At 54.1% G+C, this 57,671-nt stretch carries 53 protein-coding genes and 4 tRNA genes (1 of these 57 running past the window's edge); 13 read left to right on the forward strand and 44 right to left on the reverse strand.

Translation table 11 applies throughout. From position 1 onward, the window contains the following. Positions 1–196: 196 nt before the first annotated feature. Genes hemG through pepQ form a run of 4 tightly spaced genes read right to left on the reverse strand, consistent with a single transcriptional unit; the run spans position 197 to position 4,189 of the window. Positions 197–742 (reverse strand): menaquinone-dependent protoporphyrinogen IX dehydrogenase, encoded by a 546-nt coding sequence (gene hemG, locus FDW88_RS17460; RefSeq protein WP_096758895.1) that lies wholly within the window; start codon positions 740–742, stop codon positions 197–199. Between the two features lie 11 nt (positions 743–753). Continuing rightward, a complete protein-coding gene (gene trkH / locus FDW88_RS17465) occupies positions 754–2,205 on the reverse strand; it encodes a Trk system potassium transporter TrkH (protein WP_115259827.1) in 1,452 nt (483 codons plus the stop codon). A 38-nt stretch (positions 2,206–2,243) separates the two neighbouring features. Then, the gene (locus FDW88_RS17470) at positions 2,244–2,858 is read right to left on the reverse strand and encodes an IMPACT family protein (RefSeq protein ID WP_096758897.1); all 615 of its coding nucleotides are present in this window, start codon (positions 2,856–2,858) and stop codon (positions 2,244–2,246) included. Next, the gene (gene pepQ / locus FDW88_RS17475; RefSeq protein ID WP_115259828.1) at positions 2,858–4,189 is read right to left on the reverse strand and encodes a Xaa-Pro dipeptidase; all 1,332 of its coding nucleotides are present in this window, start codon (positions 4,187–4,189) and stop codon (positions 2,858–2,860) included. The genes FDW88_RS17470 and pepQ overlap by 1 nt, the downstream gene beginning before the upstream one ends. A 189-nt stretch (positions 4,190–4,378) precedes the next feature. On the opposite strand from pepQ, the gene fadB reads away from it, so the two are divergent. Then, on the forward strand, positions 4,379–6,568 hold the full coding sequence (gene fadB / locus FDW88_RS17480; protein ID WP_117343801.1) for a fatty acid oxidation complex subunit alpha FadB: 2,190 nt from the start codon (positions 4,379–4,381) through the stop codon (positions 6,566–6,568). Between the two features lie 9 nt (positions 6,569–6,577). After that, positions 6,578–7,741: an acetyl-CoA C-acyltransferase FadA gene (fadA, locus tag FDW88_RS17485; RefSeq protein ID WP_137363058.1), complete on the forward strand. Its 1,164-nt coding sequence runs from the start codon at positions 6,578–6,580 to the stop codon at positions 7,739–7,741. Positions 7,742–7,924: 183 nt separating this feature from the next. Here fadA and fre read toward each other — a convergent pair whose 3' ends face one another. Then, a complete protein-coding gene (fre, locus tag FDW88_RS17490) occupies positions 7,925–8,626 on the reverse strand; it encodes an NAD(P)H-flavin reductase (protein WP_096758901.1) in 702 nt (233 codons plus the stop codon). A 40-nt stretch (positions 8,627–8,666) separates the two neighbouring features. Further along, the gene (ubiD, locus tag FDW88_RS17495) at positions 8,667–10,160 is read right to left on the reverse strand and encodes a 4-hydroxy-3-polyprenylbenzoate decarboxylase (RefSeq protein ID WP_137363059.1); all 1,494 of its coding nucleotides are present in this window, start codon (positions 10,158–10,160) and stop codon (positions 8,667–8,669) included. Between the two features lie 204 nt (positions 10,161–10,364). Here ubiD and rfaH point away from each other — a divergent pair, with 204 nt between their 5' ends. Continuing rightward, entirely contained in the window at positions 10,365–10,853 is a 489-nt protein-coding gene (gene rfaH / locus FDW88_RS17500; protein ID WP_115259830.1) for a transcription/translation regulatory transformer protein RfaH, read from the forward strand. Positions 10,854–10,860: 7 nt separating this feature from the next. On the opposite strand, the gene tatD is transcribed toward rfaH, so the two are convergent. The 9 genes from tatD to udp all read right to left on the reverse strand — a co-directional run bounded on the left by tatD (position 10,861) and on the right by udp (position 18,773). After that, complete coding sequence (gene tatD / locus FDW88_RS17505) at positions 10,861–11,643, reverse strand: 3'-5' ssDNA/RNA exonuclease TatD (protein WP_137363060.1); 783 nt, start codon at positions 11,641–11,643, stop codon at positions 10,861–10,863. Continuing rightward, the gene (gene tatC / locus FDW88_RS17510; protein ID WP_249354900.1) at positions 11,619–12,446 is read right to left on the reverse strand and encodes a Sec-independent protein translocase subunit TatC; all 828 of its coding nucleotides are present in this window, start codon (positions 12,444–12,446) and stop codon (positions 11,619–11,621) included. Before tatC ends, tatD begins: the two co-directional genes overlap by 25 nt. Positions 12,447–12,448: 2 nt before the next feature. Beyond that, entirely contained in the window at positions 12,449–12,997 is a 549-nt protein-coding gene (gene tatB, locus FDW88_RS17515; RefSeq protein ID WP_096758906.1) for a Sec-independent protein translocase protein TatB, read from the reverse strand. A 3-nt stretch (positions 12,998–13,000) separates the two neighbouring features. After that, entirely contained in the window at positions 13,001–13,255 is a 255-nt protein-coding gene (gene tatA / locus FDW88_RS17520; RefSeq protein ID WP_096758907.1) for a Sec-independent protein translocase subunit TatA, read from the reverse strand. Positions 13,256–13,333: 78 nt separating this feature from the next. Then, a complete protein-coding gene (gene ubiB / locus FDW88_RS17525) occupies positions 13,334–14,974 on the reverse strand; it encodes a ubiquinone biosynthesis regulatory protein kinase UbiB (RefSeq protein WP_115259832.1) in 1,641 nt (546 codons plus the stop codon). Then, positions 14,971–15,576, reverse strand: coding sequence for a ubiquinone biosynthesis protein UbiJ (gene ubiJ, locus FDW88_RS17530; protein WP_137363061.1), 606 nt, complete (start codon positions 15,574–15,576; stop codon positions 14,971–14,973). The genes ubiB and ubiJ overlap by 4 nt, the downstream gene beginning before the upstream one ends. A 13-nt stretch (positions 15,577–15,589) precedes the next feature. Further along, a complete protein-coding gene (gene ubiE, locus FDW88_RS17535) occupies positions 15,590–16,345 on the reverse strand; it encodes a bifunctional demethylmenaquinone methyltransferase/2-methoxy-6-polyprenyl-1,4-benzoquinol methylase UbiE (protein ID WP_096758910.1) in 756 nt (251 codons plus the stop codon). Between the two features lie 94 nt (positions 16,346–16,439). Beyond that, a complete protein-coding gene (gene rmuC, locus FDW88_RS17540) occupies positions 16,440–17,870 on the reverse strand; it encodes a DNA recombination protein RmuC (protein ID WP_115259834.1) in 1,431 nt (476 codons plus the stop codon). Between the two features lie 141 nt (positions 17,871–18,011). Continuing rightward, positions 18,012–18,773 carry a uridine phosphorylase gene (gene udp, locus FDW88_RS17545; RefSeq protein WP_003828923.1) on the reverse strand — a complete coding sequence of 254 codons (762 nt, stop codon included), beginning with the start codon at positions 18,771–18,773 and terminating at the stop codon, positions 18,012–18,014. 265 nt (positions 18,774–19,038) lie between these two features. Between udp and FDW88_RS17550 the strand changes: the two genes are divergently transcribed. After that, positions 19,039–19,848 carry a dienelactone hydrolase family protein gene (locus FDW88_RS17550; RefSeq protein WP_115259835.1) on the forward strand — a complete coding sequence of 270 codons (810 nt, stop codon included), beginning with the start codon at positions 19,039–19,041 and terminating at the stop codon, positions 19,846–19,848. A gap of 103 nt (positions 19,849–19,951) precedes the next feature. Here FDW88_RS17550 and metE read toward each other — a convergent pair whose 3' ends face one another. Further along, positions 19,952–22,213: a 5-methyltetrahydropteroyltriglutamate--homocysteine S-methyltransferase gene (metE, locus tag FDW88_RS17555; protein ID WP_135912794.1), complete on the reverse strand. Its 2,262-nt coding sequence runs from the start codon at positions 22,211–22,213 to the stop codon at positions 19,952–19,954. A 235-nt stretch (positions 22,214–22,448) separates the two neighbouring features. Between metE and metR the strand changes: the two genes are divergently transcribed. Next, positions 22,449–23,387: an HTH-type transcriptional regulator MetR gene (gene metR / locus FDW88_RS17560; RefSeq protein ID WP_115259837.1), complete on the forward strand. Its 939-nt coding sequence runs from the start codon at positions 22,449–22,451 to the stop codon at positions 23,385–23,387. Here the strand turns inward: metR and FDW88_RS17565 are convergent. From FDW88_RS17565 to pldB, 3 genes are all read right to left on the reverse strand, one after another. Next, on the reverse strand, positions 23,290–24,189 hold the full coding sequence (locus tag FDW88_RS17565) for a carboxylate/amino acid/amine transporter (protein WP_115259838.1): 900 nt from the start codon (positions 24,187–24,189) through the stop codon (positions 23,290–23,292). The genes metR and FDW88_RS17565 overlap by 98 nt on opposite strands. Positions 24,190–24,269: 80 nt before the next feature. Next, the gene (yigL, locus tag FDW88_RS17570; RefSeq protein ID WP_096758916.1) at positions 24,270–25,070 is read right to left on the reverse strand and encodes a sugar/pyridoxal phosphate phosphatase YigL; all 801 of its coding nucleotides are present in this window, start codon (positions 25,068–25,070) and stop codon (positions 24,270–24,272) included. A 14-nt stretch (positions 25,071–25,084) separates the two neighbouring features. Next, the gene (gene pldB, locus FDW88_RS17575; protein ID WP_096758917.1) at positions 25,085–26,101 is read right to left on the reverse strand and encodes a lysophospholipase L2; all 1,017 of its coding nucleotides are present in this window, start codon (positions 26,099–26,101) and stop codon (positions 25,085–25,087) included. A gap of 110 nt (positions 26,102–26,211) precedes the next feature. On the opposite strand from pldB, the gene rhtB reads away from it, so the two are divergent. Continuing rightward, positions 26,212–26,832, forward strand: a complete 621-nt coding sequence (gene rhtB, locus FDW88_RS17580; protein ID WP_096758918.1) for a homoserine/homoserine lactone efflux protein — start codon at positions 26,212–26,214, stop codon at positions 26,830–26,832. 45 nt (positions 26,833–26,877) lie between these two features. Here rhtB and rhtC read toward each other — a convergent pair whose 3' ends face one another. From rhtC to pldA, 3 genes are all read right to left on the reverse strand, one after another. Further along, a complete protein-coding gene (gene rhtC / locus FDW88_RS17585) occupies positions 26,878–27,498 on the reverse strand; it encodes a threonine export protein RhtC (protein WP_096758919.1) in 621 nt (206 codons plus the stop codon). Positions 27,499–27,561: 63 nt separating this feature from the next. Then, entirely contained in the window at positions 27,562–29,391 is a 1,830-nt protein-coding gene (recQ, locus tag FDW88_RS17590) for an ATP-dependent DNA helicase RecQ (RefSeq protein ID WP_115259840.1), read from the reverse strand. 88 nt (positions 29,392–29,479) lie between these two features. Beyond that, complete coding sequence (gene pldA / locus FDW88_RS17595) at positions 29,480–30,349, reverse strand: phospholipase A (protein ID WP_096758921.1); 870 nt, start codon at positions 30,347–30,349, stop codon at positions 29,480–29,482. Between the two features lie 165 nt (positions 30,350–30,514). On the opposite strand from pldA, the gene yigI reads away from it, so the two are divergent. Both yigI and rarD read left to right on the forward strand, forming a co-directional pair. Further along, entirely contained in the window at positions 30,515–30,982 is a 468-nt protein-coding gene (gene yigI / locus FDW88_RS17600) for an acyl-CoA thioesterase YigI (RefSeq protein WP_005133301.1), read from the forward strand. Positions 30,983–31,033: 51 nt separating this feature from the next. Then, complete coding sequence (rarD, locus tag FDW88_RS17605) at positions 31,034–31,930, forward strand: EamA family transporter RarD (RefSeq protein WP_096758922.1); 897 nt, start codon at positions 31,034–31,036, stop codon at positions 31,928–31,930. A 117-nt stretch (positions 31,931–32,047) separates the two neighbouring features. Here rarD and corA read toward each other — a convergent pair whose 3' ends face one another. From corA to FDW88_RS17640, 8 genes are all read right to left on the reverse strand, one after another. Continuing rightward, positions 32,048–32,998 carry a magnesium/cobalt transporter CorA gene (gene corA, locus FDW88_RS17610; protein ID WP_096758923.1) on the reverse strand — a complete coding sequence of 317 codons (951 nt, stop codon included), beginning with the start codon at positions 32,996–32,998 and terminating at the stop codon, positions 32,048–32,050. A gap of 154 nt (positions 32,999–33,152) precedes the next feature. Continuing rightward, positions 33,153–33,209 (reverse strand): YsgD/CorL family protein, encoded by a 57-nt coding sequence (ysgD, locus tag FDW88_RS22590; RefSeq protein WP_212723238.1) that lies wholly within the window; start codon positions 33,207–33,209, stop codon positions 33,153–33,155. A gap of 247 nt (positions 33,210–33,456) precedes the next feature. Continuing rightward, complete coding sequence (uvrD, locus tag FDW88_RS17615; protein ID WP_096758924.1) at positions 33,457–35,619, reverse strand: DNA helicase II; 2,163 nt, start codon at positions 35,617–35,619, stop codon at positions 33,457–33,459. Positions 35,620–35,683: 64 nt separating this feature from the next. Next, a complete protein-coding gene (gene yigB / locus FDW88_RS17620; RefSeq protein WP_137363062.1) occupies positions 35,684–36,400 on the reverse strand; it encodes a 5-amino-6-(5-phospho-D-ribitylamino)uracil phosphatase YigB in 717 nt (238 codons plus the stop codon). Further along, on the reverse strand, positions 36,400–37,302 hold the full coding sequence (xerC, locus tag FDW88_RS17625) for a tyrosine recombinase XerC (RefSeq protein WP_115259842.1): 903 nt from the start codon (positions 37,300–37,302) through the stop codon (positions 36,400–36,402). Before xerC ends, yigB begins: the two co-directional genes overlap by 1 nt. Further along, complete coding sequence (locus FDW88_RS17630) at positions 37,299–38,006, reverse strand: DUF484 domain-containing protein (protein ID WP_115259843.1); 708 nt, start codon at positions 38,004–38,006, stop codon at positions 37,299–37,301. Before FDW88_RS17630 ends, xerC begins: the two co-directional genes overlap by 4 nt. Continuing rightward, complete coding sequence (dapF, locus tag FDW88_RS17635) at positions 38,003–38,827, reverse strand: diaminopimelate epimerase (protein ID WP_003017933.1); 825 nt, start codon at positions 38,825–38,827, stop codon at positions 38,003–38,005. Before dapF ends, FDW88_RS17630 begins: the two co-directional genes overlap by 4 nt. Positions 38,828–38,863: 36 nt before the next feature. Beyond that, positions 38,864–39,067: a lipoprotein gene (locus FDW88_RS17640; RefSeq protein ID WP_115259844.1), complete on the reverse strand. Its 204-nt coding sequence runs from the start codon at positions 39,065–39,067 to the stop codon at positions 38,864–38,866. A 139-nt stretch (positions 39,068–39,206) separates the two neighbouring features. Between FDW88_RS17640 and cyaY the strand changes: the two genes are divergently transcribed. Next, on the forward strand, positions 39,207–39,527 hold the full coding sequence (cyaY, locus tag FDW88_RS17645) for an iron donor protein CyaY (protein ID WP_096758930.1): 321 nt from the start codon (positions 39,207–39,209) through the stop codon (positions 39,525–39,527). A gap of 95 nt (positions 39,528–39,622) precedes the next feature. Here cyaY and cyaA read toward each other — a convergent pair whose 3' ends face one another. Beyond that, entirely contained in the window at positions 39,623–42,169 is a 2,547-nt protein-coding gene (gene cyaA, locus FDW88_RS17650; protein ID WP_096758931.1) for a class I adenylate cyclase, read from the reverse strand. A gap of 394 nt (positions 42,170–42,563) precedes the next feature. On the opposite strand from cyaA, the gene hemC reads away from it, so the two are divergent. Genes hemC through hemY form a run of 4 tightly spaced genes read left to right on the forward strand, consistent with a single transcriptional unit; the run spans position 42,564 to position 46,689 of the window. Beyond that, complete coding sequence (hemC, locus tag FDW88_RS17655; RefSeq protein WP_135912796.1) at positions 42,564–43,505, forward strand: hydroxymethylbilane synthase; 942 nt, start codon at positions 42,564–42,566, stop codon at positions 43,503–43,505. Continuing rightward, a complete protein-coding gene (gene hemD / locus FDW88_RS17660; RefSeq protein WP_096758933.1) occupies positions 43,502–44,242 on the forward strand; it encodes a uroporphyrinogen-III synthase in 741 nt (246 codons plus the stop codon). Before hemC ends, hemD begins: the two co-directional genes overlap by 4 nt. Before the next feature lie 21 nt (positions 44,243–44,263). Beyond that, positions 44,264–45,487 carry a uroporphyrinogen-III C-methyltransferase gene (gene hemX / locus FDW88_RS17665; RefSeq protein ID WP_137363063.1) on the forward strand — a complete coding sequence of 408 codons (1,224 nt, stop codon included), beginning with the start codon at positions 44,264–44,266 and terminating at the stop codon, positions 45,485–45,487. A gap of 2 nt (positions 45,488–45,489) precedes the next feature. Beyond that, a complete protein-coding gene (gene hemY / locus FDW88_RS17670; protein WP_096759491.1) occupies positions 45,490–46,689 on the forward strand; it encodes a protoheme IX biogenesis protein HemY in 1,200 nt (399 codons plus the stop codon). A 634-nt stretch (positions 46,690–47,323) separates the two neighbouring features. Here hemY and FDW88_RS17680 read toward each other — a convergent pair. The 13 genes from FDW88_RS17680 to rffG form a co-directional block, all read right to left on the reverse strand. Further along, positions 47,324–47,400, reverse strand: a tRNA-Pro gene (locus FDW88_RS17680). A gap of 41 nt (positions 47,401–47,441) precedes the next feature. Then, positions 47,442–47,527, reverse strand: a tRNA-Leu gene (locus FDW88_RS17685). Between the two features lie 20 nt (positions 47,528–47,547). After that, positions 47,548–47,623: transfer RNA gene (locus tag FDW88_RS17690), tRNA-His, on the reverse strand. 56 nt (positions 47,624–47,679) lie between these two features. Beyond that, positions 47,680–47,756: transfer RNA gene (locus tag FDW88_RS17695), tRNA-Arg, on the reverse strand. Positions 47,757–47,858: 102 nt separating this feature from the next. Next, on the reverse strand, positions 47,859–49,244 hold the full coding sequence (locus tag FDW88_RS17700; protein WP_137363064.1) for an amino acid permease: 1,386 nt from the start codon (positions 49,242–49,244) through the stop codon (positions 47,859–47,861). Positions 49,245–49,523: 279 nt separating this feature from the next. Next, positions 49,524–50,264 (reverse strand): lipopolysaccharide N-acetylmannosaminouronosyltransferase, encoded by a 741-nt coding sequence (wecG, locus tag FDW88_RS17705; protein WP_137363065.1) that lies wholly within the window; start codon positions 50,262–50,264, stop codon positions 49,524–49,526. Between the two features lie 2 nt (positions 50,265–50,266). Beyond that, complete coding sequence (wzyE, locus tag FDW88_RS17710) at positions 50,267–51,619, reverse strand: ECA oligosaccharide polymerase (RefSeq protein ID WP_096758937.1); 1,353 nt, start codon at positions 51,617–51,619, stop codon at positions 50,267–50,269. After that, positions 51,616–52,695, reverse strand: a complete 1,080-nt coding sequence (locus FDW88_RS17715; protein ID WP_115259852.1) for a TDP-N-acetylfucosamine:lipid II N-acetylfucosaminyltransferase — start codon at positions 52,693–52,695, stop codon at positions 51,616–51,618. The genes wzyE and FDW88_RS17715 overlap by 4 nt, the downstream gene beginning before the upstream one ends. After that, positions 52,692–53,942: a lipid III flippase WzxE gene (gene wzxE, locus FDW88_RS17720; protein WP_137363066.1), complete on the reverse strand. Its 1,251-nt coding sequence runs from the start codon at positions 53,940–53,942 to the stop codon at positions 52,692–52,694. Before wzxE ends, FDW88_RS17715 begins: the two co-directional genes overlap by 4 nt. Before the next feature lies 1 nt (position 53,943). Next, entirely contained in the window at positions 53,944–55,074 is a 1,131-nt protein-coding gene (gene rffA, locus FDW88_RS17725) for a dTDP-4-amino-4,6-dideoxygalactose transaminase (protein ID WP_137363067.1), read from the reverse strand. A 4-nt stretch (positions 55,075–55,078) separates the two neighbouring features. Then, complete coding sequence (gene rffC, locus FDW88_RS17730; RefSeq protein WP_137363077.1) at positions 55,079–55,756, reverse strand: dTDP-4-amino-4,6-dideoxy-D-galactose acyltransferase; 678 nt, start codon at positions 55,754–55,756, stop codon at positions 55,079–55,081. Continuing rightward, complete coding sequence (gene rfbA / locus FDW88_RS17735) at positions 55,734–56,615, reverse strand: glucose-1-phosphate thymidylyltransferase RfbA (protein ID WP_137363068.1); 882 nt, start codon at positions 56,613–56,615, stop codon at positions 55,734–55,736. Before rfbA ends, rffC begins: the two co-directional genes overlap by 23 nt. 18 nt (positions 56,616–56,633) lie before the next feature. Beyond that, a protein-coding gene (gene rffG / locus FDW88_RS17740; protein ID WP_137363069.1) for a dTDP-glucose 4,6-dehydratase crosses the window boundary here: on the reverse strand, positions 56,634–57,671 show its 3' portion. The gene runs 30 nt beyond the window's last position; the window shows 1,038 of its 1,068 coding nt (coding positions 31–1,068); its start codon lies beyond the right edge, outside the window; it ends in the stop codon at positions 56,634–56,636.

Below are 57,671 nucleotides of genomic sequence, written 5' to 3' on the forward strand. Positions count from 1 at the left end.
TAATACGTTTTCCTCATTCAGAGTCAAGCTTTTAATTTCTGCTTTTCTCCGCAGGGTTCTCAGTGGAACCCCGCTGACCCGGCGGCTTGTAATCCGTTGTTCCGTGTCAGTGGAGGCGCATTATAGGGAGTTATTTCAGGCTGACAAGGGGAAATTTAAAATAATTTTCCGAGTGCGTATTTTTTATTCTTTACGTTTATTTTAACGACGCTTTGTTGGTTAATTGGGCTATTTCTCGTGCAAAACTCGCAACCTGTTCCCAATCGGTATAGACCACTTCTTTATTCGTATCCGTTTCGCCACCGGACATCTTCATAATCAGTTGGATCATGACGCGGTCATACCAACGATAGCGAGGATAAAGCAGTGCGCCAGCGATCACCGCGCTACGATCGGGTCGCCACGGCGAGCTCATCAGAAACTTGCGCGCATAGCTGTTGGTTTGCGGGGTACGTTTTTCCGGCTTACGGGCAACCAGATTAACGGAGTAGAACGCACTCGGCATCGCGTTCAGCCGCGTAGCGTGCTTCTTCACAAACGTCTGAAAAGCAGAATGGTAGTGACCGTAGCGAATCGAGGCACCGATCACCACGCTGTCATAGTGCTGCCAGTCAGGCTCTTCGGTGCGGTGCAGATTCATAACATCCGCCCAGATGCCCAACTCTTTGAGCTCAGAAGCCAGATACTCGGCGATTTCGCGCGTTTGTCCATCCCGGGAAGAAAAAAGAATCAGTGTTTTCACGTGTTACTCCATTATTCACGCCAGAAGGTAGGGGTAAAGAGTACCAGCAGAGTAAAGACCTCCAGACGACCAAACAGCATATTGGCAATCAGGATCCATTTCGCCACCGGGTTCATACTGGCAAAGTTGTCGGCAACCACACCCAGCCCTGGCCCCAGGTTATTCAGCGTCGCGACAACGGAAGCAAATGCAGAGAAGTCATCCACGCCGGTCGCGATAATCGCCAGCATACTGATAATAAAGACCAGCGCATAGGCCGAGAAGAATCCCCATACTGCTTCGAGGATACGTTCTGGCAGTGCACGGTTACCTAGCTTAATACTGTAAACCGCGTTCGGGTGGACCAGGCGCTTCAACTCACGGTTACCCTGCTTGAACAGCAGCAGAATACGAATCACCTTCAAGCCACCGCCCGTTGACCCGGCACAGCCACCAATAAAGGCAGAACACAGCAACAGCACGGGCAGGAACAACGGCCAGCGAGCAATACTGTCCGTAGTGAACCCCGCGGTGGTCGCCATCGACACCACCTGGAAAAAGGCCTGATTGATTGTCGTTAGCGCCGAACCGTAGGTATTGTGGATCCACAATACCAGCGTACAGATAGCCACCAGCGTCAGCTGTACCCCAATGAACATCCGAAATTCCGGATCGCGCCAATAGACCTTCAGACTACGCCCGCTTAATAAAGAGAAGTGCAGGCCATAGTTACACCCGGAGATCAGCAGGAAGATTGCAATAATTGTGTTGATAGTCGGACTATCGAAATAACCCACGCTGGCGTCATGCGTTGAAAAGCCGCCGATAGCAATGGTCGCAAAGCTGTGACCGATAGCGTCAAACGCAGGCATGCCGGCAAACCACAGCGCCAGCGCACAGGCCACTGTCAGCAATACATAGATAAGCCACAGGGTTTTCGCCGTTTCGGCAATACGCGGACGCATTTTATTGTCTTTCAGCGGCCCTGGCATTTCTGCCCGGTAAAGCTGCATACCGCCGACACCAAGAATAGGCAGAATAGCCACCGCCAGCACGATGATCCCCATCCCGCCAAACCATTGCAGCATTTGACGATAAAAGAGAATCGCATGTGGTAATGAATCCAGCCCCACCAGCGTGGTTGCGCCCGTCGTAGTTAAGCCGGAGAAGGATTCGAAAAACGCATCGGTGATCGTGAGGTTTGGACTTTCAGCAAAGATAAACGGTAGCGCACCCACGCTGCCCAGCACGGTCCAGAACAAGACCACGATAAGAAACCCTTCGCGGGATTTCAGCTCGCCCTTTTCTTTACGGTTCGGCCACCACAGCATGGAGCCAATCGCCAGCGCGACAAAGAAAGTTTGCGTAAATGCACGACCCGCCCCATCACGGTAGATGAGCGCTACCAGTCCGGGGATGATCATTGTCCCCGAGAATAAAATGACCAGTAGTCCAACGATTCGGGTAATGGCGCGAAAATGCATCTCTGCCGCTTCCTTAGTTCTTTAAAATGAGGTGGGGATTATTCTTTAATCGCTAACAATTGCAATGAACCTCGACTAAAATCCGCCAGCCTTGCTGAAAATTCATTCACTTTCGTGTAAGGAAGCGCTACCCGTAGCTGAACGAATGCCTGGTAATCACTGGCTATGATTTTACCGTCGAACTGCCCCAACAGTGCTTCAATACCTGCCAGTTGGCCGTACTCACACTGCAAAGTATATTCGGTAAGCGGCGTCTTGCGCTGCGTTGTTAATTGCCGCAATGCCTGGCTCACCCCACCACCGTAGGCTTTGACCAGTCCACCTGTACCGAGAAGAATACCGCCGTAGTAGCGCACCACCACCGCGGTAATCTCGCCGACGCCACTGCCCATTAGCTGCGCAAGCATCGGTTTACCTGCCGTCCCCGCCGGTTCGCCGTCGTCCGAAAAGCCCAGCTGTTGCGAGTCATCCGGTGCACCCGCTACCCACGCCACGCAATGGTGGCGGGCGTCCGGATGCTCTGCCCTGACTGACTCGACAAACGCTTTTGCCGCCTCTACGCCGTCCGTGTGGGCGAGCAACGTAATGAAGCGGCTTTTTTTGATCTCTTCAACGACGCTAACCGGCGCCGCAGGGATTAACCAACTGTCCATTACGCCAGTTTCAAATCCCGGGTCATGTTTTCGATATGATTCTCATGGACGACCACGTTGTCTTCAATACGAATACCACCGAACGGCTTCAGCGCATCAATCTTCTGCCAGTTGAAGTGTTTGCTGAATTGCCCTTCACGCCACGGCGCTAACAGGGATTCGATAAAGTAAATGCCCGGCTCAATGGTCAGGACCATGCCCGGTTGCAGCACGCGAGTGCAGCGCAGGTACGGATACTTCGACGGTGCGGCAAGATGCGTACCGCTATCATCCTGCATAAAACCAGCGACATCATGCACCTGTAATCCCAGCGGGTGACCAATACCGTGCGGCATAAACGGCCCGGTAAGATCGTTTTCCACCATCGCCTCTTCACTCATGTCGGTGATGATTTGATGTTTACGCAGCAGCTTCGCGATGCGCTGATGGAACTGAATGTGATAATCCACATAGTTGACACCCGCTTTCATGGTTGCAATTAGCGCCAGTTCTTCTTCATTAACGTCTTTCACCAACTGTGCATAGTCGTTGTCGCTTTTCGCCGACCAGGTCCGCGTCAGGTCTGCCGCATAGCCGTTATATTCCGCCCCGGCGTCCAGCAGGAAGCTGCGGATTTCTGACGGCGGTTGATGATCCAGCTTGGTGTAATGCAGTACAGAGGCATGTTCGTTAAGCGCAACGATGTTGCTGTAAGGCACGTCGGTATCGCGATGCCCCGTGGCTGTCAGGTACGCCAGGTTGATGTCGAACTCGCTCATCCCTGAACGGAACGCTTCTTCGGCTGCACGGTGTCCACTTACCGCCATTTTCTGCGCTTCGCGCATGCAGGCCAGCTCGTAATCGGTTTTATACGCACGGTAATAGTGAAGATAGTCGATCACCCCTTTCGGGTTGATGTTGCTGGCAGCAATGTCCAGCTGCAGCGCACGTTCCGGTACCGGGCCGATGTACCCGATATTGCCGCGGGCAGCAGGCAACTGGCTACCAATACCGTCGGCTTTTGGCAACGCAATGATTTCAACTTCTTCGGTCCAGAAAGAGGTCGGCAGCGGCTCAACGTTGTGCCAGTAATCCACCGGCAGGTAGAACCACAACTTAGGCTTATTAACACCATCCACCAGCAACCAGCAGTTGGGAACCTGCGTGACGGGTACCCAGGCTTTAAACTGCGGATTGACCTTGAACGGATACGGATGGTCGTCGAGAAAAACGTTAACCAGCTCACCGGAGTGAATAAGTAACGCATCCAGCTTAAAACGCGCCAGCGCATCGCGGGTCCGTTCCTGTAAGGTAACAATATGATTTTTATAGAGTGCGGCCAGTGATTCCATTATTTACCCTTCTGTTTTTTTGACCTCAAGTCTCCGCATCTTAGCACATCGTCCTGTGACTGCGTGATTTCTGCCGAGCGTGATCGGCCCGTCATTTCTTTAATCATTCATTTGCATTTTATTAACATAAAACACACACTTCGATTCATCTGGTATGACCAGATCACCTTGCGGATTCAGGAGACTGACATGCTTTACAAAGGCGACACCCTGTACCTCGACTGGCTGGAAGATGGCATCGCCGAACTGGTGTTCGATGCCCCTGGCTCAGTCAATAAACTCGACACGGCAACCGTAGCCAGCCTTGGCCATGCGCTGGATGTGCTGGAGAAACAACATGATTTAAAAGGGCTGCTGCTGCGTTCTAACAAAGCAGCCTTTATTGTCGGTGCCGATATCACCGAATTCCTTTCACTGTTCCTTGTTCCTGAAGAACAGCTAAGCCAGTGGCTGCACTTTGCCAACAGCGTCTTTAATCGCCTGGAAGATCTGCCTGTCCCAACCCTATCTGCGGTCAACGGCTATGCGCTGGGTGGCGGCTGCGAGTGCGTCCTGGCGACCGACTACCGTCTGGCAACCCCGGACCTGCGCATCGGTCTACCGGAAACCAAGCTGGGCATCATGCCGGGCTTTGGCGGTTCCGTGCGTATGCCACGCATGCTGGGTGCAGACAGCGCGCTGGAAATCATTGCCGCAGGTAAAGATGTCGGTGCCGAGCAGGCACTGAAAATCGGTCTGGTTGATGGCATTGTGAAGCAGGAAAAACTGCTCGAGGGCGCAATGGCGGTACTGCGTCAGGCAATCAACGGCGACCTCGACTGGCGGGCCAAACGCCAACCAAAACTGGAGCCGCTGAAACTCAGCAAAATTGAAGCGGCCATGAGCTTTACCATCGCCAAAGGCATGGTTGCGCAGACGGCAGGGAAACATTACCCAGCCCCGATCACCGCCGTGAAAACGATTGAAGCTGCCGCCCGCTTTGGTCGTGAAGAAGCGCTGAACCTGGAAAACCAAAGTTTTGTCCCGCTGGCGCACACCAACGAGGCGCGTGCGCTGGTCGGTATTTTCCTCAACGATCAGTACGTCAAAGCGAAAGCGAAAAAACTGACGAAGGATATTGAGACACCGAAGCAAGCCGCAGTTCTGGGCGCAGGCATTATGGGTGGCGGTATAGCCTACCAGTCTGCCTGGAAAGGCGTGCCGGTTATCATGAAAGATATCAACGATAAATCGCTGACGCTGGGCATGACCGAAGCCGCCAAGCTGCTGAATAAGCAACTTGAGCGCGGCAAGATCGACGGTCTGAAGATGGCGGGCGTGATTTCCACCATCCAACCAACCCTCGACTACACCGGCTTTGAGCGCGTGGACGTGGTGGTGGAAGCGGTTGTTGAAAATCCAAAAGTGAAAAAAGCGGTGCTTGCAGAGACCGAAGATAAAGTGCGCCCGGATACCGTGCTGGCGTCAAACACGTCTACCATTCCGATTAGCGAACTGGCCAGCGTTCTGAAGCGCCCGGAAAACTTCTGTGGCATGCACTTCTTTAACCCGGTGCACCGGATGCCGCTGGTTGAGATCATCCGCGGTGAGAAAAGCTCGGATGAAACCATCGCTAAAGTCGTCGCCTGGGCAAGCCTGATGGGCAAAACGCCGATTGTGGTCAACGACTGCCCTGGCTTCTTTGTAAACCGCGTGCTGTTCCCCTACTTCGCCGGTTTCAGCCAGTTACTGCGCGACGGCGCGGACTTCCGCAAAGTCGATAAGGTGATGGAGAAACAGTTCGGTTGGCCAATGGGTCCGGCGTATTTACTGGACGTAGTCGGTATTGATACTGCACATCACGCGCAGGCAGTGATGTCCGCAGGCTTCCCGCAGCGGATGCAGAAAGATTATCGCGACGCGATCGATGCACTGTTCGATGCCAGCCGCTTTGGACAGAAAAATGGTCTCGGGTTCTGGCGTTATAAAGAAGACAGCAAAGGCAAGCCGAAGAAAGAAGAGGATGCTGCGGTCGATGGCCTGCTGGCAGACGTCAGCCAGCCGAAGCGCGATTTCAGTGATGACGAGATTATCGCCCGCATGATGATCCCGATGGTCAACGAAGTGGTGCGCTGCCTGGAAGAAGGCATCATTGCCAGCCCGGCGGAAGCCGATATGGCACTGGTTTACGGTCTCGGCTTCCCTCCGTTCCACGGCGGTGCGTTCCGCTGGCTGGATACGCTCGGCAGCGCCAAATACCTCGATATGGCGCAGCAATACCAGCACCTCGGCCCACTGTATGAGGTGCCGGAAGGATTGCGTAATAAAGCGCGTCATAACGAACCGTACTATCCCTCGGTTGAGCCTGCCCGCCCGGTTGGCGACCTGAAAACGGCTTAAGGAGTCACAATGGAACAGGTTGTAATTGTTGATGCGATCCGTACCCCGATGGGCCGTTCGAAAGGGGGCGCGTTCCGTCACGTGCGGGCAGAAGATCTCTCCGCACATTTAATGCGTAGCCTGCTGGCGCGGAATCCAGCGCTTGAGCCCGCGGCTCTCGATGACATTTACTGGGGTTGCGTACAACAGACGCTGGAGCAAGGGTTCAATATCGCCCGTAACGCCGCACTGCTGGCGGAAGTCCCACACTCCGTCCCGGCTGTCACCGTCAACCGCTTGTGCGGTTCATCCATGCAGGCCCTGCACGATGCGGCGCGCATGATTATGACCGGCGATGCTCAGGCTTGCCTGATTGGCGGCGTGGAGCATATGGGTCACGTGCCAATGAGCCACGGCGTAGATTTTCATCCGGGAATGAGCCGCAACGTGGCAAAAGCCGCGGGGATGATGGGCCTGACGGCGGAAATGCTCTCTCGTATGCACGGTATCAGCCGTGAAATGCAGGATGCCTTCGCCGCACGTTCACACGCTCGCGCCTGGGCTGCCACCCAGTCTGGCGCATTTAAAAATGAAATCATCCCGACTGGCGGTCACGATGCCGACGGCGTGTTGAAACAGTTTAACTACGACGAAGTGATCCGTCCGGAAACCACCATCGAAGCGTTGTCTACCCTGCGTCCGGCGTTTGATCCGGTTAGCGGTACGGTCACTGCCGGTACCTCTTCCGCGCTTTCCGACGGTGCCGCTGCTATGTTGGTAATGAGCGAGGGCCGTGCCCGCGAACTGGGCCTGACGCCGCGCGCGCGCATTCGCTCAATGGCGGTGGTCGGTTGCGATCCGTCAATCATGGGTTACGGCCCGGTTCCAGCCTCAAAGTTGGCGCTGAAAAAAGCTGGGCTTTCCGTCAGTGACATCGGTTTGTTTGAAATGAACGAAGCCTTTGCTGCGCAGATCCTGCCATGCATTAAAGATCTGGGCTTGATGGAGCAGATTGACGAGAAGATCAACCTCAACGGCGGTGCGATCGCCCTGGGCCACCCGCTGGGATGTTCCGGTGCGCGTATCAGCACCACCCTGCTGAACCTGATGGAGCGTAAAGACGTGCAGTTTGGTCTGGCGACGATGTGTATTGGGTTGGGTCAGGGTATCGCTACGGTATTTGAGAGAGTGTAATCACAGAGTGCCGCATCATGTAGGCCGGGCAAGCGAAGCGCCCCCGGCAACGATGCCGGATGGCGACGTAAAAAACGTCTTATCCAGCCTACAAAATGTTATCTCAAAGCCATTGGTGCCAATGGCGAAGAGAGAAGGTTTAGTTGCCGTTCTTCCCGCCTGTCAGGGGCGGGTTTTTTATTTTTAAATAAAAGCGAACGCATCACCAAACAGGCGATCTTCACGTGCCTGACGCTCATTACAGAACAGATCGCGCGCGATTTTTGCCATCTCAAAACGCCCGGCAATGTAGATGTCATGCTCAGCCAGCGTGCCGTGATCCTGCAATACTGCCGTTAGTACGGTACCCGTACGACCACGCCAACCTTCTTCAGGCTGTTCGACCACGGGCTCAACGCGCAGGTTAGGGTGATTAACAGACAACGCTTCCAGTTCACCGAGATCGTAGAGATGCTTCTCTTCACGCCCGCCCCAGTAAATCGTCACGTCACGGTTTGGGTTGCGCGCCAGCGCGGTCAGTAAAATCGAGCGCGCATAAGAGAAGCCGGTGCCGCCAGCAATCAGGATCAGCGGTCGGTCTTCATCGTCACGCAGCCAGGCTTCGCCGTGCGGGATATCCACGTTGATTTCTCGATCCTGGAGAATGCGATCCATGACGGCCATCGCATACAGGTTAAGCTCAGAGGCACCCACGTGCAGCTCAATGAACCCGTGCTCATCCGGCGTTGAGGCCATGGAGAACGGACGCTTATCTCGTTCATCCATCACGACCATTAAATACTGACCAGCACGAAAGGAAAACGCCGCGTCTGGCACTAAACGGACGCGATATACGGTGTCAGTGATAGCTTCTACCGAGGTCACTTTACAGCTTAAGGTTGTCATGCGCTCTCTCTGTCGGATCAATAGGCAAAACGATCGCGCCTCAGGCGCTTTTGCCGTCATTAAAGATGGCCAGCTCATCCCAAATTGCGTCAATGCGCGCAGTCACTTCGGGATCTTTTTTAATCGGACGTCCCCATTCACGTTGGGTCTCACCCGGCCATTTATTGGTAGCATCCAGGCCCATTTTTGAACCAAGGCCGGAGACCGGCGAGGCAAAATCCAGGTAATCTATCGGTGTATTCTCTACCAACACCGTATCCCGGGCCGGGTCCATACGGGTGGTAATCGCCCAAATCACATCATTCCAGTCACGTGCGTTGACATCGTCATCGCAGACAATAACAAATTTGGTGTACATAAACTGTCGTAAAAACGACCAAACGCCCATCATGACGCGTTTGGCATGACCGGCGTACTGTTTTTTGATCGTGATAACCGCCAGTCGATACGAACAACCTTCCGGCGGCAGATAAAAATCGACGATTTCCGGGAACTGCTTTTGCAGAATCGGCACAAACACTTCGTTCAGCGCCACGCCCAGCACGGCAGGTTCATCGGGTGGACGCCCGGTGTAGGTGGAGTGATAAATAGCATCTTCACGCTGGGTAACGTGCGTGACGGTGAAGACCGGAAAGCTATCCACTTCATTGTAGTAACCCGTATGGTCGCCGTACGGACCTTCCGGCGCTAACTCCCCCGGCTCGATGTAGCCTTCCAGCACGATCTCTGCGCTGGCTGGGACTTCGAGATCGTTGGAAATACATTTGACCACTTCGGTCTTGGTACCGCGCAACAGTCCGGCAAACGCGTATTCCGATAACGTGTCAGGTACCGGCGTTACCGCGCCCAAAATCGTTGCCGGATCGGCCCCCAGCGCTACCGCAACTGGAAAACGCTCACCAGGATGGGCTGCACACCACTCCTGATAATCAAGCGCGCCACCACGATGGGAAAGCCAGCGCATAATAAGCTTGTTTTTGCCGATCAGCTGCTGACGGTAGATGCCCAGATTCTGCCGTTCTTTATGCGGGCCACGCGTCACGGTGAGCCCCCAGGTGATCAGCGGGGCGGCATCTTCCGGCCAGCAGGTCATGATGGGAATACGGTTGAGATCGACGTCATCGCCTGACGCGATTTTTTGCTGACAAGGTGCACCGCGCAGCCGTTTGGTCGGCATATTCAAAACCTGCTTGAACTGCGGCAGCTTATCAAACAGATCGCGGAACCCTTTTGGCGGCTCCGGCTCTTTCAAAAACGCCAACAGCTTACCCACTTCCCGCAGCGCAGAGACATCTTCTTGTCCCATCCCCATTGCAACACGCTTTGGCGTGCCAAACAGGTTGCACAGCACCGGCATCGAATAGCCTTTAGGGTTCTCAAACAACAACGCGGGCCCGCCCGCACGCAGCGTGCGATCGGCAATTTCAGTGATTTCCAGATGAGGATCCACTGGAAGCGTAATGCGTTTGAGCTCACCCTGCTGTTCAAGCAGCGTCAGGAAGTCGCGTAAATCGTTATATTTCATGGCGTCCATTGTGGCCTCTTCGTAAGCGCCTCATTATACGGCGTTCATCATTGCGATGCTGTATTTTTGTTAAATTAGCGTGAACTCTGGCGGTACATGCAAGCGCAGGGATTATATACCCAATGCGTTTCGGGTTGCGTTGAGGCGGGTATAATTAACTTAGTGCATGGCTTTTGTTATGCTTACGCTCAGAACAAGCGGATAAGAGTTATTATGCAAGCCTGGTATTTACTGTACTGCAAACGCGGGCAACTTCAGCGTGCCCAGGAACACCTGGAAAGACAGGCAGTGAGCTGCCTGACGCCCATGATCACCCTGGAAAAAATAGTGCGTGGAAAACGTACTACAGTCAGTGAGCCACTTTTCCCTAACTACATGTTTGTCGAATTCGACCCGGAAGTGATCCACACCACCACCATCAATGCCACGCGTGGCGTCAGCCATTTCGTCCGCTTTGGTGCAACACCCGCAACAGTTCCGTCTTCCGTTATTCACCAGCTTTCCATCTACAAACCAGAAGGGATTATTGACCCTGAAACCCCGTATCCAGGAGATAGCGTGATTATCACCGAAGGTGCATTTGAAGGGCTGAAGGCAATTTTCACCGAACCAGATGGCGAGGCACGCTCCATGCTGCTGCTCAACCTGCTGAATAAAGAGGTTAAGCAGAGCGTGAAAAACACCGGTTTTCGCAAAATCTAAATCAGCTTCAGAAGGTGACCTCGAAGAGTGTCCTGACATTGGCGTCGATAGCGGCTGCCAGGCGCTGAGGATCGTCTCCACGCCAGTGCGCAATACGCTCAAGAATGTGCGGCAGGTGCGCAGGTTCATTACGACGTGAAGCCGGTTTCGGAGTTAAATCGCGGGGGAGTAAATAAGGGGCATCGGTTTCGATCAGGAGCCTTTCCACCGGGATAAACGGCAGCAGTTCCCGAAGTTCCATGCCCCGACGCTCATCGCAGACCCATCCGGTGATGCCAATATACAGCCCCCTGTCTACGCAGTCCTGCATCTCCTGGCGTGAGCCGGTAAAGCAGTGCAATACAGCGCCTGGAAGGCTGTCCAGCCAGGGTTCGAGCAGCGTCAGGAAACGGTCATGTGCGTCGCGGCAATGCATGAAAACCGGCATCTGCAACTCAGCGGCGATACGCAGTTGTGCCTCAAACGCCCGCTCCTGCTCCTGCGGCGTGGAGAAATTGCGATTGAAATCCAGCCCACATTCACCAATGGCGACCACTTCAGACTGGTTTGCCAGCGCCACAATCGCCTCTTCCGTTGAGGGTTGCCATTGACTACTGTCATGCGGGTGAACACCCGCGGTGGACCAGCAATGTGGATAATTCTGTGCCAGTTTTAACGCCTGCTGGCTTTCGTGCAGGTTAGTTCCGGTCAAAAGCATGCCATTTACGCCGGCAGCAAAGGCACGCGCGACAACCTCATCCCTGTCTTTTGCAAATTGCGTACTGGTTAGATTAACGCCAATATCAAACATGCTTCCTCCCATATGACAACCGCCCTTACATCGGCAGCTTCAGCTTTTTCGTTCTCCGCCTCGTTATCTTCGTCTCGCGTACGTCGCTTACCGACATAGAAACGGGAGAAGAAAACGCCGACTTCAAACAGGCAGTACATCGGTATGGCCAACAGCGTTTGCGAGAAGACATCCGGCGGCGTCAGTAACATCCCCACGACAAAGGCGCCGACGACAACATAAGGACGTTTTTTACGTAATTCGTCAGGCGTCGTAATACCCATCCAGCACAGCAGCACAATGGCAACGGGAACCTCGAAAGAGACCCCAAAGGCCATGAAAAGTGCCATTACGAAGCTGAGGTAGCTGGCAATATCCGTCGACACCTGTACGCCCTGCGGAGCCGTATTGGCAAGGAAACCAAACGCCAGCGGGAAGACGACAAAGTAGGCGAATGCCATGCCGATATAGAACAGCAGCGAACTTGAAACCAGCAGCGGCACAACAAGACGGCGTTCATGCTTATATAACGCGGGAGCAATAAATGCCCATACCTGGTACAGGATCACTGGCGCTGACAGGATCAGCGACACCATAAAGGTGAGCTTGATCGGGGTAAAGAACGGCGAGGCCACATCTGTGGCGATCATCGTCGCACCCTGCGGCATTTGCTTGATCAGCGGTGCCGCAACCATATGGTAAATGTCGTTGGCAAAATAAACCAACGCCAGAAAGATCACCAGAACCGCAATAATGCAGTTCAGGAGTCGCTTACGCAGCTCAATCAAATGCGTGATGAGCGGTTGAGTATCTTCTACAGCCATGTTTACGGTTTATCACTCGACGAGGGGGAGGATTCGACAACAGGCGCGGCGGATTTCTTTTCTGCGTCCATCAACGTTACGGAAGCGGCTTCCGTCGGTTCCGGCGTACTAGCACCCGTGGATTGCGGTTTTTGCTCTGGCGAGCTGGCCTGCGCTTCAGCCGTAGCCGGGGTAACCCCCTCATGCTGCGCTTCGCTCCCTTTCACTACCGGATTATGGATAGTGTGGGCTTCATCGCTGGCTTTCTCAGGGTCGTTAGCGCTGTAAGAACGCTTCATCGACTCCGCAGCTTCACGCAATTCATCCATCGAAGCTTTCAGCTCCGGCGTCAGATTTGTCAGGCTCGCTTTCTCAACTTTCTTCAGGCTGTCCTGAAACTCCTGAAGCTTAAGCTCCTGGGTCAGTTCATTCTGAACCGTCGTTGCAAGAGAGCGCAATGCACGAACCCAACCCGCGACCGTTTTTACCGCCACCGGCAGTCGTTGTGGCCCCAGAACAATGAGGCCAATCACGAACACCAATAGCAGTTCGCTAAAACCGATATCAAACACGGATTATACCTGCTCTTTATCGTGGCTTTTGGCGTCTTCTTTTTTCACTTCACCCTGCTTATCGGTGATGGATTTAGCAGTAAAATCAGCGTCCTGGCTGGTTTTATCTTGCTTAGGTTCATCATCACCCATCGCCTTTTTGAAGCCTTTGATTGACGCGCCAAGATCGGAACCGATGGAGCCGAGTTTCTTGGTGCCGAATAGCAGTACAACGATGACGGCAATGATCAACAACTGCCAGATACTGATACCACCCATACATGTTCCTCTGTTATAGATGATGAATTAATAAGACCGTAGTATACGTTACACGACCTGCCTTGGGCGATGAAAAATTCAGCGCATTTTGCGCCAGCCTATCAGCCAGGCAATGACGCCACCCGCCATTAGCCAGCCAGGCATCAAACCCCACTCAGGACGGCTTACCAGCAAGAATGTCCCACTTAGCAGCAGCGTTGCGCCAATACCCAATAAATAACGGGATTGTCCCTGACGAACATGATTCGCCTGAAGCTCGCGCGCAATCTTATCAACACTGTGTTGTAAATATTTGCCCTGGCGCAAACTGTCATACACAAGTTCAGGTATTTCTGGCATTTTTTCGACCCAGAACGGTGCTTTTTCTTTAAAAGCCCTGACAAGCGCAGGAATACCGACCTGATCTTTAATCCACGACTCCAGAAATGGCTTGGCTGTTTTCCATAAATCTAACTGCGGATACAGCTGTCGACCAACGCCCTCAACATACAACAATGTCTTCTGTAACAGCACCAGTTGCGGCTGGACTTCCATATTAAACCGACGTGCGGTGTTAAACAGGTTCAACAGCACGTGACCAAATGAAATTTCCGACAGCGGTTTTTCAAATATCGGTTCACACACGGTACGAATAGCAAATTCAAATTCTTCGACGTTGGTGTCCGGCGGAACCCAGCCAGAATCTACGTGCAACTCGGCAACCTTGCGGTAGTCGCGGTTAAAGAACGCGATAAAGTTTTCCGCCAGGTAGCGCTTATCTTCTTTATTCAACGAACCGACAATCCCGCAGTCAATGCCAATATATTTCGGGTTCTCAGGGTGTTCATAGCTAACAAAAATATTCCCAGGGTGCATATCCGCATGGAAAAAGCTGTCGCGGAATACCTGAGTAAAGAAGACCTGAACGCCACGCTCAGCCAACAGTTGCATATTGGTGCCGTTCTTCTCAAGCGCGGCAACATCTGAAACAGGGATACCGTAAATACGCTCCATCACCATCATGTTCTGACTGCAATAGTCAGAATACACTTCCGGGATGTACAGCATCGGGCTGTCTTCAAAATTACGCCGCAGCTGAATCGCGTTCGCCGACTCGCGCAGCAGATTCAGCTCATCGATCAGCGTTTTTTCATATTCACGCACCACTTCCGTTGGCCGCAGGCGGCGACCATCCGGCAGCAAGCGAGGCACCCAGCGAGCAAGGCGATAGATCAGTTTTAAATCGGCTCTGATGACCGGCAGAATATCCGGGCGAATGACCTTGATCACGACCTCTTTGCCGTTCGATTTCAGTCGCGCAGTGTGTACCTGTGCAATAGACGCAGATGCCAGCGGGGTGATGTCAAAATCATCAAACCATTCTTCAACAGGGAGTCCGCCCATTGCTTCTTCGATTTGTTGTTTTGCGCGTTGCCCATCGAATGGGGCCACCCGGTCCTGCAGCAGTGCAAGCTGATCGGCGATTTGCGGAGGAAAAAGGTCGCGGCGGGTGGAAAGCATTTGACCAAACTTGATCCACACCGGTCCCAGCTCCTGCAAAGCCAGTCTCAGCCTTTCACCCAGCGGTTTATCTTTATGCCGGTTTGGCATCCAGAACAACGTGTAGCGCCACAACCTAAGCGGCAGCGTAATACGCATTTTGGGGATGAGTTCATCAAGACCGTAGCTTAAGAAAGTGCGAATGATGAAATAAAGGCGCCGTACTTCACCTGGCGTCATTTGGCCTCCAGTTTTTCCAGCCGTTTGGCCAGGGAGTCGACCGCACGCTCAACGGCAGCGGTTTCTTCGGCAAACCATGCAACTTCCAGCGGGCCCGGGGCCATGCGCCACTCTTCGGTGATCGCTTCGGCAACATAACGCTGCTGACGTTGAACGGTACGGCATAAAAACGTAGCCCCACCGCGCAGGGTCTTGCTGATCCCTTCTGCAACAATATCGCCAGTATAAGGGGCAAGCAGTTCTGCGGGATCGAACTCCGCCAGGTCTGCCAGCGCGACAACGTTCTGCACCACTTGAATATCGCCCTGCACTTCCAGCTCGCCGCTGCGGATAAGCGCCGTGAGCTGCTGGCGATCGCGCAATTTTGGTAACACGCTGGCATGCGTGATCACGGTGCAATCAGCTTCGCCTTCCCATGCCCCCAGTACATCAACCTGGCGTTCGCTAAACACCAGGACTAGCGGGGTCGAAAATCCTTTGAGATCTACACGCAGCACCTTGCCCTGCAAACGCGTTCTGGCTGATTTCAGTGCCGGTGAACGATACAGAAAGGTGTTGAACAGATTTTCAACGCCTGCGGTCACTAAGGGTTTAAAAGGCATCCCCGATCTCCTGTCAGAACTTGTAACCACGATGCAGCGCAACAACACCTGCCGTCAGGTTGTAGTAATCAACGCTTTCAAACCCGGCATCTTGCATCATTGCTTTTAACGTGTCCTGATCGGGATGCATACGGATGGACTCCGCCAGATAGCGGTAACTATCGGCATCGCTTGCCACCATTGAACCGATACGCGGCAGAATATGGAAAGAGTATGCGTCATACGCTTTGCTCAGCGGCTCGATAATCGGCTTGGAAAATTCCAACACCAGTAAACGTCCACCAGGCTTCAACACGCGATACATAGAACGCAGTGCTTTGTCTTTATCCGTGACGTTACGCAGGCCGAACGAAATGGTAATGCAGTCAAAGGTGTTGTCCGGGAACGGCAATGCTTCCGCGTTCGCCTGGACATACTCGACGTTGCCAATCACGCCAATGTTGCGCAGTTTTTCGCGACCCATTTTGAGCATTGAGTCATTGATATCCGCCAGAACCACTTTCCCGGTTTCACCGACCATGCGAGAAAATTTCGCCGTCAGATCGCCCGTACCACCGGCTAAATCCAGGACAGTCTGCCCACGGCGCACGCCACTGCAATCAATGGTGAAGCGCTTCCACAAACGATGAATGCCAAATGACATTAAGTCATTCATAACGTCATATTTAGACGCCACAGAATGAAAAACGTGGGCCACCATGTCAGCTTTCTGCTCTTTAGCGACGGTCTGAAAGCCAAAGTGCGTCGTTTCTTGTGAATTATCCACCATCTCAGTGCCTGCTCATCCAAAAAATGTTCGAGAAGTGTAACAGATTGGGCCAATTTGCCCTACCCTTCTACCGGGTTCAACTAACCCAAACGGGCTAGTTTGATTGCTGATTTACCGCCTCTCCATCGGGGTAAGTCTCGTCTTGTTGCGCCTCGGGGACCGAACGTAAACGAAACTCTTCATCCTGGCTCGTGGCTTGTTCAGCCAGTTCAGGATTAATCTCACGCTTAATTTCTACACCCAATCCACGAAACGCTTCTGCCTGAGCCAGAACGTTTCCACGCCCTGAAGACAATTTTTTCATCGCCTGCCGATAGTTATCTTGTGCCTTGTCCAGGCTCTGACCAATTGCCGACATATCATCGACAAACAGCCGCATTTTGTCATAAAGCTTGCTGGCCCGGTCCGCGATCTGCTGCGCATTACGACTTTGATGCTCATACCGCCACAGATTAGCAATGGTGCGCAATGCCACCAACAACGTGGTCGGGCTTACCAGCATAATATTATTTCTGAGTGCTTCTGTAATCAGTTCGGGCTGCCTGTCCAGCGCCAGCAGAAAAGCGGGCTCAACCGGGATAAACATCAGCACATAATCAAGCGTACGTAATCCCGGCAACTGCTGATAGTCTTTGCGGCCCAGCAGACGAATATGGTTACGCACGGAGGCGATATGTTCCTGTAACGCACTTTCGCGGGTGTAGTCATCCTCTGCATTAAAGTAGCGTTCATAGGCCACCAGCGTCATTTTCGCATCGATCACCACGTCTTTGCCCTGCGGCAATCGGACAATAACATCCGGCTGCATCCGCGATCGTGCGTCATTTTCTATGCTGACCTGAGTTTCATATTCATAACCTTCGCGCAGACCGGACGCCTCCAGTACCCGCGTGAGTACGACTTCTCCCCAGTTGCCCTGGGTTTTGTTATCGCCTTTCAGCGCCCGTGTCAGGTTAACCGCTTCTTGCGCCATCTGCGCGTTCAGTTGCTGGAGGTTACGAATTTCGTGCGCCAGGGTATGACGCTCTTGCGCCTCTTTGCCAAAGCTATCCTGCACCTGGCGGCGAAAACCGTCCAGCTGTTCACGTAATGGTGTAAGCAAGCTATTCAGGCTTTGGCGATTTTGCTCATCAACGCGACGATTGCTGTGTTCAAAAATACGGTTTGCCAGGTTTTCGAACTGTTCGCTCAGACGCTGTTCGCTGTTGATCATCTGGCGGATTTTATCTTCCGCATGCTGTTGCGTCGCGTCGAGTCGCGTGGTGACTTCCCGGAGATCGGCTTCCAGAGAGGTGTTAATACTCTGCAGGCTGCGAAGTTCGTTGTTGAGTAGCTCGCACTCGTCGCGCCAGTGGGCTTCCTGCGCCAGCTGTTGACGTGCGGCGCTTAGCGCAATATCCAGTTCACGCCGTTCTTCGATAAGATCCGCGCGGATTTGGTCGGCACGCGCTTTGGTCGCCAGCCAGCCCACAAGCAGCCCTGCAGCTAACGCCACGACGGCACTTATCATTATCGAAATATCCACTACGCCCCCCTTACAGCAACGACTTACCCGCACAAAATAGAATTGTGCTGTATAAACGTCCAGTTTAAAAGGAATTTCCTGCGAGGTACTGCGCAAAATAAAAAGGCCGAACATGTCGGCCTTTTCAGAAAGGAGAGAAAATTACAGCAGGCGACGTGCAGCCTCTACCACGATTTTCACCGCGTGGCTTTCCGTTTGCTTCATGGTTTCAGCATTCGGGATTTCTTGCTGAGTACGGTTAACGATAACACCCGCAACCATACCGGCACGCAGACCCTGGCTTGCACACATGGTCAGCAGCGTAGCGGATTCCATTTCGTAGTTCATGACGCCCATGGACTGCCACTCTTCCATCGAGCCTTTGAAACGGCTCACCACGCGACCAGAGAAGGTGTCATAACGCTCCTGGCCTGGGTAGAAGGTATCTGAAGAGGCGGTCACGCCGACGTGGGTAGTCGCGCCAATAGATTTCGCGGCTTCCACCAGCGCGGTGGTGCATTCGAAATCGGCAACAGCCGGAAATTCCATCGGTGCAAAGTGCAGGCTCGCCCCGTCCAGACGGACAGACGCGGTGGTAACCAGCACGTCGCCCACGTTGATATGCGGCTGAATAGCGCCGGTCGTACCGATACGCAGGAAGGTACGAATGCCCAGTTGCGCCAGTTCTTCTACGGCGATAGAGGTCGACGGACCGCCGATACCGGTAGAGCAGACAATCACAGCTTTACCATCCAGCTCAGCACGCCAGGTAGTGAACTCGCGATGAGATGCCAGCTTAACCGGCTTGTCCATCAGCGCGGCGATCTTTTCCACACGCTCAGGGTCGCCAGGGACGATAGCAAGCGTAGCCCCTTGTAAATCGTTCTTGGTGAGGCCGAGATGAAAAACATCAGACTTAGACATAAAAACTCCTCTGTGAATCGGTTTTGTCAGAAGAAGCAAAAACACACTTTACCGAAGGCATAAACATATTTTCGTGACAGTCATCACTTTGATGTAAATCAATTGCATTTCATTACCGTCAAATAGTGATGAACATCACATTAACTGTTCGATACAGGCAAGCCTTGCACAAAAGATAGACCGTTTAAGGCAATGTGGTTCGTTGCACGCGTCTATAGTTAATGATGCGCTATTTGGCTAAATACTTAAGGGTACGGAGAATACCATGGCAACAACACGACAATCTGGCTTTGCACCTGCAGTATCCCCACCCGCAGCAACGGCGGTTCACACCCCGGATAACGAAATCATCGCGGGAATAACGTCGATTCCGTCTCAAGGCGATGATATGCCTGCGTATCATGCACGCCCGAAGCACAGCGAAGGTCCGCTACCGGTTGTTATCGTCGTGCAGGAAATTTTTGGCGTTCATGAACACATCCGTGATATTTGTCGCCGCCTGGCGCTGGAAGGGTATCTGGCTGTCGCTCCAGAGCTTTACTTTCGCGAGGGCGATCCGAATGATTTTGCCGATATTTCAACGCTGTTAAGCGGCCTGGTGGCCAAAGTCCCGGACTCTCAGGTTCTGGCCGATCTGGACCACGTCGCCAGTTGGGCCTCACGCAACGGTGGTGACGCACACCGACTGATGATCACTGGTTTTTGCTGGGGTGGACGCATCACCTGGCTGTATGCCGCACACAACCCGCAGTTAAAAGCGGCAGTGGCATGGTATGGCAAACTGGTCGGCGACAAAACGCTGAACTCGCCCAGGCATCCTGTCGATATCGCTACCGATCTTAACGCCCCCGTGTTGGGGCTTTATGGCGCGCAGGACACCAGTATTTCGCAGGAAAGCGTGGAAACCATGCGTCAGGCATTGCGCGCGGCGAATGCCAAAGCAGAAATCGTGGTGTATCCCGATGCCGGGCATGCTTTTAACGCGGATTATCGCCCGAGCTATCACGAAGAGTCCGCCAATGACGGCTGGCAAAGAATGCTGGCGTGGTTTGCGCAATATGGTGGGAAGAAATAAATGTTAATCGCCCGGTGGCGGCTACGCCTTACCGGGCTTACAACGACTTGCACGTTCCTGTTGGCCGGGTAAGCGTTAACGCCCCCGGCGATCGGGCACCTAATTAAGCCTGACGCAGGTTCTGCGCCGCTTTCACCATGTTCGCCAGCGCTGCGCGGGTTTCCGGCCAGCCACGCGTCTTCAGCCCACAGTCCGGGTTCACCCACAGACGCTCAGCCGGGATACGCTGTTCCGCTTTCTTCAGCAGGGCTTCAATCCATTCCACGCTTGGCACATTTGGCGAGTGAATGTCGTATACGCCCGGCCCGATTTCGTTCGGGTAGTCGAACTCTTCGAACGACTCCAGTAGCTCCATGTCGGAACGCGAGGTTTCAATGGTGATCACGTCGGCATCAAGCGCAGCGATGGAATCCATGATGTCGTTGAACTCGCAGTAACACATGTGGGTATGGATCTGCGTTTCGTCCTTCGCCACCGCGGCGTTGATACGGAAGGCCTCGACACCCCATTCCAGATACGCCGCCCAGTCGCTACGACGCAGCGGCAGACCTTCACGCAGCGCCGGTTCATCAATCTGGATGATGCCAATACCGGCGGCTTCCAGATCGGCGACTTCGTCACGCAGTGCCAGCGCAATCTGCTTAGCGATGGTTTCGCGGGTCACATCTTCGCGCGGGAATGACCAGCAAAGAATGGTCACCGGGCCTGTCAGCATGCCTTTGACCGGTTTGTCAGTCAGCGACTGGGCGTATTTTGCCCACTCAACGGTAATCGCTTCCGGACGACTCACGTCACCAATCACTACCGGCGGCTTCACGCAGCGGGAGCCGTAGCTCTGTACCCAACCATTCTGAGTAAAGACAAAACCGTCCAGATGCTCGCCAAAGTATTCAACCATGTCGTTACGCTCGGCTTCGCCGTGTACCAGCACGTCCAGGCCTAAACGTTCCTGCTCAGCGATCGCCTGTTTGATGTGCTCGGCGATACCGGTGCGATAGTTGCCCGCATCCAGGTTACCCTTTTTAAAATCCAGACGCAGGCCGCGGATTTCCGTAGTTTGCGGGAAGGAACCGATAGTGGTGGTCGGCCACGCTGGCAGGTTAAAGCGCGCACGCTGGGCTTCGGCACGTACCGGGTAAGCGTGAGTACGCTGGCTGTCCTGCGCGGTGATAGCCGCCAGACGTTTTTCCACTGCCGCATTGTGGACGCGGGTTGACTGACGACGCGCCTGAATTGGCGCACTCCACGCGACCAGTGCAGTAGTATCACCGCTGTTCAGCGCATCACGCAGCAGCGCCAGTTCACCGCACTTTTGCAGGGCGAAGGCAAACCAGCTTTTCACTTCGGCATCCAGGCGGGTTTCGACACTCAGATCGATAGGACTGTGCAGCAGGGAGCAGGAGGAGGCGACCCACAGCTCACGTTTCCCGACAATGTCTTTAATCTGTGCATATTTCTCGGTCAGATCGGCGCGCCAGACGTTACGGCCGTTAATCAGGCCTGCGGAGAGCAGCCAGTTAGCGGGCAAACGCGAGTGCAACTCGGCTACGTCATCTTTACCATGAACCAGATCCACGTGCAGACCCTGTACCGGCAGCGCGGTGATGGTATCCAGATTCGGCGTCACGCCTTCGAAATAGGTAGTCAGTAGCAGCTTCACCTGCCCGGTCAGCGCATCGTACGCCGGTTTAAAGGCGTTCAGCCATTCCTGGGGCAACTCCAGCACCAGCGCAGGTTCATCAATCTGTACCCACTCAACACCGCGTTTAGCCAGCTCAGCCAGCACCTGCTGGTAAACCGGCAGGATGTCGTTCAGCAGACTCAGGCGATCAAACTGCTCACCCTTCACTTTCCCCAGCCACAGGTAGGTGACCGGACCCAGCAGGACGGGCTTCACTTTGTGGCCCAGCGCCAGCGCTTCGTCCACTTCATCCAGCAGTTGAGTCCAGGTCAGTTTGAACTGCTGACCTTTGGTAAATTCAGGCACCATGTAGTGATAGTTGGTATTAAACCATTTGGTCATTTCTGCCGCTGCCGCCGGTTCACCGGTCGGTGCGCGACCACGGCCAATGCGGAATAAGGTGTCGATATCGACAGAGCCATCATTGTTCTGATGACGGGCCGGAACGTTACCCAGCAGCAAACTGGTGGTCAGCACATGATCGTACCAGGCGAAATCGCCCACTGGCAGCAGGTCAACGCCAGCTTGCTTTTGTTGATCCCAGTGACGAGCGCGCAATTCGCGACCCGTTGCCAGCAATTCTTCACGAGAGGCGTTACCCGCCCAGTAGCTTTCTTGCGCTTTTTTCAACTCGCGACGCAGGCCAACGCGAGGGAAACCGAGGGTGTGATTCAATATTGTCATTTTTCTTCCTCTAATTATATGTAAATCCTATGGATTTTGAATTTAGGGAAGGCGGCAAGTTTGCTCATCCCCAGGAGCTTACTGAAGTAAGTGACTGGGGTGGGGAAACGAAGCCAACGCACCATAAATTTAAAAGACGAAGGATTTTAGCCGTCCAGATGTTTACACATCCATAATTGGCGGTTACTGTATATTCCTCAAGCGCAATTTATTCATGCCGAAGTGAAGGACTTTCATGATCGAGATTAAGCATCTGAAAACGCTACAGGCGTTGCGGAACAGTGGGTCGCTGGCAGGCGCAGCAGCGACGTTGCATCAGACCCAATCCGCCCTGTCTCACCAGTTCAGCGATCTGGAACAACGCCTCGGCTTTCGGCTATTTGTGCGTAAAAGCCAGCCGCTACGTTTTACGCCACAGGGTGAAATTTTGTTGCAGTTGGCCAATCAGGTGTTGCCACAAATCGGTCGCGCGCTTCAGGCATGCAACGAACCGCAGCAAACCCGGCTGCGCATCGCCATTGAATGTCACAGCTGTATTCAGTGGCTGACCCCCGCGCTGGAGAATTTCCGTGCTAACTGGCCACAGGTAGAGATGGATTTTAAATCCGGCGTGACTTTCGATCCGCAACCAGCCCTGCAGCAGGATGAGCTGGACCTGGTGATGACATCCGACATTCTGCCGCGCAGCGGCCTGCACTATTCACCGATGTTTGATTTTGAAGTCCGTCTGATACTGGCGCCCGATCACCCACTGGCCAGCAAAACGCAGGTAACGCCGGAAGATTTAGCCAGCGAAACCCTGTTGATTTATCCTGTACAGCGCAGCCGACTGGATGTCTGGCGGCATTTCCTGCAGCCTGCTGGCGTTAGCCCGTCGCTGAAGAGCGTGGATAACACCCTGCTGCTGATCCAGATGGTCGCCGCCAGAATGGGTATTGCAGCGCTGCCGCACTGGGTAGTGGAGAGTTTTGAACGCCAGGGCCTGGTAGTGACCAAAACCCTGGGTGATGGATTGTGGAGCCGACTGTACGCCGCTGTGCGCGATGGCGAGCAGCGTCAGCCGGTCACGGAAGCATTTATTCGCTCAGCGCGGAATCACGCCTGCGATCACCTGCCGTTTGTGCGGAGTGCGGAGCGACCCACTTTCGATGCACCCACAGTGAGGCCACTATAACAGCCGCACCAATGATGAAGCTTGGCCAGTGAGGCTGCTGGTGCCAGATGGCCAGATTAACCAACAGCCCCGCAGGCACATGCATATTGTTCATGATACCCAGTGTGCCTGCATCTACCTGCGTCGCGCCGTAGTTCCACATAAAGTAACCGATGCCCGATGCTGCCACGCCAAGGAACACCAGAATCCCCCACTGCAGCGAAGTTTCAGGCATTTTTTGCGCATTCCCTACTATAAGCCAGGCAACGACCGCCACCAGTAATGCCCCCATATAAAACCAGGCAAAGGCGTTGTGTTGCGGCATGGGACGGGTTTCCATCAGACGCTTATAGCCCACCATGCCGATGGCAAAGCTGATGTTGGAAAGCTGTACCAGCAGCAGACCGGTCCAGAAATGACTGGTCACCTGATCGTAACGAATGATCCCCGCCCCAATCACCGCCAGCAGTGCGCTAAACGCGTAGCTCCAGCGTAAACGGCGTCGGCTCATCAGGTCATAAATCAGTGTGATATAGAGCGGTGTCAGGACGGTAAATAACAGCAGCTCGGAAACCGTCAGGTACAAATAAGCACGGAAACTCAGCATATACATGATGCCAAGCTGCATGGCACCCACCAGCATGTACAGACCAATAGTCTTTACGCTGTGGCCGCGGGTACGCAGAAATGGCAGGAACACCAGCGCAGCCAGTCCGACCCGCACCAGCACGGCAAAATAGCTATCGACATGACCAGCAAGGTACTCGCCAAACAGGCTAAAGGAAAAGGCCCACAGAATAGTGGTAATGATGAGTAGCGCCACAATAGATGTCTCTGAACAAAAGATACACCCATTGTAGCGAAGTTCACGGTTGACAACTGACTAACTAATGAGCGGTTCCGTTACTGTAAAAACAGTTCTCGCAGATAATGCGGCACAGCATCGTCGGCATTAAGCCCAATCACGTCCAGCTCCGGGTGCAGATCCTTCAGGCGCTGATGTGCATTACCCATAATGCAGCCTTTTCCCGCCATCGATAGCATTTCGGCGTCATTCATGCCGTCACCAAAGGCGATACAGTCTTTCAGGCTGAAGCCCATCGCTTTTGCCACCGCTTCCAGCGCATGGCCTTTTGATACGCCACCCGCCATCACTTCCAGACAGGTCAGCGTGGAGAAACTGACGTTCACACGATCACCCCAACGGGCGTTAATCGCCTGCTCCAGCGGCAGCAGGATTTCGTGAGAGTCGGTGGTGAAAAACACTTTACTGACGCCTTCCGGCTCCAGCAGCGCAGGTTCAAACAGTGAGTAGTTAAACACCGCTTCTTTAAAGAAACGCATTTCATCCGGGCGATGGCGGTTCATAAACCACTCATCGTCGCGATACACGTTGGTCACGATATCCGGGTTCGCATTCACCACACCAAACAGATCGCTGGCAATGTCGCGATCCAGGTTATGCGAGAACACAAGATTCCCGTCAGTATCATGTACGCGCGCACCGTTGGAGGTGATCATGTAGGACTTAATGCCGAGATTGTCGCGAATTTGCCCTACATCAATATGATGACGGCCGGTCGCAAACACAAAATTCACACCACGAGCCGTCAGCAGTTTCAGCGTCTCTTTGGCATACGGGGACAGGGTATGGTCGGGGGAAAGCAGCGTACCGTCTAAATCAGATGCAACTACCTGATACATAAAAAATTAAACCTCTAAGCAAAGCGGTGTCCGCTGGATGAGTTATGCCTGTCGAAAAATTCAACAATGGCGTTGAGCGCGACTGAGCGCATTGCGTCCTTTTCAAAAAGGATCTCATGGTAGGCGCCTTTTATGACCAGCGGTTGACCTCCTTCTACAGGATGGCCCGCTGCAGCGCGGAGTTCACAAAAACGATAGTGCATGCGGTTATCCACCACACGCTCTTCTTCAGCCTGAATAAGCAACGTCGGGGTCGCATCATCTCCGGCCCCGGCCAACACCTGCTCACCCGCCAGAATGCCTTCACGCACCCAATGATAGGTCGGGCCGCCTACGCGCAACTGCGGATCATCAGCATAGAAGCGCAGATTACGCCGATAGCGCTGTCGGCTATGGGTGAGCGCATTCATCCCAAACGGCAACGCCCGCCAGCGACCGGTCCCCATGGCATAGCCTTCGCGAATGCGCGGATACCCTTCAGCCCAGTCAAGAATATGGCGCACCATCCAGTCAGGAAAGCGCATCACGATCCCGAACATCGGTGCGCTGAGGGCAATAGCATCACACTGATTAGGGTGGCGCTGCAGGAACAGCGTGGCAATAGCGCCTCCCATGGAATGCGCCAGTATATAGCGTTTTCTCCATGGACCTGGCTGCACTTCCTGCTGCCAGAAGGCGGTCAAATCGTCGACATAGTCATTAAAGTTATCCACATGGCCACGGTGCGGATCCGAGAGCATCCGCCCGGAACGCCCCTGGCCACGATGGTCGATAATGAGGACGTCAAAACCAGAATAAAACAGGTCATACGCCAGTTCAGCGTATTTTACGTAGCTTTCTATGCGCCCGGGACAAACGACGATGACGCGATCGTTTTTTTCTGCACGAAAGCGAACAAAGCGTACGGGAACATTATCTACGCCAGTGAATTCCGCTTCCTCCCGCTGACGCCAGAAATCTGTCAGTGGCCCCATGGAAAAAGCGGCAAACGCGTTTTCTCTTGTTTCCCAGTCTTTTTGCTGCTGAAACATCGGGTATCCAGCCTCGTTGACCAAGTAAAATCGTTTTTTTTGCCGAGCCTGTTACAACGCATCGGCAGTAGCGTATTGTGGCATAAAAATAGACAAGTCGGGAGTTTCTCATGACCTTTGAATGGTGGTTCGCCTACCTGCTGACGTCCATTGTTTTGAGCTTGTCGCCAGGTTCAGGGGCGATCAACACCATGACAACCGCCATCAGCCATGGTTATCGGGGAGCAGCGGCGTCGATTGCCGGTTTGCAGACCGGGCTTGGCATTCATATCGTGCTGGTCGGTGTTGGGCTAGGAACGCTATTCTCACGGTCAGTGATCGCCTTTGAGGTACTGAAGTGGGCGGGGGCAGCCTATCTTATCTGGTTGGGCATTCAGCAATGGCGCGCGGCGGGTGCCATCGACCTGAACACCATCGCCAATACGCAATCACGCAGTCGCCTGTTCAAGCGCGCCGTCTTCGTCAACCTGACCAACCCAAAGAGCATTGTATTTCTCGCCGCCCTGTTCCCGCAGTTCATCATGCCGCAGGAGCCGCAGTTGATGCAGTACGTGGTGCTGGGCGTGACCACCATCGTGGTCGATATTATTGTGATGATCGGTTATGCGACGCTGGCCACCCGCATTGCAGGCTGGATTAAAGGGCCAAAGCAAATGAAGGCGCTGAACAAAGTGTTTGGTTCGCTGTTTATGCTGATAGGTGCCCTGCTGGCGTCAGCACGGCATGCCTGAGATCAGTGCCGGATGACGCTACCGCTTATCCGGCCTACTGGTAAGTTAACGCGAAATAATCAGATGAATGCCGAAGCCCGCGAATAACGCGCCGGCAAAGCCGTCAATCCACTTCGCCAGACGCTGATAGCCACGACGCATTTTCGGCAGTGCAAACAGGCTGGCAACCACGGTAAACCACGCCAGCGTCTCGACGATAATCAGCGCGAAAATACCCCAACGGGCAGCGGTACCGACGTTGTCGCCGACAAACAGCGAAAAGACGGAGCCAAAATAGATAATGGCTTTGGGATTCGCCAGGTTGGTCAACAGACCTTTTAAAAAACTGCGTCCGCTCTGCGCCAGCTCAACCTGCGGCGCGGGTGCCGCAACGTCCTGTTTTTTAAACGCGCCGCGCAGCATCTGATACCCCATCCAGCACAGATACAGACCACCGCCGACCATAATAATAGTGTGCAGCCAGGCCATTTTTTCGATGATCAGATGCAGACCGAGCAGTGCCACGCCCGCCCAGACCATGACGCCGCAGGTAATACCCAGCACACCCATCATCGCCTCTTTGCGCGAGCGGCTAACGGCCGTTTGCGAAACAAAGAAAAAATCGGGGCCAGGACTCATCAGCGCTACGATGTGTACCAACGCAACAGTAAAAAATAGCGTTAACATAAAAATGACTCGCGGGGAAATAGTTCAGAGAGTCACCATCCTGGCACTTTTTTGCCTGGCTGACTACTCTTCGTCGTCACCATCAACATGTGCGCGGATAAGTGCCATAAACTCTTTGCCAAAACGCTCAAGTTTACGCATTCCCACGCCGTTGACGCTCAGCATTTCGCTCGGTGACACCGGCATTTGCTCGGCCATTTCAATCAGCGTGGCGTCGTTAAAGACCACATACGGCGGGATATTCTCTTCATCGGCAATGGCCTTACGCAGCTTACGCAGTTTGGCAAACAGCTTACGATCGTAGTTACCGCCAAAGGATTTCTGCATTGCGCGTGGTTTAAGCGCCACAATACGCGGCACGGCAAGCTGTAGCGGCACAACGCCGCGCAGTACCGGACGCGCAGCTTCGGTTAACTGCAACGCGGAGTGGTGGGCAATATTCTGCGTCACCAGTCCGAGGTGAATCAGCTGGCGAATGACGCTAACCCAATGTTCGTGGCTCTGTTCACGACCAATACCGTAGACCGGCAGCTTGTCATGCGCCATCTCACGAATGCGCTGGTTATTCGCCCCGCGCAGAACCTCGACGACATAGCCCATACCAAAACGTTGGTTAACGCGGTAGATCGTCGACAGCGCTTTACGCGCATCCATTAAGCCGTCGTACTGTTTTGGCGGATCGAGACAAATATCGCAGTTGCCGCACGGCTCCTGACGCCCTTCGCCAAAATAGTTCAACAGCACCAGACGGCGACAGGTTTGCGCCTCGGCAAAGGCCCCCATCGCATTGAGCTTGTGACGCTCGATATCCAGCAGCTGTCCGGCGGGTTTCTCTTCGAGACAACGGCGGAGCCACGCCATATCGGCCGGATCGTAAAACAGCATCGCTTCTGCGGGCAGGCCATCACGCCCGGCACGCCCAGTTTCCTGATAGTAGGACTCGATATTACGCGGGATATCAAAATGCACCACGAAGCGCACGTTGGGTTTGTTAATTCCCATGCCAAACGCCACGGTCGCAACAACGATTTGCAGGTCGTCGCGCTGGAATTTCTCCTGCACGTCGGCGCGCACGTTGTTGTCCAACCCGGCATGATAGGCCCCAGCGCTGATCCCACGGCTTTGCAGACGCGCCGCGGTGTCTTCAACCTTCGCGCGGCTGTTACAGTAAATAATGCCGGACTTTCCGCGTTGTTCCTGCACGTAGCGCATCAGCTGATCGAGCGGCTTAAACTTCTCCATTAGCATGTAGCGGATATTGGGACGGTCAAAGCTGCTGATCTGAATGAGGGGATCGTTAAGCCCGAGCAGACGCACAATATCCAGCCGGGTGGTGTCATCGGCGGTGGCCGTGAGCGCCACAAACGGCAGCGCAGGGAAACGCTGACGCAGCTGACCCAGCGCGGCATATTCCGGGCGGAAATCATGCCCCCACTGGGAAATACAGTGCGCTTCATCTACCGCCAGCAGTACCGGGTTCCAGTGCGCCAGATTATCAAGGAAGTTATCCAGCATCAGGCGCTCGGGCGCAATGTACAGCAGGCGGATTTGCCCGCTACGGCAGCCTGCCATCACCTCTTGCTGCTGTTCACGGCTCTGGGTGGAGTTCAGACACGCCGCCGCTACACCGTTTGCCAGCAGCTGATCGACCTGGTCTTTCATCAGGGAAATCAGCGGCGAGACAACAACGGTGAGGCCGTTCAGCAATAATGCGGGAATTTGATAACACAGGGATTTACCACCACCGGTTGGCATAACGACCAGGCAGTCGCGGCCAGAGAGCACGGTGTCGATGATTTCTTCCTGACCAGGGCGAAACTGTTGGTAGCCAAAGGTTTCCTGCAAAACCTGTTTAGCGCCCATTTCCAGATTCAACACTTCCGCCTGCGCCACATTAACCCCGTTAACCTTAAATAAAAACAGGCGCTATTTTCAGCGCCTGAGAGAGAAACTGCAATGATTAAAATACTCTCAATGCCGATCAGAAGATATCGTTGAGCATTACGCCCACGCCAACGCGCGTCTGATTAAAGTTATAGTCAATCAGCGACTCGCCATAACCACTGTAGACCTGGGTATAAAGACGAACATGTTTGGTGATGGGGTAGCTGACACCCAACTCAGCGCCGCCGTAGCCGGTATTCCAGTTGTACTGACCTTTCGCGCTTAACACGGCGTCACCGAGGTGGTAACCCAGTTTGAGCTGATAGTAGCCCATATATTTAGTGATATCAGGGTTATCGTCAGTGCTGCCGATGACGTACCACGGCTTCACTTCTACCAGCCAGTTACCGTTTTCTGCCATCAGGCGGGTATACAGGCGGTTCCAGCTGCGCGAGGTCGGTTCGGAACGACCGTTAGAGTCGTGGTTGTATCCCATTTCCACATCACGTAGCGTCCAGCCGGCAACGCGGTAATCGGTGGCAAAACCGAGGAACAGTTGTGGTTCGTAGTTAGTTTCGCGAAACGGTGCCGATTCTTCGCTATTAGAAAGCTGCCACCAGGATTTCTGGGTATAGGAACCACCAAGCACGGAGTTCGGGCCTAAAATCCCGCGCCACAGCGGAAACGCCAGGCTCAGCTGAAACTTCACCTCATCTTTACGCGCATTTTCAGACCAGCTATAGCTGCTGATGGCCTCTTTATTCATGTCGCTGGTATTGGTGTAGATGAGGTAGTTGGTGTCATAAGGGTAAAGCGTGAAAGGATTGTCATGCTCTTGCAGCATGTTGGCAATAATACTGCCGCGCACAGCGGGTGCATCATGAATCTCTTTCACTGTCGCTTCCTGCGCATACACGGTCAACGGCAGCATAACTGCTGGTAGTAACCATCCCAGAATCGCCCGCATCGGTCATGTTCTCCTGAACTAAAATATTGATGAATTGTAAGATTTTATTGATAGCATTTTACATACTTAGTGCGCTCTTCGTTAGTTATCCCGTCCCAAAGTAGAAAACAACAATTAAGAAGCATAATATCAACACCTCATTAACTATCGAGAGTTAGGGATTGTATGTCTGCCGTACTGACTGCTGAGCAAGCACTGAAATTAGTGGGCGAAATGTTTGTCTACCATATGCCGTTTAACCGGGCGCTGGGGCTGGAGCTGGAACGTTACGAAAAAGAGTTTGCCCAACTGGCCTTTAATAACCAACCGATGATGGTCGGCAACTGGGCGCAAAGCATCCTGCATGGCGGCGTGATTGCCTCAGCATTGGACGTAGCAGCCGGACTGGTGTGCGTGGGCAGTACGCTGACCCGTCATGAAACCATCAGCGAGGACGAGCTGCGCCAGCGGATGTCGCGCATGGGAACCATCGATCTCCGCGTCGATTATCTGCGCCCAGGCAGGGGGAATCGCTTCACGGCTACCAGCAGTTTGCTGCGGGCAGGCAATAAAGTTGCCGTTGCACGCGTGGAGCTGCATAACGAAGAGCAGCTTTATATCGCCAGCGCCACCGCAACGTATATGGTGGGGTAAGCGCCTGAAACAAGGTAAACTGCCGTTACATTTCTGAAATGAGTTTTCCCGATGGATGCTAAGCAAACGCGGCAGGGCGTATTACTCGCTCTTGCTGCCTATTTTATTTGGGGCATTGCACCCGCATATTTCAAGTTGATTTACTACGTCCCCGCAGACGAGATCCTGACGCACCGTGTGATTTGGTCATTTTTCTTTATGGTGGTGCTGATGAGCATCAGCCGCCAATGGTCAGGGGTCAAAACGCTGCTGCAAACGCCAAAGAAGGTTTTCCTGCTGGCGCTTTCCGCGGTGCTCATCGGCGGAAACTGGCTGCTATTCATTTGGGCGGTCAACAACCACCATATGCTGGAAGCCAGCCTCGGCTACTTTATTAACCCCTTGGTGAATATCGTATTGGGCATGATTTTCCTCGGTGAGCGCTTTCGCCGCATGCAGTGGCTGGCCGTGCTGCTTGCCGCCTGCGGCGTGCTGGTACAGTTGTGGACGTTTGGATCACTGCCAATCATTGCGCTGGGACTGGCCTTCAGCTTTGCTTTTTATGGCCTGGTGCGTAAGAAGATCGCCGTCGAGGCGCAAACCGGCATGCTGATCGAAACCTTGTGGCTGTTACCGATTGCGGCAATCTATCTGTTTGGTATTGCCGACAGCCCAACCAGCCATATGGGACAGAACCCCATGTCGCTCAATCTGTTGCTGATTGCAGCAGGGGTCGTGACCACCATTCCACTGCTGTGCTTTACCGGTGCAGCGACCCGTCTGCGTCTGTCCACGCTGGGCTTTTTCCAGTATATCGGGCCGACGCTGATGTTCCTGCTGGCGGTAACATTCTACGGTGAAGTACCGGGCGCAGATAAGATGGTGACGTTCGCCTTTATCTGGGTCGCGCTGGCGATATTCGTGATGGATGCGATTTATACCCTACGCAGAACGCGAAGGGGGCTGTGATTGCGCCTGATGGCACTGATTTTGTAGGCCGGATAAGACGGTTACGTCGCCATCCGGCATCTTTCTGCCTGATGGCGCTGCGCTTATCAGGCCTACGGGAGCGTTAATAATTCTCTGCTACAGCCAGTTCTTGCGCTTAAAGTACAAATACGGCGCCAGGCCCGCGAGCATCATAAAGACAATCGCTCCGGGATAACCGAAGCTCCAGTGCAGTTCCGGCATGAACTCAAAGTTCATGCCGTAGCTGGATGCCACCAGCGTCGGCGGCAGGAACACCACGGAAACCACCGAGAAGATCTTGATGATGCGGTTCTGTTCGATGTTGATAAAGCCCATCGCCGCCTGCATCAGGAAGTTAACCTTCTGGAACAGGGATTCATTGTGCGGCAGCAGGGATTCGATATCGCGCAGGATCTCGCGCGCCTGCTCCAGCTGACCGCCCGGCAGTCGCGCCTTACGCACCAGGAAATTTAATGCGCGCTGGGTATCCATCAGACACAGACGAACTTTCCAGCCGATATCTTCCAGTTCCGCCAGCGTGGAGAGCGCTTCGTCATATTCATCGCCCTGACGCCCTTCCATAATCACGCGGCTGAGTTTTTCCAGATCGCTGTAGATATTCTCTATTTCATCCGCCAGCTGTTCAATTTTCGTTTCGAACAGATCGAGCAGCAGCTCGTAAGCGTTGCCGTCGACCATCGACTGGCTGCGCGCACGCATACGGTACAGGCGAAACGCCGGCAGTTCGCGCTCGCGCAGGGTAAACAGACGACCTTCGCGAATGGTGAATGCCACGGTTGAGTTGCCCGCATGATCGTCGGCATCTTCATAGAAGAAGAAGGAGTGGATGTGCAGGCCGTCTTCGTCTTCAAAAAAACGTGCGGATGCTTCGATGTCTTCCAGTTCAGGGCGCGTAGCCAGGTTCTGGCCCAAGTCCTTTTGCACACGGTTTCGTTCATCGTCATCCGGCTCGACTAAATCGACCCAAACCGAACTGGCGAGATGATCAATTTCATCCGCCTCAAGACGTATTAAACGATTGTTTTCCAGTTGAAATGCGCTCAGCATGACCGGGACTCCCAATGCAAAAAATTATCGGACAGTTCGGTGGGCACACAGAAACAAATTGGGTTTCAGACCATTAAACAGCCTGACTCGGCGCGACGAGAAAAAACAGAAGGTCGCTGACAACCGCGAAGGCTATCAGCAAAAAGGGATAGCCTTAGGAGTTGATCCTGGATGACAGGATAATGAGCCAGTATCTACTGGGTGTGTCCAAGGCGAATGTCCTCTTAGCGTAATCGTGCGCGCATGTTACGCCAGCAAAATTTTGACGTCAACACGCAACAGATGGCGAAAAAGTAATAATTTCCCCTCATGCTGCAAGGTTAGCAGAACGGGGGGATTTATCTATGATTTCAGAATATTAACCGAAAGATTGCCGGATGGTGGCTTCGCCTTATCCGGCCTACAAATCATAATATTAAGCGACATGCAGGCCTGATAAGCGTAGCGCCATCAGGCGATCAAACGGTTTCTAGTCTGGCGTAGGCAGCAACCAGCCATTTGATCCCCTGCCCCTGGAACGCGACCTGCAAACGACTGTGTTCACCGCTACCTTCCAGGTTGACGATGGTGCCCTCGCCAAATTTGGCGTGACGCACACGCTGACCGAGCTTATAGCCGGTGTCGTTCTCCGCCATCGGCGTACCCATCCGTTGATGACTTACCGGACGGCTGACCGTGGCGCGCAGGCGAACCTCTTCCACGCAGGTCTCTGGTAATTCACCAATAAACCGGGATGGACGGTGGTAAACCTCTTTGCCGTACAGGCGACGCGTTTCGGCGTAGGTCAACGTCAGTTTCTGCATCGCACGGGTAACGCCCACATAGGCCAGTCGGCGTTCCTCTTCGAGGCGCCCACCTTCATCGAGTGACATCTGGCTGGGGAACATGCCCTCTTCCATTCCGACGATAAACACCTGCGGGAACTCCAGACCTTTGGCCGAGTGCAAGGTCATTAGCTGGACCGCATCCTGCCAGGTATCCGCCTGCCCTTCGCCCGCTTCCAGCGCCGCGTGGGAGAGGAACGCCTGTAGCGGCATCAAGTCTTCGTCTTCTTCGTTGTAGCTGAACTGGCGCGTTGCCGTCACCAGTTCCTCTAAGTTTTCGATACGCGTCTGGCCCTTCTCACCTTTTTCCTGCTCGTACATCATGCGCAGGCCGGAGTCTTTTATTACCCGGTCGGTCTGCACGTGCAGCGGCATATCGGCGGTTTCCTGCGCCAGTGCGTCGATAAGTTCCATAAAGCGCTGTAGTGCGCTGGCGGCACGCCCGGCCAGGGCTTTTTCCTGCAGCAGTTCACGACACGCCTGCCACATTGTCAGCTGGCGGTCGCGCGAGGTCTGCCGCACCACGTCCAGCGTACGATCGCCGATACCGCGCGTGGGGGTATTCACCACACGCTCGAACGCGGCGTCGTCGTTACGATTAGCTATCAAACGCAGGTAAGAGAGCGCGTCTTTGATTTCCTGACGCTCGAAGAAGCGCATTCCACCGTAAATACGGTACGGCATACTAGCCTGCAACAGCGCTTCTTCCAGCACGCGCGACTGGGCGTTGCTGCGATAAAGAATGGCGCACTGTGTCAACTGACCGCCATTGTCCTGCCAGGCTTTGATGCGGTTAACCACAAAACGCGCTTCATCGAGTTCGTTGAACGCGCAATAGAGTGAGATCGGCTCACCGTCGACGCCCTCGGTCCACAGCTTTTTGCCCAAACGCCCGTTATTGTTTTCAATCAGGGCGTTAGCCGCGCTAAGGATATTGTTGGTCGAGCGGTAGTTCTGCTCCAGACGAATAGTTTCGGCACCGGGGAAGTCGTTGAGGAAGCGCTGGATGTTTTCCACCTGCGCCCCGCGCCAACCGTAGATTGACTGATCATCATCGCCGACGATCATCACCTTGCCGGTGTCACCCGCCAGCAGGCGGATCCAGGCGTACTGGATATTGTTCGTATCCTGGAATTCGTCCACCAGGATGTTGGTAAAACGTTCGCGGTAGTGCTGCAGAATGTGCGGTTTGTTGAGCCACAGTTCATGCGCGCGCAGCAGCAGCTCGGCGAAATCCACCAGCCCGGCGCGATCGCACGCCTCCTGGTAGGCCTGGTAAACCTTCTGCCAGGTTTGCTCGACCGGATTGCCGTAGCTCTGCAAATGGTGCGGGCGCAGCCCTTCGTCTTTCTGGCTGTTGATAAACCACATTGCCTGGCGCGCTGGCCACTGCTTCTCATCGAGGTTCATCGCTTTGATCAGACGCTTCAGCAAACGCAGCTGGTCTTCGCTGTCGAGGATCTGGAAATCCTGCGGCAGGTTGGCATCCATATGGTGCGCACGCAGCAGGCGGTGTGCCAGACCGTGGAAGGTACCGACCCACATACCACCCTGGCTGGTTCCCATGATCTGACCAATACGGTGGCGCATTTCTGCCGCCGCTTTGTTGGTAAAGGTCACGGCCATAATCGAGTATGGCGAGTTGTTTTCAACCGTCAGTAACCAGGCGATGCGGTGTACCAGCACGCGCGTTTTACCACTCCCCGCACCTGCCAGAACCAGCATGTTGCTGCGTGGCGCGGCCACAGCCTGGCGCTGTTCGTCATTGAGGCTATCGAGCAGGTAAGAAACGTCCATTGGCACCGCCGGAATCAACAGGGCCCAGCCGGACCCCTGGGAATTTATACAGAGTTGTTGATGATTATATCAGCGAGGTCAGAGATGCCAACTGTGAAATTTCGATATGCGGCAGTAAACGGCTGTCAGCGATTTGCATAAGGTCGGCATTTTCCGGCTTGATCCAGCAGGCCTGCATGCCACAGCGGATGGCCCCGGCGACATCTGTCGTCAGGTCGTCACCGACGTGCAGGATCTCACCCATGGGCATATTCAGTTTTTCCGCCGCCAGCAAATACATGTCGCTGAACGGTTTTGATCGCCCATCGGGGCCGGCACGCAGCACAAACTCAAAATATTCGCCCAGACCAAACAGCTCCGGCTGCGCGTTACCGTTGGTGATCGCCACCAGCGGCCACTTGCGGGCCAGTACCTTCAACGTGTCATGCGTAGATTGCGGGACGTCGATGCGGCTGCGCCATTTTGCGAAGTTCATCATCGCCGCGTTCGCCCCCATTTTCGCCTCTGCCGCCGACAGGCCAGCCTCCAGCATAGCGCGCTCTACGGCACGATGACGCCATTGGGTGACGTCATGGTAAATATCCGGCTCGGCGTCACGCACAGCCTGGCGCAGGCGCTGCAGGTCGGTATTTTGTAAGGAGCTCAGCGCCGGGTGATAATTTTGCACAAACGCGAGCGCTTCCTGCTCGGTGCGCGTGATAACGGGACGGTTATCGTAAAGGGTGTCATCAAGGTCAAAGGTGAGCGCAGAAATACGCCCCAAAGGCCGGTAAAAACGCATTATTTCCCCCGTTTGGCGCGCGGATGCGCCGCATCGTACACTGAAGCCAGGTGTTGAAAATCAAGATGGGTATAGATTTGCGTGGTAGAGAGGTTGGCGTGTCCCAACAGCTCTTGTACCCCGCGCAGGTCGCCGCTCGACTCCAGCATATGCGTCGCAAACGAGTGGCGCAGTTTATGGGGATGCACATGGCTATTCAGCCCCTGCTTGATACCCCATTCGGCAAAACGTTTCTGCACGTTACGCGCGGAGATACGTTTGCCCAGTTTTGACAGAAAAAGCGCGTCTTCGTCACTGCCGAAAAGCCCGCGCAGATCCAGCCAGTGTTCAATCCAAGCCACCGCATTGCGGCCAATTGGCAGGCGGCGCTCTTTGCTGCCTTTACCCATCACCCACACTTCGCCGGTGTCGAGATCGAGATGTTTAATATCCAGGCCAACCAGTTCCGACAAACGCAGTCCCGCGCCGTACATCACCTCCAGCATAGCCCGGTCGCGCACGGCGAGGGGATCGTTGAGATCGATATCCAGCAGTCGGTTAACGTCATCCACATCAATATTTTTCGGCAGATGCCGCGGTGCCTTCGGCGCAGAAATACCTTTTGCCGGGTTGGCTTTCAGCTCACCCTGATTCACCAGCCAGTCGAAGAAACTGCGTAAGGCGGAGAGGCGCAATGCCAGGCTCGCCGGTCCCAGACCGTTGCGGCGACTGCGCACAGCAACACTGCGCACCCTTGCAGCATCACATTGTTGCCAGCTTTGCAGGCCGGTTTCTTCGGCTATCGCGATGATGGCATCCAGCTGACGCCGATAATTGAGCAACGTGATGGGACTAAGCTGACGCTCCACGCCCAGATAGCGTAAGAAGCGTGCAACGTCCTGAGAAAGCGGTGAGTCGGTCATACGCGTTCAATCCAGCGCTCCAGCAGTTCCGGCAACATCAGCGAGATTTCCTGCAATAGCTGCGTGCCTTGCCCTTGCTGGTAATGATTAACATCACGGCTGCTGAACAGCATGACGCCAAGGGAACCATCTTGCCCCAACATCGACATGGCTACCGAACCAATCGCTTTCGCCTCCGGCATCATCACCAGCAGTTCCGGGCCATTGAGCGGACCCAGATAGTGCTGTGACTGCCCGAGACGCTGAATACGCAGCGGCTCGAATGCCTGACGACTTAATGCCAGATGGGTAAACTTTGAAGGGGCGCCAAGCCGCCAGCGATCCGGGAACAGACGAACCGTCGCGCCAGCCAGCCCCAGCTCACGTGCCCAGCGATGAAATCGCATCAGCATATCGTCGAGGCTGCTGGCCGCCGCCAGCCGTCCTTGCAGATTTAACAGGCGATAAAACAGACTTTCGTTGGCGTTAGCCTGTTCCATCAATAGCGTCATGTTCTCTTCAAGCACGTTGATGTGATTACGCGCTCGAGCCATATGCCATTCAACTAAAGAGATCGTACCCCGCACCGGGTGCGGGACGCGCATCGCTTCAACCGCTTGCGCATTACGGATAAAAAACTCAGGGTGACGTTGTAGATATTCGACGACCGCCCGATCGTCAAGTTCCATGAGCGTTTCCTGTAGTTCTTCCCCTGGTTGCTTCATAGATGAATAAATCCGTCGTAGACATGTGCCGCCGGGCCAGTCATATACAACGGATGACCCGGGCCTTTCCAGGCGATATCAAGGCGACCGCCCGGTAGTTCCACGCGCACTTCTTCTGCCAGCAGGCCCTGCTGAATACCAACAGCGACAGCAGCGCACGCTCCGCTGCCACAGGCCTGCGTTTCACCCGCCCCACGTTCATAGACGCGCAGCCGGATGTGCTCGCGTTTCACCACTTGCATAAATCCAATATTGGCGCGCTCAGGAAAGCGTTCATGGCTTTCCAGAACCGGTCCCAGCGTTTCCACCGTGGCTGTATCCACATCATCAACCTGAATGACGCAGTGTGGATTCCCCATTGATACCACGCCGCACAATACTGTCTGCTCGGCCGCCCGCATAATATAGGTCTTCTCTGCTTTATTGGCGCGAAAAGGCACCTGCGAGGGTTCAAAATTGGGCTCGCCCATATTGACCCGCACCAGCTCATCGTCCGTCACAGTTAATACCATGCGGCCATTCGCCGTACTGACGCGGATATCACGTTTATTGGTCAGCCCTTTCAGGCGTACAAAACGCGCAAAACAACGGGCACCGTTACCGCACTGCGACACTTCGCTACCATCAGCATTAAAGATACGGTAATGGAAATCCAGCTCCGGATCATACGGAGGCTCAACCACCAGCAGCTGATCAAATCCCACACCAAGATGCCTGTCGGCCAGGCGGCGGATCAGCTCAGGTGAAAAAAAGACATTCTGCGTTACCGCGTCGACGACCATAAAATCGTTGCCAAGGCCATGCATTTTAGAGAATTGCATCGTTCACTCCGTTCACGCGGGTACAGAGACTTCGCTTTAGTAGTTTACCTGGGAAGGCCCATCTCCCGTTGCTCGATCGTTTCGATCGGGCACTGTGGACTGCGATTGCGTTTCAACTGGCTTCGTCGGTGGCGGCGCGGTTTTATCTGCTGGCGGGAAATAGAGTGGACCTTTCAGACCACAGCCCGTCAGGCTGAACAGAGTAAGAAGTACAGCGAGTGCCTGAAACACGTTTTTCATTATGGATTGCCCGTAAAGTTCATACTTTCTGTTTTCTATCATCGCAGGAGAAGACGTAAAAGCAAGAGTTTGGCTAAAACTGCAACGTGAATTCTTTCAGGTTATACTCTCGCCATCATGAAAAAACGGAAAAACACCAATGAACGACAGTGAATTTCACCGCCTTGCCGACACCCTGTGGATGACCATTGAAGAGCGTCTGGACGACTGGGACGGCGACAGCGATATCGACTGTGAGATCAACGGCGGCGTGCTGACCATCAGCTTTGAAAACGGCAGCAAGATTATTATTAACCGTCAGGAGCCGCTGCATCAGGTGTGGCTGGCGACCAAACAGGGTGGCTACCATTTTAACTTGAAAGGTGACGAATGGATTTGCGACCGTAGCGGTGAACGCTTCTGGGATCTGCTGGAGCAGGCTGCAACGCAACAGGCGGGAGAAGCCGTGAGCTTCCGTTGAGGTTTTGTGCCGGATGCGCTTTGCTTATCCGGCCTACCCGTTTCGCGTCAATTGTAGGCCGGATAAGGTGTTTACACCGCCATCCGGCACAATAATCACGAAAAATACTGCTGCAACATCGGCGTGTCATTATCCTGATTAGCCGGCGGGACCGGGTTAATCGGCTGGGTACGGAACGGGATAACCTGCGCGCGACCATCGGTTTTCACAATCTGATAGAACTGCGGTAGATTAAAGTTAATGAAGCTGGAGCCGTAGGTAAAGCGATCGTGCGACGAGGAGTAGAAGCGGCTAACATCGCGAACCAGCTCTTCTTTGCTGCCTTCGCAATGGTGATACACCTCGACCCGATTACTCTCGTCCAGAATGTAGATATTAAAGCCCTGCTCATCACCCGTTTCTTCGAAAAAGAACTGGATGATCCCTTCACTGGCAAAACCATCCACTACAGACGGCAATTTCACGTGATTGGTCTCAACCTGAACGGAAAGACCGTGCAGCTTGTTGTGTGAAATTGCGCCGTAGAACTCAATGGCGTTTTCCAGTTTCTGTACCGACACATTCAAACGCTCAAAGAACAGTCCCCACGTCTGCCCGGCAACGCGCAGCGCTTTGAAGCGACCGGTTTCATGGCGTGTACTGGAAAGGCGCAGCTCAATGCACTCGGACACCAGTTGCTGGACGCGTGTACGGATCAGACCACGTAAATGCTGGCTATAACAGAAGACCTCGACGCTGTCCGGCGGTGCCGCATCTTGATGCATTTTGCCGAGAATCGTTTTTAACGCTTCAATCATCGCCTGCTCGCCGTTGAAGTGCAGCGTACGTACTTCGTTCCACGAGTTGCGGTACAGCAGGTCTACGCTACCGACCAGGCAATTTTGTTCTTCGCCAAAGCTGAAGACGTCCAGCTTACGGAAATCAAAATGCACCACCTGATTGCGGAATGCCGCCGTAGGGTCGTATTCAAGGTTGACGATAATCGCCAGATGGCGAATCTCACACGGGCTGTACAGCGCTTTCGGCGTAGGTGCCGGCAAGCGCAGCGGGAAGTGGTGCGATACGTCAGCGACCATCTCCTGCAGCTTCGGCAGATCGACAATGCCGTTGCCCTTAATAAACAAATGCGTACGTGATGTCAGCAGACCGTTAAACCACGCCCACGCCACCAGTTTGTTCAGGTAGCGGTTATATTCCAGCGGCTGATGGCTGATGATCGAATCCATGTTGGGCGCACGGTTGTAGAGATACCAACCTGAACGGTTAGCACGACCCGGCGGCACATGGATAAAGGTCAGATACGGTTCCGAGAGGTCCGGTGAGATCTGCGGGTTCACCAGCGTCACTTTGCCCGGCAGGGCCTCAAACGCAGCGTAAAGCTTACGGGTCAGCACGCCAATGTCCTGCGGGCTGGCGCTGACGCTGAGGTTGTTACGACGCGCGAAGCGGATCAGGTTACGGTAACTCTGCATCATTGCATCGAGCAGTTCGTTGTGCGCTTCACGAACCTGGTCAATCTTCCAGTTGGCGCGGTTATCCAGCATGGTCAGACGGGCGTCGTCCCAGCCCCACTCTTTCACTAACTGACTTAGCACTTCACGACGCCAGCCCACACAGGCGCGCTCGCGGCTCAGTTTCTCGCACACTTTTAAGTAGAAACATCGACGAACTAAATCGAGGCGCGTCGGATCTTCGATTGCCGTGAGGTACTCGGTCACGCGCTCCAGCATCATGCAGTACGGATCGAGACCAAAAGAGACGATCTCGCCGTCGTGCAGGCGCTGTTTAATGTCTTTCGCCAACAGGCGTGGATTGGGGTATTCCCAGGAATACGCTTCCAACAGCAGCGTTTTCAGCACCGCTTTGTACGGGGAGTCGATACTCTTGTACAACTGCCAAAGGCTGGCGCCAAAGTACTCTTCGGCGGAAAGCGAGCTGAGCCCACCCAGATCCAGCCATTCGTTTGGCGTTAACACCCCCTGTGCGTAGAGCGTCATAACGTAATCGTCGTAATGCTCTTCTTCGTCGCCCGGCACCATATTCCATAGAATACGTTTGCCCGCGAGGCGCACGGCGGTGCGATAAAATTCATCAAGCAACAGGATGTGCTGCGTTGAGCCACAGTCTTCACCACCCAGACTGCCGCTTTCATTGTGACGGAAACGGTTTTCATCAATCAGGAAGAAACTGACTTCCACGCCCAGCGAGGCGGCCCAGCTTTCCAGCAGGCTGCATTTACGCTGCAGCAACTGGCGCTCTTCGCTATCCAGCCAGGATTGATGGCAGACCCAGATATCCAGGTCAGAGGAACAGCTTTGCCCGACTGAAGAGGTGCTGCCCATCGAGTAAACGCCGGTAATCGGCAGCTCACCCTTCGGGGGGTCCTGCGGCGACATGCCGCGGTACAGCTCCAGCTCATTCAGGTAGTGACGTTGGGTTTCATCAGGCGTGTAAAAGCATATGCCTTTGGGAACGTTACCATCGAGGTAACCCGGCATCAGCGGATGGTGGTAGTGCAATAATGTCGGCAGCAGACTGTATACCTGCTGAAAAGCAGGGCCCATGGCAGCAAGCGCGCGATCGACACGCAGTTGATTTATGGCATCCAGTCTCTGTTTCAGAGTCTCAATATAGAGGTACAAGACGTATCGCCTGATTTTGCTATCCGTCATGGTGTCGACTGCTGCAGCGCATGCGCTTACCAACACTCTTCAGCAATTCGGATAAACCGTATGTCAAAAATAACCGTTACCTTTTTTTCTCCGCACTTTTTTTAGGGAGTACAGCCGAAAAAATGGTCTAAAACGTGATCAATTTAACACCTTGCTCATTGACCGTAAAGAAAGATGCGCTACATACAAGTGTAGCACCGTTCGTTGCGTGTAAATTCCTTCATACGGTCGGGAGGTATCTCGTCATTAATCACTGCCAGTGATGATGCAGCGCCTTTTCGTCTCACTACGTTTGAGCGTAACGCTGACATCCCTTTGATAAGGATGTTAGGATGGTTAATGATTGATAATGACGGTAACAAGCATGTTAGACAATGTTTTGAGAATTGCCACACGCCAAAGCCCCCTTGCGCTCTGGCAGGCACATTATGTCAAAGACGCTTTAATGGCAAATCACCCCGGTCTGGTCGTTGAACTGGTCCCTATGGTGACCCGTGGCGACGTGATCCTGGATACTCCGCTGGCGAAAGTCGGGGGGAAAGGTTTATTTGTCAAAGAGCTGGAAGTCGCGCTGTTAGAAAAACGCGCCGATATCGCCGTGCATTCCATGAAGGATGTGCCGGTCGAGTTCCCTGAAGGACTTGGGCTGGTTACTATCTGTGAACGCGAAGATCCACGCGATGCGTTTGTCTCAAATAAATTTAACTCACTGGATGACCTCCCGGAAGGCAGCATCGTTGGGACGTCGAGCCTACGTCGCCAGTGCCAATTGGCGAAGCAGCGCCCGGATCTTGTTATCCGCTCATTGCGTGGCAACGTGGGCACACGCCTGAGCAAACTGGATAACGGCGACTATGACGCCATTATTCTTGCCGTCGCCGGGCTAAAGCGTTTAGGGCTTGAGTCACGCGTCCGGACCGCGCTGCCGCCAGAGGTCTCTCTGCCAGCTGTCGGGCAAGGTGCTGTGGGCATAGAATGTCGACTTGACGATCTACGTACCCAGGCGCTGCTGGCCCCGCTCAACCATGAAGAAACCGCCCTGCGCGTCAAAGCGGAACGCGCCATGAACACCCGCCTGGAAGGGGGCTGTCAGGTGCCTATTGGCAGCTATGCAGAACTCATCAACGGTGAGATTTGGCTACGAGCGCTGGTCGGTGCACCTGACGGGTCGCAGATGGTGTGTGGAGAGCGTCGTGGTGCACCGCAGGATGCCGAACAAATGGGCATTTCCCTGGCGGAAGAACTGTTAGAGAACGGTGCGCGCACCATTCTGGCTGACGTTTATAACGGAGAAGCACCGGCATGAGTATTCTGGTCACCCGCCCGTCTCCCGCAGGGGAAGAGTTAGTGAGCCGTCTGCGCACACTGGGGCAGGTGGCCTGGAGTTTTCCGCTTATCGAGTTTTCGCCCGGTCGGGAACTGGCAACGCTAGCCTCCCGGCTGTCGGCGCTCACGGAAAACGATCTGGTCTTTGCTCTCTCGCAGCATGCCGTCACCTTTGCCGACGCCGAGCTTTCGCAGCAGGGGGCAAACTGGCCCACTCTCCCGCGCTATTTTGCTATCGGTCGCACAACAGCGCTGGCATTGCATACCGTGAGCGGATGCAATATTCACTATCCGCTGGATCGGGAAATCAGCGAAGTCTTGCTACAATTACCTGAATTACAAAATATTGCGGGAAAACGCGCGCTTATTTTACGCGGCAACGGCGGTCGTGAGCTGATAGGCGAAACCTTAACAGCTCGTGGTGCAGATGTTGATTTTTGTGAATGTTATCAACGCAGTGCAAAACATTACGATGGTGCAGAAGAGGCGATGCGCTGGCATTCACGCGGTGTGACGACGGTGGTTGTCACCAGCGGAGAGATGCTGCAACAGCTCTGGTCTCTTATTCCGCAGTGGTATCGTGAGCACTGGTTACTACGCTGTCGGCTGCTGGTCGTCAGTGAGCGTCTGGCGCACCTCGCCCGGGAACTGGGCTGGCAAGATATTAAGGTCGCTGATAACGCCGACAACGATGCGCTACTGCGCGCATTACAATAACTCTCATAATGGGATGCCATAATGACGGAACAAGAAAAATCCTCCGCCGTGGTTGAAGAGACCAGGGAGGCCGTGGAAACAACGCCACAGCCAGTCAAAGCAGAAAAAAAGAACCACAACAACACCGCACTGATCCTGAGCGCAGTGGCAATTGCGATTGCACTGGCGGCAGGCGTGGGTTTGTATGGCTGGGTGAAACAGCAGGCAACAACGCAAACAGCAACCAGCGATGCGCTGGCGACTCAGCTCATCGCGCTACAAAAAGCGCAGGAAAGTCAGAAGAGCGAGCTGGAAGGCATTATTAAACAGCAGGCCACACAGCTGGATGAAGCCAGTCGCCAGCAGGCCGCGCTGGTCAAACAGCTTGATGAAGTCCAGCAGAAGGTCGCCACCATCTCCGGCAGTGATGCAAAAACCTGGCTGCTGGCACAGGCTGATTTCCTGGTAAAACTGGCCGGACGTAAATTATGGAGCGATCAGGACGTTACGTCTGCGGCAGCGCTGCTGAAAAGCGCCGATGCCAGCCTGGCAGACATGAACGATCCCAGTTTGATTACCGCCCGTCGCGCCATCACCGATGATATCGCCAGCCTGTCTGCGGTTTCACAGGTCGACTACGACGGCATTATCCTCAAGGTAAATCAGCTCTCCAACCAGATTGATAACCTACGCCTGGCGGACAACAACACCGACGATTCACCGATGGATTCCGACAGCAGTGAGCTTTCCAGCTCTATTAGCGAATGGCGCGTCAATCTGCAAAAAAGCTGGCAGAACTTTATGGACAGCTTTATTACCATTCGCCGTCGCGATGAAACTGCCGTTCCGCTACTGGCACCAAATCAGGACGTTTACCTGCGTGAAAATATCCGTTCTCGCCTGTTAGTCGCCGCACAAGCCGTGCCACGTCATCAGGAAGAAACCTATCGCCAGGCGCTGGAGAATGTCTCCACATGGGTACGCGCCTATTACGACACCGACGATGCAACCACCAAAGCGTTTCTTGATGAAGTGGATCAGCTGAGCCAGCAAAGCATCAGTATGAACGTGCCGGACACGTTGCAGAGCCAGACCATTCTCGAGAAGCTCATGCAAACCCGCGTGCGTAATTTACTGGCACAGCCAACAACCTCTCCAGCCGAGGCTGAAACTGCACCTGCACCTGCACCTGCACCTGCACCTGCACCTGCACCTGCACCTGCACCTCAGGCTGACACGCCGGCAACCGCGCCGCAGGGAGAATAATGATGCTAAAAGTATTATTGCTCTTTGTGCTGCTGATCGCCGGGATCGTCGTCGGCCCAATGATCGCCGGTCATCAGGGATACGTGCTGATCCAAACAGACAACTACAACATTGAAACCAGCGTGACGGGTCTGGTGATCATCCTGATCGTCGCCATGGTCATTCTGTTTGCGATTGAATGGCTGCTGCGCCGTATTTTCCGCACCGGTGCGCATACGCGCGGCTGGTTTGTGGGTCGCAAGCGCCGCCGTGCACGTAAGCAGACCGAGCAGGCTCTGCTCAAGCTGGCAGAAGGCGACTATCAGCAGGTTGAAAAACTGATGTCGAAAAATGCCGATCACGCGGAACAGCCGGTAGTCAATTATCTTCTGGCAGCAGAAGCGGCTCAGCAGCGTGGTGATGAAGCTCGCGCTAATCAGCACCTTGAACGTGCAGCTGAACTGGCTGGCAACGATACAATCCCGGTGGACATCACCCGTGTTCGCCTACAGTTGGCCCGCAATGAGGACCACGCCGCGCGCCACAGCGTCGACAAGCTGCTGGAAGTGACGCCGCGTCACCCGGAAGTTCTGCGTCTGGCTGAGCAGGCTTACATTCGCACCGGTGCATGGAGTTCCTTACTGGATATCATTCCTTCTATGGCCAAAGCACGCGTGGGTGATGAAGAACACCGTGCCATGCTGGAACAACAAGCCTGGGTGGGCCTGATGGATCAGGTTCGCGCCGATCAGGGTAGTGAGGGTCTACGCGCATGGTGGAAAAACCAGAACCGTAAAACCCGTCATCAGGTTGCCCTGCAGGTCGCCATGGCTGAGCATCTGATTGAGTGCGACGATCATGATACGGCACAGCAAATCATCATTGAGGGTCTGAAACGCCAGTATGACGACCGCCTGGTACTGCCTATCCCGCGTCTGAAAACCAACAACCCTGAGCAGATAGAAAAAGTGCTGCGCCAGCAGATTAAAGCCGTGGGCGATCGCCCGCTTCTGTGGAGTACGCTTGGTCAGTCGTTGATGAAGCACGGTGAATGGCAGGAGGCAACGATCGCCTTCCGTGCGGCCCTTAAACAGCGTCCGGATGCCTACGACTACGCCTGGCTGGCCGACGCGCTGGACAGACTGCATCAACCGGAAGAAGCCGCCACGATGCGTCGTGATGGCCTGATGCTGACGCTACAGAACAACAATCCTTCGCAGTGATTCCCTCTTGCCCGGTGGCACTTCGCTTACCGGGCAATCGTATACACAAAATCATTCAAGATGCATCAAGGCGGCAAGTCTGGGAATCCCCAAGAGCTTACATAAGTAAGTGACTGGGGTGACAAATCTGTCAGGAACAGATTTGAACGCTGTTTGCGGCGGCCCCGTAGGGGTGAGGCCCAGGGATGGGCCGAATAACCCAGGCGTAGCCAACAAAGAGGCAGCTTGAAGGATGACGTGTATATGCATAAAAAAACGCCCGCTCTTTTGGAGCAGGCGTTAAACAGGTCTGTATGACAACATAAATGGGTGCTTCACTCAACGTTATGTCCATGGTGTTTGATGAGGCTAACGCGACATCTGTCAGTGGACGATAAGCACCGGAAACGGCTCTGCGTCATTCCTGAGTTTATGAGGCCAGATGGCGAACATAAGAGATGGAATGAGCATCTACACGCATATTATTGCACAAGGCATGCCATGATTGCACTGCAAAAACTAGTTATTCGGACTTTTTAAGACATCAGGTAATTCGGGACATGGCGGCGATATCACACAGGTCTTTCTTTGTGTAAGTGCCTGAAAGAAGAGAAAATCAGAAAACAAAAAACCCCGCCGAAGCGGGGTTCAAAATTGGTCGGCGAGAGAGGATTCGAACCTCCGACCCACTGGTCCCAAACCAGTTGCGCTACCAAGCTGCGCTACTCGCCGTTTTACTGCTTTTTGAATTTTTAGTTCAATTCTTTAAGTCGTGGTGCGAGGGGGGGGACTCGAACCCCCACATCCTAAGGACACTAACACCTGAAGCTAGCGCGTCTACCAATTCCGCCACCTTCGCATTTCACAACTTTAAATTAATGGGGTGGCTAATGGGATTCGAACCCACGACAACTGGAATCACAATCCAGGGCTCTACCAACTGAGCTATAGCCACCACTGCAAATCTTTTACGCGGTATTAAAACCACCGCAGCTCTGGCACCCTACTAAATGGTGCGCCCGACAGGATTCGAACCTGAGACCTCTGCCTCCGGAGGGCAGCGCTCTATCCAGCTGAGCTACGGGCGCTTAGCGCCGTTGCGGGGCTGGATATTACGGAGGTCTCGGTCTGCTGTCTAGTGCTTTTTTAAAATAAATTACCGTTTGGTCACGGAATGTGCGTTTTGTCGCTTATTCCTCCAGTTTTTGGCTTTCCCCATGCCGATTCAGACCAAAAACCTTATAAATGAGCGTCACAGCCAGTATGAAGCCCATACCCACAAACAGCGACATTCGGGTATATTCATTAAAATACATGCCGATCAATACGCAAATCAGGAACGCCATCGTCAAATAATTCGCCCACGGGAACAGAATGGAGCGGAAAGGATGGCTGGCAATCGCCTCTTTGTGTGCCTGACGAAAACGCAGCTGGCTAATCAGGATAACAAACCACGGTACCATCCCCGGCAACACACTGGCGCTATAGACATACACAAAGACACGCTGCGGATTCGGAATAACGTAATTCAGGCATGAGCCAATCAGCAAGATGGCGATAGAAATCGCTACGCCAGCAACCGGCACGCCATGACGAGAGACTTTTCCAACAACGGCAGGTAGTTGACGGTTCTTCGCCAGCGCGTACAGCATACGACCACAGCTATACATCCCGCTGTTGCAGCCAGACAGCGCGGCGGTCAGGACCACGAAGTTGATAATCCCGGCCGCAGCGGTAATTCCAATTTTGGCAAACGTGAGAACGAACGGGCTGCCGTTGCTGCCAATCTCATTCCACGGGAAGATAGTGACGATCACAAATATCGCGCCGACGTAGAAAATCAGGATACGCCAAAGCACTTTCCCTACCGCGCTACGCAATGTGACCTGCGGATTTTTGGCTTCACCCGCCGTGATGCCGATCAGCTCCACCCCCTGGTAGGAGGCCACCACGATACATAACGCGGTCAGGAAGCCTTTCCAGCCACCGGCAAAAAAGCCGCCGTGCTCGGTCAAGTTGCCGAAACCAATCGCCTGACCGCCATTACCAAAGCCAAAGAAGATAACGCCGACCCCAATGACGATCATCACAATGATGGTGGTCACTTTGATCATCGCAAACCAGAACTCAATTTCACCGTACAGCCGAACCGCCGCCAGGTTTGCCAACGCCACTAACCCGACTGCAATCAGCGCGGGTATCCACTGTGCCATATCCGGGAACCAGAACTGCACGTAGACGCCAATGGCGGTAATTTCCGAGATCCCCACCGCCATCCACATAAACCAGTACGACCAGGCAGTGAGATAACCAAAGAAGGGGCTCATATAACGGTGGGCATACACCGCGAATGAACCGGCAACCGGCTCCAGAAACAGCATCTCGCCCATGGAACGCATAATGAAAAAGACGAACAGCCCGGCGACAATATAGGCCAACAGAACTGATGGCCCCGCCCATTTGAGGGTGCTGGCGGCGCCCATAAACAATCCAACGCCAATAGTGCCCCCAAGGGCAATTAATTCGATATGACGAGCCTCCAGCCCACGCTGTAGCTCAGGTTTACTTTCTGCCATAAATCCTCTTGTTGTGTTTGTATGCTTTCCGGTATGACCGGTTATCGTTATGGGTACATCGTTTTTTTGCCATAACAGGCCATACGGCGCCGACCGCTTGACGGTTGGCACCCAAAACACCACGGCACTATCATGATTGTTGCGAATGGTTTCCTAAAATCACTTAAATGGCAATTAAAGCATTCAAAAAATGAATAGATTGTTTGAGAAAGCAGCGATTATGTTGTGAATAAGTAGCGCACTCAGCAGAATGCGCTACATACCAAAGAAGGGAGGAAATCAGAGATTGCCGGTATAGTGCCAGCGCAGATAACGTAATAAGCGAAGTTGACGCGTGATACGGCTCGGCTGCGACAGCAAGCGGTATAGCCACTCCAGCCCGAGGTTTTGCCAGACTTTAGGCGCACGCTTTACATGGCCAGTAAAGACGTCGTAGGTGCCACCCACGCCCATATACAGCGCATCGGGATGAACCTGGCGGCAATCACGCATAAAGATTTCTTGTTTCGGTGACCCCATCGCTACGGTAACAATCTGCGCACCGCTGGCGTGAATCCGCTCGAACAGCGCCTGACGCTGCTGCGGCGTAAAATAGCCGTCCTGGCTGCCCACAATGTTCACGTTCCATTGTGTACGCAGTTTTGCTTCCGTCTGCGCCAGCACCTCCGGCTTGCCGCCAATCAGGAAGACCGGCGTTCCTTCCCGGCCAGCTCGTGCCATTAAGGCCTCCCACAGATCGGCACCGGCCACACGTGAAACCTGGGCCTGTGGAAATTTTTTTCGCACGGAACGCACGACGCTGATCCCATCGGCGTATTTGAACTCAGCGGCATCGATCAGCGCGCGTACCTCAGGGTTATCTTCCGCTGTCAGCATCTTCTCAGCATTGATCGCCACCAGCGTCCCCTGCCTAAGATGCCCTTCTGCAAACAGGTAATTCAGCGCATGCTGCATATCGCGCCAGCCAATCAGTTGTAATCCGCGCAGTGAATACAACGGCGCAGTGGTGTTATCAGTCATTACTATCCTTCAACCTGTGTCCGGGGCAGCGATTTTATGCGTTTATGAATCAGTCCGGCACTGTCAAACAGCCAGAACAACAGTTTTGCCACCAGCAAACAGACACCAAAAATCACGAGGAAAAAGACCACTCGCGAGACAAACGAATCCAGTCCTTCACGTGCTAACACGATCATATTGAAAATGGCACCGAAGCAGAAACTGTGCAAAATCGCCGACTTGTAGCGGTTTGTTTCCCGGTTACCTAACTCGTACAGCCAGTCGAACCATTTGATGATAAGTCCAACCACAATCGCGCCTAACGGGATAAACAACGCCCCGCCCATCACCACCAGCGAGCCAATTAATGTTGGCGAGATAGCCAGCCCCGAGTGGTTGTTCAACACTTCCCAGGTAAAGTAGTTCGCCGAATTGAGTACGATGCTCGGTCGCCCAGGCCACAGCCAACTGGGGATAAACACATAGAAGTCACGCACGATCGGCGCCAGACCCTGGAACTCAATATTGTGGTAATTCTGCAGCAACAATGCCAGGTTTTCCCACGGCGAGAAGGTGTCGCGCGTCAGATACAGGAAAGTATAGAACGCTTCGTCTCCGCTGACGTTCATGCCGTAGCGCTTCAGCGCCAGCCAGAACATCCCCACAATGCCCAGCACGCCAGCGGCCGCCAGCATCCACAGCGAAATCCAGCCGCGAATAATGCCGATAAACAGGAAGATGGCAAAGGCGATGATGATATTGGCGCGCGTGCCGCCGACAATCATATAGGTCAGCAAGCCAAACGCGACAGTGCTTACCAGAAAAAACAGCCACGCTTTGCTGTCCTGACGCAGGAAGTACACCACCAGCATCGCTGGGATGAAGAAGTAGAAGAAGCGCTTCAACGCCACACCGGAAACTTCACTGGAGAAGATCTGGCTGTAGGACTGCAGTCTGAACAGCAGGAAGCCGTTGTGCATAAAGAATATGCCCACGCTCACTAGCGCAATCGCCATCAATATTATCCACGTCAGATGAGCCTCAACGCGGTTGATAGTAAACAGTGGCTTACGCGGTCTTTCCGCCGTTCGCCTGCGTAAACGGGTTTTATAGGTCACGTAATAGACAGCATAGAAACAGGCGGCTGACAGCAGCGCCTGCAGCAGAATTTCCGGCGGGGCCACCGCCACGTCGAAGCGGAATACCAGCACGCTGGTCAGCGGAAAGCCAAAGAAAAACGTCAATAAAAACAGCAATGAGAAGAACACATTGAAGTTAAAGCGTACCCGTCGGAACTCAAACCATGTCAACGTGGCGATAAACAGTGTGGAGAGCAGCCACACCACCAGCAGACCGCTGAATTGCATCAGGCTCATACCGTTTCTCCGGAAGCAATTTTCAGCGCGTTATGCCACGGCTGTAGGTAATTCGGGCTAAAGAAGGTAATGGCGCTCTTATCGACCGAGGCCAGCTGACGCTGCGCTTCGCGCACAATACCTTCATTGAGTTCATCGGTGGTAAACAATACCGGCAAGTTTTGCTCTGCCATATCCTGCCAGAAGGGGTTTTCGCGGTTAAGCACACACGGAATACCGGCCTGGATCAACAGACACAAGGTGCCGATCCCCTGCTGACGAGCAAAAATAAAGTAGCCCAAATCGCACTGACGCAGTAACGCCAGATAAGCCTCAAATTCCAGCTTTTCGCTGAGAATGTGCAGGTTTTCTGCACGAAATAATGCCAGCCCAGCCTGACGAACGTCATCGATATACGCCGCATTATTGGCAGGGTAACCCATGGGCACAATCACGTTCACCGTATCGCCAAACTGCTGATGCACGGCGCGCAGCGCGGCAATATGTTCATTGCTGCGGTCGCCGGAGTTTCCCACCAGAATGGTCATTTTCCCGCTGCGTTCACGCCCGTCGCTCATCGTATTGAGCGATGGATCCATGCGCGTCGGGAAATACAGCAGCTCACCGCGCACGCGCGGATGCAGCCCAGCGAAATAGCGCAAATCACCCCGCGTGGCAAACACGCAGCCCACGCGGTTTTGCGCCAGCCGACGAAGCGGATAAAACAGGCGGAATTTCAGTCCACTGGAGACTTCATACAGATCGGCGCCCCAGATGTGCCAGTAAAACTGCTCGGGTTTAATTCCCCCACTCAGCAGTGCCAGCCATAAGCTGGTATTGAACTGACCGTGAAAGAAGAAACGCTGTTGACGATCCGCTTTCGCTTTCTTAATAACCGCCTCTGCCAGCGCCTTTTTCCCGCTATAGAAACTCAGCGATAACGCCGGGCAACTTTCGCTGAATCCCGCATCCTGACCGGCAACCATAAACACGCGCGCGTGCTCGCTCGTCGCAGCCAGCGAGTCGTTGAAAAACCGCAATACGGTTTGGTTATGGTGAGGGATATCCGATCCCAGAACGTGAATCAGTACTGTCATGCCCGCCTACGCCAGAGTAAAAATACGCCGCAACAGAGAGAAAAATAGACCACATAGGTTGCCATATATGCCTGGGCTGCTCCCAGAGCGCCATGCGCAGGGATCAGCCAGTGGGCAAATGCCGTCAATAACGTGAACTGACAAATTTCAGCCAAAATATAAAACCGTAGCGACGCTTTCGCGATCACCAAATAGCCAAAAACGTAAGCCCCTACTTTCAGGACATCGCCCACCAGCTGCCAGGCAAACAGATCGCGCATCGCGGTAAATTTAGCCGAAAACAGCAGCCAGATAGCAAAGTCACGCAGCAGCCAGACGGTGAAACTCGCGGCAGCAACCGCCGGTAGCACAAACTTCAGCGACTTGACGACCTCGCGCGAAATGTCATGCTTTTCAGTTAAGCGCGACAGCGTCGGCAGCAAGTAAACGCTGAATGAGGCGGTGATAAATTGCAGATACGCATCGGAAATACTGCTCACCCCCTGCCAGATCCCCACGTCATCCCAGCTGTAATGGGCTGCCAGCAGGTTTCGCATCATTACGTACGCCACCGGCAGCGTCACGGAGGTGATCAACGCCATCAGCGTGAACTTGCTTAACTGCCCGGCCAGACCGTTATCCCAGCAGGGTTTCAGGTAGCGCAGTGGGATAGTTCCACGCTTAATCAACATCGCAGCAGCGGGGATCACTACCAGCGCAGGCACCAGCGCCAGCCCTAACAACGCACCTTCGTAACCCCCGAGACGATAGCAACCATAATAGGCCACCACGCCCACCAGGCTACCGACAATCAGCGATAGCGCATTGCCGGCAGCATCGCGAAAACCTTTCATCAGCGCCAGCAGCAGATTCGCCCAGGCTATGCCCATCTGTACTAGTGCAACCAGCCGCACTAACCCTTGATAATGCGTATGACCAAATAAACCCTGGCTGATCGGCGCTGCAGCCAGCAGAAAAAGGGCGGCCATCAGCGTGGAGAATCCCAGCACCATCGCCGAAGAGGTACCGACCACACGGCGTAACTGCGCCGGATCGTCATGATGCTGTGCGACGTACTTCGTGACGCCGTTGAATATTCCGGCCCCCGCCAGTACACCGAGCACAGTAACCATCTGGCGGAAGTTACCCGCCTGCCCCACACCGGCCGGGCCAAATGAAACCGCCAGCAGTTTCACCACCAGAAGGCCCGCACCAATTTTTACCAGCGTACTGGCTGCCGTCCACAGGGACGCTTTAGCAAGCGACATATCAGGCGAAGTAGTTCAGTAAGGTCGTAATCACTGTGCGCTGGTTGACCGGCGACAGATTGTAAAACAGCGGCAGGCGCAGCAGACGTTCGCTCTCCTGAGTGGTGTAACGATCAACTCCGACAAACTCACCAAATTTATCGCCAGCCGGGCAATCGTGCAGCGGGATATAATGGAATACCGCCATGATTTCGGCTTCTTTCAGGAAGTTGATCAGCGCACTGCGATCGTCGATATCGCGCAGCTTGATATAAAACATATGGGCATTTTGCACGCAATCCTGCGGTATGGAAGGCAGTTCAATACGCCCGGCGCGTGCCAGCGGTTCCAGCGCATCATAATAATTCTGCCACAGCGCCAGACGCTGCTGGTTGATACGATCCGCCGCTTCCAGCTGCGCCCACAGATAGGCGGCCTGCAGATCGGACATCAAATAGCTGGAACCAATATCTCGCCAGGTGTATTTATCCACTTGGCCACGGAAGAACTGGCTACGGTTGGTCCCTTTTTCGCGGATGATCTCAGCACGTTCGATTAATTTTTTATCATTAATCAGCGTGGCTCCACCTTCGCCACCCGCGGTGTAATTTTTGGTTTCGTGGAAGCTAAAGCAGCCAATATGACCAATTGTTCCCAGCGCGCGGCCTTTGTAGGTCGACATCACGCCCTGAGCGGCATCTTCCACCACGAACAGGTTGTACTTAGCCGCCAGTGCCATAATGGTGTCCATTTCGCAGGCAACGCCCGCGTAATGCACCGGCACGATAGCGCGGGTTTTGTCGGTGATCGCCGCTTCAATCAGCGTTTCGTCAATGTTCATGGTATCCGGGCGGATATCGACAAAGACGACTTTGGCCCCACGCAGCACGAAGGCGTTGGCGGTGGAGACAAAGGTGTAGCTCGGCATGATCACTTCATCGCCAGCCTGGATATCCAGCAGCAATGCCGCCATCTCAAGCGAGGCGGTACAGGAGGGTGTCAGCAGCACTTTCGCGCTGCCAAAATGTTGCTCCAGCCACTGCTGGCAACGACGGGTAAAGCCGCCGTCACCGCACAGTTTTCCGCTGCTCATCGCAGACTGCATGTATTCAAGCTCGGTGCCCACCACCGGCGGTGCGTTAAATGGGATCATGTTGTCACCTGTATAACCAGTACGCGGTGCTTTCTACATTGGCACCGCTCTGTATGTAACGTTTAAGCGCGGCGATATTGCCCATCTGGGTCGCCACGCGCAATGTTGTTTTACCGCGAGCCTGCGCCCAGCACAGCGCAGCCTGCATCAGTTCTGCGCCCGCACCGCGACCAGCCAGTAGGCCAATACGCGCGTCGGTCTCATTCAGTTCACGCAGTGAGACATAGCCACGAATATCGCCAGCCTGTGTGCGAAAAACGAGACACTGATGGTCGAACGTGCCCAGTACGGCATTTTCAATCCACTGCGCGTAGAAACGCGCGCTGGCATCGGGCGCATACCACGGCGCACGAAAACGGCTTTGCGCGAACGCCTTCCCCGCCAGCTGACGTAACGCCGGGATATCTGCAGTTTGTGCGACCTGCGCGCTGGGATTGTCATAAACGCCCGTGACCGACAGCGCTAAATCCACTTCCCCTTCGACCAGCGAGAAACCCAGCTGCTGCAATGCATCTAACTCTTGGGCGTTCGCCGCAGGAATTTTCGCCTGTACCCGCTCCCAGGGCTGCAACGAATCCGCAGTCAGAACCGGCGCATGCGGGTCAACACGCACAATGGCGCTCTTCACGCCAAAGAACGTATTCTCCCAATTCAGCGGCTCAATACTGCCGCGGACGAGCACGGAGTAGCTCCAGCAGATATTGACCATAACCGGTTTTAGCCAGAGAACTGGCGGCACGCTTCACGCCTTCATCATCCAGCCAGCCGTTGCGCCAGGCGATTTCTTCCAGGCAGGCAATTTTAAAGCCCTGACGTTTCTCAACCGTCTGTACGAACATACTCGCTTCAATCAGGCTGTCATGCGTACCGGTATCCAGCCAGGCAAAACCACGGCCGAGCAGTTCCACCGTCAGGTTACCCGCGTCAAGATACATCTGGTTGATGGAGGTAATCTCCAGCTCTCCACGCTCGGAAGGCTTCACGCGTTTTGCGTACTCCACCACCTTACTGTCGTAGAAATAGAGTCCCGTCACCGCCCAGTTAGATTTCGGTTCTTTCGGCTTCTCTTCCAGCGAGACGGCGCGGAAATTGTCGTCAAATTCCACCACGCCGAAACGCTCAGGATCCATAACCTGATAGCCAAATACCGTCGCCCCTTCCGTTCGGGCAGCAACGTGGCGCAGTTTTGGACTAAATCCCTGCCCAAAGAAGATGTTGTCACCTAAAACCAGACAGGAAGGCTCACCGTTAAGGAACGTTTCGCCGATGATAAACGCCTGCGCCAGTCCGTCCGGGCTTGGCTGCTCGGCATAGTGCAACTCAATGCCAAACTCAGAGCCATCGCCCAGCAAACGCTGGAAATAGCCTTTATCTTCCGGCGTGGTGATAATCAGGATTTCACGGATCCCCGCCAACATCAGCACCGATAGCGGGTAGTAAATCATCGGCTTGTCGTAAATCGGTAATAGCTGTTTCGATACGCCACGCGTAATGGGGTGCAGGCGAGAACCCGAACCTCCCGCCAAAATGATACCTTTCATGCGTACCTCCTCCGGAAATTAACCCTTCAGACCTAAACGTTCACCCTGGTAGCTGCCATCCTGCACGGGCTTCCACCACGCCTCATTCGCCAGATACCATTGCACGGTTTTGCGCATGCCGCTCTCAAACGTTTCCTGCGGCATCCAGCCAAGTTCACGTGCAATCTTCGACGCATCAATGGCGTAACGTTGATCGTGGCCAGGACGATCGTCAACAAAGGTGATCAGTGAGCGGTACTGCGCAAGGCCCTGTGGCTTGTTGGGGGCCAGTTCTTCCAGCAGACAGCAAATCGTCTCGACTACGTCCAGATTCTTACGCTCGTTGTGCCCGCCGATGTTATATGTTTCCCCCACGGCCCCGGTGGTCGCTACGCAATACAACGCGCGGGCATGATCCTCCACGTACAGCCAGTCGCGGATCTGCTGCCCGTTGCCGTATACCGGCAGCGGTTTGCCCGCCAACGCGTTAAGAATCGTCAGTGGGATCAGCTTTTCCGGGAAGTGGTACGGGCCGTAGTTGTTGGAGCAGTTGGTAATCAGCGTAGGTAAACCGTACGTACGTAGCCAGGCACAGACCAGATGGTCGCTACTGGCTTTCGATGCGGAATAAGGGCTGCTTGGTGCATACGGCGTGGTTTCAGTGAAAAAATCATCCGTAGAATGGAGATCGCCATACACTTCATCGGTCGAAATATGATGGAAACGAAACGCCGATTTTTTCTCATCGGTTAATACGTTCCAGTAAGCGCGCGCCGCTTCCAGCAGGGTGTAGGTACCCACAATATTGGTTTCGATAAACGCAGCCGGACCATCAATGGAACGATCAACGTGGCTTTCCGCCGCCAGGTGCATGACGCAGTCTGGCTGATACTGTTGAAAGACAGCGTCAAGCGCAGCCCGATCGCAGATATCAACTTTCTCAAAGGCAAAACGGTCATTCTGTGCGACCGGCGTTAGCGACATCAGGTTGCCGGCATAGGTCAGTTTATCGACCACCACCACAGCATCCTGCGTCTCGTTAATGATATGCCGTACAACCGCGGAGCCGATAAATCC

Source organism: Citrobacter sp. wls829, assembly GCF_005280825.1.
GTDB classification, from domain to species: Bacteria; Pseudomonadota; Gammaproteobacteria; order Enterobacterales; family Enterobacteriaceae; genus Citrobacter; species Citrobacter gillenii.

Bases quoted from the DNA above. Each gene is read 5' to 3' on its own strand.
- trkH (WP_115259827.1), bottom strand. From the start codon at position 2,205: ATGCATTTTCGCGCCATTACCCGAATCGTTGGACTACTGGTCATTTTA.
- FDW88_RS17470 (WP_096758897.1), bottom strand. From the start codon at position 2,858: ATGGACAGTTGGTTAATCCCTGCGGCGCCGGTTAGCGTCGTTGAAGAG.
- pepQ (WP_115259828.1), bottom strand. From the start codon at position 4,189: ATGGAATCACTGGCCGCACTCTATAAAAATCATATTGTTACCTTACAG.
- fadB (WP_117343801.1), top strand. From the start codon at position 4,379: ATGCTTTACAAAGGCGACACCCTGTACCTCGACTGGCTGGAAGATGGC.
- fadA (WP_137363058.1), top strand. From the start codon at position 6,578: ATGGAACAGGTTGTAATTGTTGATGCGATCCGTACCCCGATGGGCCGT.
- fre (WP_096758901.1), bottom strand. From the start codon at position 8,626: ATGACAACCTTAAGCTGTAAAGTGACCTCGGTAGAAGCTATCACTGAC.
- ubiD (WP_137363059.1), bottom strand. From the start codon at position 10,160: ATGGACGCCATGAAATATAACGATTTACGCGACTTCCTGACGCTGCTT.
- rfaH (WP_115259830.1), top strand. From the start codon at position 10,365: ATGCAAGCCTGGTATTTACTGTACTGCAAACGCGGGCAACTTCAGCGT.
- tatD (WP_137363060.1), bottom strand. From the start codon at position 11,643: ATGTTTGATATTGGCGTTAATCTAACCAGTACGCAATTTGCAAAAGAC.
- tatC (WP_249354900.1), bottom strand. From the start codon at position 12,446: ATGGCTGTAGAAGATACTCAACCGCTCATCACGCATTTGATTGAGCTG.
- tatA (WP_096758907.1), bottom strand. From the start codon at position 13,255: ATGGGTGGTATCAGTATCTGGCAGTTGTTGATCATTGCCGTCATCGTT.
- ubiB (WP_115259832.1), bottom strand. From the start codon at position 14,974: ATGACGCCAGGTGAAGTACGGCGCCTTTATTTCATCATTCGCACTTTC.
- ubiJ (WP_137363061.1), bottom strand. From the start codon at position 15,576: ATGCCTTTTAAACCCTTAGTGACCGCAGGCGTTGAAAATCTGTTCAAC.
- ubiE (WP_096758910.1), bottom strand. From the start codon at position 16,345: ATGGTGGATAATTCACAAGAAACGACGCACTTTGGCTTTCAGACCGTC.
- udp (WP_003828923.1), bottom strand. From the start codon at position 18,773: ATGTCTAAGTCTGATGTTTTTCATCTCGGCCTCACCAAGAACGATTTA.
- FDW88_RS17550 (WP_115259835.1), top strand. From the start codon at position 19,039: ATGGCAACAACACGACAATCTGGCTTTGCACCTGCAGTATCCCCACCC.
- metE (WP_135912794.1), bottom strand. From the start codon at position 22,213: ATGACAATATTGAATCACACCCTCGGTTTCCCTCGCGTTGGCCTGCGT.
- metR (WP_115259837.1), top strand. From the start codon at position 22,449: ATGATCGAGATTAAGCATCTGAAAACGCTACAGGCGTTGCGGAACAGT.
- yigL (WP_096758916.1), bottom strand. From the start codon at position 25,070: ATGTATCAGGTAGTTGCATCTGATTTAGACGGTACGCTGCTTTCCCCC.
- pldB (WP_096758917.1), bottom strand. From the start codon at position 26,101: ATGTTTCAGCAGCAAAAAGACTGGGAAACAAGAGAAAACGCGTTTGCC.
- rhtB (WP_096758918.1), top strand. From the start codon at position 26,212: ATGACCTTTGAATGGTGGTTCGCCTACCTGCTGACGTCCATTGTTTTG.
- rhtC (WP_096758919.1), bottom strand. From the start codon at position 27,498: ATGTTAACGCTATTTTTTACTGTTGCGTTGGTACACATCGTAGCGCTG.
- pldA (WP_096758921.1), bottom strand. From the start codon at position 30,349: ATGCGGGCGATTCTGGGATGGTTACTACCAGCAGTTATGCTGCCGTTG.
- yigI (WP_005133301.1), top strand. From the start codon at position 30,515: ATGTCTGCCGTACTGACTGCTGAGCAAGCACTGAAATTAGTGGGCGAA.
- rarD (WP_096758922.1), top strand. From the start codon at position 31,034: ATGGATGCTAAGCAAACGCGGCAGGGCGTATTACTCGCTCTTGCTGCC.
- corA (WP_096758923.1), bottom strand. From the start codon at position 32,998: ATGCTGAGCGCATTTCAACTGGAAAACAATCGTTTAATACGTCTTGAG.
- uvrD (WP_096758924.1), bottom strand. From the start codon at position 35,619: ATGGACGTTTCTTACCTGCTCGATAGCCTCAATGACGAACAGCGCCAG.
- yigB (WP_137363062.1), bottom strand. From the start codon at position 36,400: ATGCGTTTTTACCGGCCTTTGGGGCGTATTTCTGCGCTCACCTTTGAC.
- xerC (WP_115259842.1), bottom strand. From the start codon at position 37,302: ATGACCGACTCACCGCTTTCTCAGGACGTTGCACGCTTCTTACGCTAT.
- FDW88_RS17630 (WP_115259843.1), bottom strand. From the start codon at position 38,006: ATGAAGCAACCAGGGGAAGAACTACAGGAAACGCTCATGGAACTTGAC.
- dapF (WP_003017933.1), bottom strand. From the start codon at position 38,827: ATGCAATTCTCTAAAATGCATGGCCTTGGCAACGATTTTATGGTCGTC.
- FDW88_RS17640 (WP_115259844.1), bottom strand. From the start codon at position 39,067: ATGAAAAACGTGTTTCAGGCACTCGCTGTACTTCTTACTCTGTTCAGC.
- cyaY (WP_096758930.1), top strand. From the start codon at position 39,207: ATGAACGACAGTGAATTTCACCGCCTTGCCGACACCCTGTGGATGACC.
- hemC (WP_135912796.1), top strand. From the start codon at position 42,564: ATGTTAGACAATGTTTTGAGAATTGCCACACGCCAAAGCCCCCTTGCG.
- hemD (WP_096758933.1), top strand. From the start codon at position 43,502: ATGAGTATTCTGGTCACCCGCCCGTCTCCCGCAGGGGAAGAGTTAGTG.
- hemX (WP_137363063.1), top strand. From the start codon at position 44,264: ATGACGGAACAAGAAAAATCCTCCGCCGTGGTTGAAGAGACCAGGGAG.
- hemY (WP_096759491.1), top strand. From the start codon at position 45,490: ATGCTAAAAGTATTATTGCTCTTTGTGCTGCTGATCGCCGGGATCGTC.
- FDW88_RS17700 (WP_137363064.1), bottom strand. From the start codon at position 49,244: ATGGCAGAAAGTAAACCTGAGCTACAGCGTGGGCTGGAGGCTCGTCAT.
- wecG (WP_137363065.1), bottom strand. From the start codon at position 50,264: ATGACTGATAACACCACTGCGCCGTTGTATTCACTGCGCGGATTACAA.
- wzyE (WP_096758937.1), bottom strand. From the start codon at position 51,619: ATGAGCCTGATGCAATTCAGCGGTCTGCTGGTGGTGTGGCTGCTCTCC.
- FDW88_RS17715 (WP_115259852.1), bottom strand. From the start codon at position 52,695: ATGACAGTACTGATTCACGTTCTGGGATCGGATATCCCTCACCATAAC.
- wzxE (WP_137363066.1), bottom strand. From the start codon at position 53,942: ATGTCGCTTGCTAAAGCGTCCCTGTGGACGGCAGCCAGTACGCTGGTA.
- rffA (WP_137363067.1), bottom strand. From the start codon at position 55,074: ATGATCCCATTTAACGCACCGCCGGTGGTGGGCACCGAGCTTGAATAC.
- rfbA (WP_137363068.1), bottom strand. From the start codon at position 56,615: ATGAAAGGTATCATTTTGGCGGGAGGTTCGGGTTCTCGCCTGCACCCC.